General features: G+C 67.3%; 16 protein-coding genes. 11 read left to right on the forward strand and 5 right to left on the reverse strand.

Features of this window, described 5'->3' with window-relative positions:
* Positions 1-191: 191 nt before the first annotated feature.
* Positions 192-929, reverse strand: coding sequence for a cell division protein SepIVA (gene sepIVA / locus AAHS21_RS29490; RefSeq protein WP_342930935.1), 738 nt, complete (start codon positions 927-929; stop codon positions 192-194).
* Positions 930-1,158: 229 nt separating this feature from the next.
* Here sepIVA and AAHS21_RS29495 point away from each other — a divergent pair, with 229 nt between their 5' ends.
* The 10 genes from AAHS21_RS29495 to AAHS21_RS29540 all read left to right on the forward strand — a co-directional run bounded on the left by AAHS21_RS29495 (position 1,159) and on the right by AAHS21_RS29540 (position 28,779).
* Positions 1,159-1,869, forward strand: coding sequence for an alpha/beta fold hydrolase (locus AAHS21_RS29495; protein ID WP_342930920.1), 711 nt, complete (start codon positions 1,159-1,161; stop codon positions 1,867-1,869).
* Positions 1,870-2,580: 711 nt separating this feature from the next.
* Entirely contained in the window at positions 2,581-7,335 is a 4,755-nt protein-coding gene (locus tag AAHS21_RS29500) for an SDR family NAD(P)-dependent oxidoreductase (protein WP_342930921.1), read from the forward strand.
* Positions 7,332-13,814: a type I polyketide synthase gene (locus AAHS21_RS29505; protein WP_342930922.1), complete on the forward strand. Its 6,483-nt coding sequence runs from the start codon at positions 7,332-7,334 to the stop codon at positions 13,812-13,814. The genes AAHS21_RS29500 and AAHS21_RS29505 overlap by 4 nt, the downstream gene beginning before the upstream one ends.
* Positions 13,814-19,204, forward strand: coding sequence for a type I polyketide synthase (locus tag AAHS21_RS29510; protein ID WP_342930923.1), 5,391 nt, complete (start codon positions 13,814-13,816; stop codon positions 19,202-19,204). The genes AAHS21_RS29505 and AAHS21_RS29510 overlap by 1 nt, the downstream gene beginning before the upstream one ends.
* Positions 19,205-19,206: 2 nt before the next feature.
* Positions 19,207-23,610: a beta-ketoacyl synthase N-terminal-like domain-containing protein gene (locus AAHS21_RS29515; protein WP_342930924.1), complete on the forward strand. Its 4,404-nt coding sequence runs from the start codon at positions 19,207-19,209 to the stop codon at positions 23,608-23,610.
* Between the two features lie 9 nt (positions 23,611-23,619).
* Positions 23,620-24,609: an ATP-binding cassette domain-containing protein gene (locus AAHS21_RS29520; RefSeq protein ID WP_342930925.1), complete on the forward strand. Its 990-nt coding sequence runs from the start codon at positions 23,620-23,622 to the stop codon at positions 24,607-24,609.
* Positions 24,606-25,430, forward strand: coding sequence for an ABC transporter permease (locus tag AAHS21_RS29525; RefSeq protein WP_342930926.1), 825 nt, complete (start codon positions 24,606-24,608; stop codon positions 25,428-25,430). Before AAHS21_RS29520 ends, AAHS21_RS29525 begins: the two co-directional genes overlap by 4 nt.
* The gene (locus AAHS21_RS29530) at positions 25,427-26,260 is read left to right on the forward strand and encodes an ABC transporter permease (RefSeq protein ID WP_342930927.1); all 834 of its coding nucleotides are present in this window, start codon (positions 25,427-25,429) and stop codon (positions 26,258-26,260) included. Before AAHS21_RS29525 ends, AAHS21_RS29530 begins: the two co-directional genes overlap by 4 nt.
* Positions 26,261-26,272: 12 nt before the next feature.
* Complete coding sequence (locus AAHS21_RS29535; RefSeq protein WP_342930928.1) at positions 26,273-27,529, forward strand: acyltransferase; 1,257 nt, start codon at positions 26,273-26,275, stop codon at positions 27,527-27,529.
* Entirely contained in the window at positions 27,526-28,779 is a 1,254-nt protein-coding gene (locus AAHS21_RS29540; protein WP_342930929.1) for a trans-acting enoyl reductase family protein, read from the forward strand. The genes AAHS21_RS29535 and AAHS21_RS29540 overlap by 4 nt, the downstream gene beginning before the upstream one ends.
* 400 nt (positions 28,780-29,179) lie before the next feature.
* Here the strand turns inward: AAHS21_RS29540 and pks2 are convergent, their stop codons facing one another.
* Together pks2 and AAHS21_RS29550 are read right to left on the reverse strand one after the other, a co-directional pair.
* Positions 29,180-35,707, reverse strand: a complete 6,528-nt coding sequence (gene pks2 / locus AAHS21_RS29545; protein ID WP_342930930.1) for a sulfolipid-1 biosynthesis phthioceranic/hydroxyphthioceranic acid synthase — start codon at positions 35,705-35,707, stop codon at positions 29,180-29,182.
* Positions 35,704-37,443, reverse strand: a complete 1,740-nt coding sequence (locus AAHS21_RS29550) for an AMP-binding protein (protein WP_342930931.1) — start codon at positions 37,441-37,443, stop codon at positions 35,704-35,706. Before AAHS21_RS29550 ends, pks2 begins: the two co-directional genes overlap by 4 nt.
* Before the next feature lie 379 nt (positions 37,444-37,822).
* On the opposite strand from AAHS21_RS29550, the gene AAHS21_RS29555 reads away from it, so the two are divergent.
* Positions 37,823-38,992, forward strand: a complete 1,170-nt coding sequence (locus AAHS21_RS29555) for a permease (protein ID WP_342930932.1) — start codon at positions 37,823-37,825, stop codon at positions 38,990-38,992.
* Here the strand turns inward: AAHS21_RS29555 and AAHS21_RS29560 are convergent.
* Complete coding sequence (locus AAHS21_RS29560) at positions 38,986-46,377, reverse strand: beta-ketoacyl synthase N-terminal-like domain-containing protein (RefSeq protein ID WP_342930933.1); 7,392 nt, start codon at positions 46,375-46,377, stop codon at positions 38,986-38,988. The two genes, AAHS21_RS29555 and AAHS21_RS29560, sit on opposite strands and share 7 nt — an antisense overlap.
* A gap of 26 nt (positions 46,378-46,403) precedes the next feature.
* Positions 46,404-48,899: SDR family NAD(P)-dependent oxidoreductase (locus AAHS21_RS29565; RefSeq protein ID WP_342930934.1), on the reverse strand; the 2,496-nt coding region annotated here is incomplete at its 5' end.

The following is a 48,899-nucleotide window of genomic DNA, read 5'->3' on the forward strand; positions in this document are numbered from 1 at the left end:
CCACGACGAACCGGGGCCTGCTACCCGGCGCTCCGGTACCTACCGGGACGGGACTTCCACCCGCTAGTCCAGTCCAACTTTCAGGACGCAACATGGAAAAAATCTTACGGCGCCGTCCAGGGGCTCCGGGCGGCGCTTCAACCATCCGCCCAGGTGGCCACGCTCAGCCCGAGCCGAGGGTGTTGCTGTCCCTAGCGGGTCGCGTAGTCGTGTGTGCCGGCGGCGGTACGGAGTTGGTGGCGACCACGCCCCACCGAACGCAGCGTGCCGTTGAGGAATTCCTCGAACTCGGCCAGCTTGTTGTCGACATAGATGTCGCACTCACCGCGCAGTCGATCGGCCTCGGCGTGTGCGGTGTCGATGAGGCGGGTCGACTCCGCATTGGCCGCCTGCACGACCTCGTTCTGCGAGACCAGGCGCTGCTGCTCCTTGATGCCCTCTTGAACGGCCTTCTCGTAGGAGATGTTGCCGTTCTCGATCAGCCGGTCGGCCTCGGCCTGGGCGCGGCTGACGCTGGCCTCGTATTCCCGCTTGGCCGCCGTGGCGATGCGTATCGCCTCCTCGCGGGCTTCACCCACCATCCGCTCGCTGTGCTGACGCGCCTCGTTGACCATCCGGTCGGCCTGCGCCTTGGCATCGGAGAGCAGCCGGTCGGCCTCCGCACGGGAGTGGTTCAGCAGCGACTCCGACTCGGTGGTTGCCGAGGAAACCATGGATTCGGCGTGCGCCTTGGCGTCGGACAGCATCGAATCGCGGGCATCGAGCACGTCCTGGGCGTCGTCCAGCTCGCCGGGGATCGCGTCTTTGATGTCATCGATCAGCTCCAGCACATCGCCGCGGGGCACCACACAGCCCGCCGTCATCGGCACGCCGCGGGCTTCTTCGACAATGGCGCCCAATTCATCAAGCGCTTCAAAGACTCGGTACACGGCCATACCCTCCTGGCGTCCTACAATGTTGTTACCAGTGTGCCTGGTGTTACCTCTGTGACGGCGGTGGCGACGCCGGTGTGTCGGGCATTGGCCCACCCGGCTTCGAAAATGGATTGTTCCAGGAATTCCGCGACATCGCCGCGCAGGTCGGCATCCTCGCGTCAGCCGCCCCGGCGATCGCACGGCGGCAGCCGGGCAATCAACCACCCCGCGATACGCTGAGCCGGTGAACGCGCCGCCGCCGACGTTATTCATATTTCCGCATGCCGGCGGATCCGCGACCTATTACGTGCCCTTTGCCAAGGCGTTCTCCGCGGATATCAAACGGGTCGCCGTGCAATACCCGAGCCGGCGCGATCGCGGGCTGACCGAACTCGCCAGCATTCCCGAGTTTGCCGACGAGATTTTCGACATGATGGCGCCGGCCGCCAAAGCCGGAGGTCAGGTCGCATTTTTCGGACACAGCATGGGCGGGCTGGCCGCGTTCGAGGTGGCCCTGAGATTCCAATCGGCCGGACACCCGATCAGCGCGCTGTTCATATCGTCCTGCGCGGCGCCGGGTCACATCCGCTACAAGGAATTGCAGGGATCCGACCAGGAGATATTGAGCCTGGTAGCCCAGGTCACCGAAACGAATCCCGAGCATTTGGCAAATGACGAATTCGCCTCGAGCATCCTGCCCACATTGCAGAGCGTCCGGACCATTGCGGCCTATACCCGGCCCCCGGAGATAAAGCTGTCATGTCCGATCCACGCGTTCGTCGCCGATGACGACCTCATCGTGGCGGAGGAGAACATGACGGCCTGGGCCGATCGCACCACCGCGGAGTTCTCCATCCGGGTCTTCCCCGGGGATCATTTCTATCTCAACGCTCACTTGCCAGAGCTGGTGAAGGACATCGAGGCCGTCGTCCTCAACTCCCCCGGCGAAAGTTAGCTGGACCCGCTGTCGCCGGGTGGTCCCGCTGCCCCGGACCGATCGCCGCCGGCCCCTCGCCGCGCGACCGTCCGGCGCCGGGACAGTAGCGGCTCAGACGTAAGGCCGTCGCGCCGCGCGATCGATGCCGGCACCGGCCATCCCAGGGCCGGTGAGATGTTGCCGGTGAAATTGGTGCGCAGGTCCCAGAACGCGACGCCGCAGCGACCTGGGTGAGCAGGTGAGATTCATCTCACCCTGACTGTAAATCACAACACTTGCCCCACCAGCACCACCAATCACTCCGATGGATACCCGCACTGAGCTGCAGTAACGTCAGGGGCTGGCACTATAGTAGACGCGCGCAAAATAAGGTGAGAGGGCGCCGTCCCAAAATCTGTGGATTTCTCCATTCCTCACACTTCCCCATGAAAGATTGCTTACCTTGCTTAAAGAGACGGATGGTCGGGGTGGACGATCGTCGCGCCGTGGCCGTCCAGCTCTTACGCGCCGACGTTTCCGCCAGCAGCTGCCGTGTCACCGGGGGCGCCCCGTGAGGGGGCCGCGAAAGCTGCTGAACGGGGCGTCATGCAGGGTGCGTGCAGATAGCACTCGCAGCGACCTGGAAGGTGAAGCGACACCGGTGACCGACACTTCCATCGACTCTTTGCTGCGCGAACGGGCCGCCTGGTCCGTTTCGACGTCTGTTTCGACGCGCCTGGGTGTGGCGGCGTGACGTCGAGCATCCGCGGCGAAGCCGACCTCCGTCACTGGCTGGTCGACTATCTGGTGACGAACATCGGTCGCACACCGGACGAGGTCGACCCCGAACTGTCGCTGGCAGACCATGGCGTGAGCTCTCGCGAGGTGGTTGTGCTGTCCGGTGAATTGTCGGAGTTGCTGGGTCGCAAGGTCTCGCCCGTCGACTTCTGGGAGCACCCCACGATCAACGCGCTGGCCGCGCACTTGACCGCACCCGTGCCCGACGCCGACGCGGATGCCGCGCTGAAGCGCCCGGCTGCCAACTCGCTGGACGAGCCGATCGCCGTCATCGGGATGGGATGCCGCTTCCCCGGCGACGTCACTGGGCCGGACGCCCTGTGGGAATTGCTCTGCACCCGCGGCTGCACGATCTCCGAGGTCCCGCCGCAGCGCTGGCGGCCGTTCGACAACGGCTCACCCGAGGTGACGGCGGCGCTGGCCCGCACCACCCGGTGGGGGTCCTTCCTGCCCGACATCGACGCCTTCGATGCGGAGTTCTTCGAGATCACCGCGCACGAAGCGAACAAGATGGATCCTCAGCAGCGGCTGCTGCTGGAGGTCGCCTGGGAGGCCCTCGAGCACGCCGGCATCTCCCCGACCTCGCTGAGCCGAACACAGACCGGAGTATTCGCCGGAGCGTGCTCGAGCGAATACGGCGCCATCACGTTGAGCGATCTGCCCCAAGTCGACGCGTGGAACAACACCGGCGGCGCGATGAGCATCATCGCCAACCGGCTCTCGTACTTCCTCGACCTGCGCGGCCCGTCGGTGTCGGTCGACACCGCCTGCTCGTCGTCGCTGGTGGCCATCCACTTGGCCTGCCAGAGCCTGCGCACTCAGGATTCGCACCTGGCCATCGCGGCCGGGGTGAACGTGTTGTTGACCCCCACGGTGTTTCGCGGCTTCGATCAGGCCGGCGCGCTGTCGCCGACCGGAAAGTGCCGGGCGTTCGACGCCGCCGCCGACGGGTTCGTACGCGGCGAGGGCGCCGGGGTGGTCGTGCTCAAGCGGCTGACGGACGCCCAGCGCGACGGCGACCGGGTGCTCGCGGTGATCTGCGGCTCGGCCGTCAATCAGGATGGCCGCTCCAACGGGCTGATGGCCCCCAACCCCGCGGCCCAGATGGCGGTGCTGCGCGCCGCCTACGCCAATGCCGGCATGCAGCCGAACGAGGTCGACTATGTCGAAACCCACGGTACCGGAACATTATTGGGAGATCCGATCGAGGCGCGGGCGCTGGGCACGGTGCTCGGTCGCGGGCGATCGCAAGACTCGCCCCTGCTGATCGGCGCGGTGAAGACGAACATCGGTCACACCGAGGCGGCGGCCGGGATCGCGGGCTTCATCAAGGCGGTCATGGCGTTGCAGCGCGGCCAGATTCCGCCGAACCAGCGCTTCGAAAGCCCGAACCCACACATCCCGTTCACCGACCTGCGCATGAAAGTCGTTGACACACAAATGGATTGGCCGCAGACAGCGCATCCGCGCCGGGCCGGGGTGTCGTCCTTCGGATTCGGCGGCACCAACGCGCACGTGGTGCTCGAGCAGGGCCAAGAGGTGGCGGCCCCGCCGGCGCCCAGGTCTGATCCGAACATCTCGACCCTGGTCGTCGCAGGTAAGACGCCGCGTCGAGTCACCGCGACGGCGTCGGCGCTGGCCGAGTGGATGGAAGGCGCCGGGGCCGACGTCGCCCTGGCCGACGTGGCGCACACGCTCAACCATCACCGGGCCCGGCACTCCAGGTTCGGCACCGTGGTAGCCCGCGACCGCGCCCAGGCGGTGGCCGGGTTGCGCGCCCTGGCCGCGGGCCGACAGGCGCCCGGAGTGGTGGGTCCGCAGGACAGCGACGAGCGGCGACCAGGCACGGTGTTCGTGTACTCGGGCCGCGGATCGCAGTGGGCCGGCATGGGCCGCCAACTGCTGGCCGACGAACCCGCTTTCGCCGCGGCCGTCGCCGAGCTCGAGCCGGTGTTCGTCGGCCAGGCCGGATTCTCGCTGCACGATGTGCTGGCAGGTGGCAAGGAACTCGTCGGTATCGAACAGATTCAGCTCGGCCTGATCGGCATGCAGCTGACGTTGACCGCGCTGTGGCGCTCCTACGGCGTGGAACCCGACCTGGTCATCGGTCACTCGATGGGTGAGGTCGCCGCCGCCGTGGTGGCCGGGGTGCTCACTCCCGCCGAAGGACTGCGGGTGACCGCGACGCGCTCGCGGCTGATGGCCCCGTTGTCGGGGCAGGGCACGATGGCGCTGCTGGGACTGGATGCCGCCGCCACCGAGGCATTGATCCTCGAGTACCCGCGGGTGACGCTCGGGATCTACAACTCACCGAGCCAGACCGTGATCTCCGGGCCCACCGAGCAGATCGACGAGCTGATCACCCGGCTGCGGGGTCGCAACCGCTTCGCCAGCCGGGTCAATATCGAAGTAGCGCCCCACAATCCGGCGATGGATGCGCTGCAGCCGGCGATGCGCGCGGAGTTGGCCGACCTGGCGCCGCAGCCGCCGACGATTCCGATCATCTCCACCACCTACGCAGACCTCGACGTCCGTCCGGCCTTCGACGCCGAGCACTGGGCCACCAACATGCGTAACCCGGTTCACTTCCAGCAGGCCATCGCTCATGCCGGAAGCCCGGCCGGTGGACCCCATCACACCTTCATCGAAATCAGCGGGCACCCGCTGCTGCCCCAGGCGATCAGCGAAACGCTGCACAGCGCGCAGCACGGAAGCAAATACGTCAGCGTCGGCACCTTGCAACGCAACACCGACGACACCATCAGCTTCCGCACCAGCCTCAACACCGTGCGCGGCACGCATCCCCCCCAGACACCACATCCGCCGGAGCCGCACATCCAGATCCCCACCACTCCGTGGCACCACACCCGGCACTGGATCGACACCACCATTGCATGGAAGACGCCGGAAGCGTTGGGCTGCAACGGTTCTGCAGCCACTGCAGCGGGGCCGCTCGACGACTGCTCGTACCGGCTGGCGTGGCCGGCCATTCCATTGGCCGATGCCGAGCTCGCGGCCGCCGCCGCCTCCGGGCGATGGCTGGTGATCGGCGATCGCGCGCTGGCGACCCAATTGGACGCGGAAACGGTGGCCGCCGATGCCGACCCGGTGGAATTGGCCGAAGCCCTCGGCGAAGTCGACTACGTGCTGTACGCACCTGCGGTAGCCGACGATTCGTTCGATGTCGGGTTGGCCTACGAGCTGTTCGACCAGGTGCGCCGGCTCGTCGCGGTGCTGGCGGCCGGCGACTCGTCGGAGAAGTTGTTCCTGGTCACCCGCAACGCCCAACCCGTCTTCGAAGGTGATCGCGCCAACCCCACGCACGGTCTGCTGTGGGGCCTGGGTCGCACCCTCGCTCTCGAACACCCCGAAATCTGGGGAGGCATAGTCGATTTCGATGCTTCCGTGCCCGCCGCGGTGGTGGCCAGGCAGCTCCTCGGCGAAGTCGGCAGCACCGACGGTGAGGACCAGGTCGTCTACCGGCGCGGCGCACGCCAAGTGGCCCGGCTGCACCGGCGGACGCTGCCGACGGAATCGCCGGTCACGTTGGACGCCGACGGCACTCAGCTGGTCGTCGGGGCCACCGGAAACATCGGTCCGCACCTGATCCGCCAACTCGCGGTGATGGGCGCCAAAACCATCGTCGCGGTGTCCCGCAACCCCGGGTTGCGCCTACAAGCGCTGACCGAAACCCTTGCCGCAGAAGGCACCAACCTCGTCACCGTGGCCGCCGACGCCACCGACGAATCCGCAATGAGCGAGCTGTTCGCCCGGTTCGGTGCCGACCTGCCGCCGCTGCAGGGTATCTACTTGGCGGCCTTCGCCGGCCAGCCCGTAATGCTCAGCGAGATGACCGACGACGACGTGCGGGCCATGTTCGCCCCCAAGCTGGACGCCGCGGCGCTGCTGCATCGGCTGTCGCTGACGACTACGTCGCTGCGCCACTTCGTCTTGTTCTCCTCGATCTCCGGGCTGACCGGTTCGCGCTGGCTCGGTCACTACGCCGCCACCAGCGGGTACCTGGACGCGCTGGCATACGGCCGTCGGGTGATGGGATTGCCGGCGACCACCGTCAACTGGGGACTGTGGAAGTCGTTGGCCGATACCGACGAGGCCAGTCAGGTCAGTGTGGGATCCGGGTTGCTGCCGATGGACGACGAGGTTGCCATCGGCGCGCTGCCGTACCTGATGAGCCCCGCCGCCGGCGTGCATTCGGTTGTGGTGAAAGCTGATTGGCCTTTGCTGGCTGACGCGTACCGGGCGCGCGCAGCGCTGCACATCGTCGACGACCTGCTGCCGGTGCCCGGTGAGACGGCCACGGGCGAAAGCGAGTTCCGTATTTCGCTGCGCGCATGCGAGCCGCAGCGCCGCCACACGATGCTGTTCGATCGGGTCGCCATGCTGGCCGCCAAGGCGATGGGACTGCCGCCTACCGAGACGCTCGATCCGTCCACCGGGTTCTTCCAGCTCGGGATGGACTCGCTGATGAGCGCGATGCTTCGCCGCGCACTGTCCGACGACCTCGGCGAGCCGCTGCCGGTCTCCGTGGTCTTCGATTACCCGACCGTCTACAGCCTGACCGACTATCTGGCCACCGCGCTCCCCGAATTCGACACCGAAGCCGAAGCCGTCGCCGACGCCTACGACGAGCTCGACGAGGACGAGTTGCTGGCAGAACTTTCCGAAAGGCTACGAGGCTCTCGATGACCGCCGCCACACCGGACCGCCGGGCGATCATCACCGAGGCGCTGCACAAAATCGATGATCTGACCGCGCGGCTGGCCATCGCCGAACAGGCCAGCACCGAACCGATTGCCGTCGTCGGCATGGGCTGCCGGTTGCCCGGAGGCGTCGGCAGCCCCGAACAGTTCTGGGACCTGTTGTGCCAGCGGCGAAGCGGCATCGTCGAAGTTCCGCCCGAGCGCTGGGATGCCGACGCCCTGTACAACGAGGATCACACCGTCCCCGGCACGATCTGCAACCGCGAGGGCGGCTTCCTGTCCGGTTGGCAGCCCGACGAATTCGACGCGGAATTCTTCGCCATCCCGCCGCGCGAGGCCGCCGCGATGGACCCGCAACAGCGGTTGTTCCTCGAAGTGGCCTGGGAAGCGTTGGAAGACGCCGGGATTGCGCCACACACGCTGCACGGCACCCAAACCGGGGTGTTCGTCGGCGTCACCGCCTACGACTACATGCTGAAGATGTCGGGCGCGGTGCGACCCGACGAGCTGGACGCCTACCTGTTGACCGGAAACTCCGCGAACTTCGCCGCGGGACGCACCGCCTATCTGCTCGGCGCCCGCGGTCCGGCGGTAGTGCTGGACACCGCGTGCTCCTCGTCGTTGGTCACCATCCACCTGGCCTGCCAAAGCCTGCGCTGGCGCGAAAGCGACACCGCGCTGGTCGGTGGGACCAACCTGCTGCTGAGCCCGGTGGCCAGCATCGCGTGCTCGCGCTGGGGAATGCTGTCGCCCGACGGCCAGTGCAAAACGTTCGACGCCGGGGCGAACGGCTATGTGCGCAGTGAGGGCGCCGGCGTGGTAGTGCTCAAACGGTTGTCGGACGCGCAAAAAGACGGCAACCGCATCCTCGCCGTGATACGTGGTTCGGCGGTCAACTCCGACGGCGCCAGCAGCGGGGTCACGGTGCCCAACGGCCCGGCCCAGCAGGCACTGCTGCGCCAGGCGCTCAAAGTGGCCAGGCTGACGCCGGCCGACATCGACTACATCGAGGCACACGGCACGGGCACCCCGCTCGGCGACCCGATCGAACTCGATTCGCTGAGCGCGGTTTTCGGTGACCGCGAGGGCCGTGCGCCGCTGGTGCTCGGCGCCGTGAAGACCAACCTCGGTCACCTGGAAGCCGCGGCCGGAATCACCGGGTTCATCAAGACCGTGCTGGCCGTCGCACACGGCCGTATCCCGCCGAACCTGAACTTCACCGAGCTCACTCCCCATGCGAGCCAAGGTGTTTCGCGGCTGAAGATCGCCACCGAGGACATGGCATGGCCCTCGACCGAGCAACCGCGCCGGGCCGGGGTGTCGTCGTTTGGTGTAAGCGGAACGAACGCGCACGTGGTGATCGAGCAGGCGCCGTCCTCGGCGCTCGCGCCGCAGCAGGACCCGCCGCCGGCGGTGTCGACGCTGGTGCTGTCCGGCAAGTCGGCGCAACGAGTGGCGGCGACGGCGTCGGTGCTCGCCGACTGGATGGATGGCCCGGGGGCGGACGTGCCGCTGGCCGACGTGGCGCACACCCTCAACCACCACCGGGCCCGGCACCCCAAGTTCGCCACGGTGGCCGCCGTCGACCGCGACCAGGCGGTGGCGGGATTGCGCGCACTGGCCGCCGGTGAGCCCGGCCCGGGTGTGGTCGGATGCCCCGAGACACCCGCCGGGCCGGGCACCGTGTTCGTCTATTCCGGCCGCGGATCGCAGTGGGCCGGGATGGGACGCCGGCTGCTGGCCGACGAGCCCGCCTTCGCCGCGGCGCTGACCGAACTCGAGCCGGTTTTCGTTTCGGAGGCCGGGTTTTCGCTGCGCGACGTGATCGCCGGCGGCAAGGAACTGGTCGGCATCGAGCAGATCCAGCTCGGTCTGATCGGGACGCAGCTGGCGCTGACCGCGCTATGGCGCTCCTACGGGGTCACGCCGGATCTGGTGATCGGCCACTCGATGGGAGAGGTGGCGGCCGCGGTGGTGGCCGGTGCCCTGACGCCCGCCGAAGGTCTTCGAGTGACGGCGACGAGGTCGCGGCTGATGGCCCCACTGTCGGGGCAGGGCACGATGGCCATGCTCGAGCTCGACGCCACCGCCACCGAGCAGCTGATCGCGGATTATCCGCAGGTCACCCTCGGGATCTACGCCTCGCCGCGCCAGAGCGTCATCTCGGGGCCCACCGGACAGATCGACGAGCTGATCGCCACGGTGCGCGCGCAGGGCCAGTTCGCCGGCAAGGTCAACATCGAAGTGGCCCCGCACAACCCGGCGATGGACGCTCTGCAGCCGGCGATGCGCGCCGAGCTGGCCGGTCTGCGACCGCAGACACCGACCATTCCGATCATCTCGACGACCTACGAAAACCTCAGCCGCCCAGTAGCATTCGATGCCGAACACTGGGCCACCAATATGCGCAACCCGGTGCGCTTTGAGCAGGCGATCAGTACCGCCGGCGCGGCCCATCACACCTTCATCGAAATCAGCGGACACCCCCTGCTCACCCATGCGATCACCGAAACCCTCACCGCACGCGAGAATCCCAGCTTCGTCAGCATTGGTACCCTGCAGCGCGATACGCACGACACCCTGACCTTCCACACCAACCTGAACACCGTCCGCCGACCGGATACGTCGGCCGACGGCGGACGCCAGGTCGTGCTGCCGACCACCCCCTGGCAGCACGGCCATCACTGGATCTCTCCCGGCACCAGCGCGCACCACGCGCCAAACACCCACCCGCTGCTGGGCTTTGGCGTCACCGATCCCACCAACGGCACCCGGGTTTGGGAATGCGAGCTCAACCCCGAGTTGTTGTGGCTCGGCGATCACGTGATCGATGATCTGTGCGTGCTGCCGGGCGCCGCCTACGCCGATGTCGCGCTGGCAGCGGCGGCGGAGGCATTCGCGTCAGAGTCGGACGACCGGCCGTGGACGATCTGCGAGCTGAGCCTGCACCAGATGCTGCAGGTGACCGACGACACGGTGCTGGTCACCACGCTCACCGGCAACGAGCAGACGTGCCAGATCGAAATGCGCACCCGCAGCGCATCGTCGGGATGGATCAAGCACGCCAGCGCCACCGTGGCGCGCGAAACCGGCAACCGGCCGGCCGGTCCAACCGTTGTTGCCAATGATGTTGCGGCCGAAATCAACCCGGATGAGCTGTACGACCGGCTGCGCGCCGCCGGGCAACAACACGGACCGGCGTTTCGCGGGATCACCGCGCTGGCCGTCGCGGCCTCGGGTGCGGCTCGGGCGCAGGTGCGGCTACCCTCGCCGGCCAGGGCCGGTGCCCGCAACTTCGTGCTGCATCCGGTCATGATGGATATCGCGGTGCAGGCCCTCGGCGCCACCCGAGCCGCGACCGACCTCGCCGGAGGGCAGCACACAAGGCAAACCCTGGTGCTGCCAATCCATTTCGCGGGTATCCACGTGTACGGTGAGGTCTCCGACGGTGTGTGTTCGACCGGGTCACTTGCCGCCACCGACAGCCCGGATCGGCTGCTCGGCCATGTTGAGCTGACCGACGCCAACGGACGACCACTGCTCGTCATCGACGAAGTGGAAATGGCGGTGCTCGGGTCGGCAAGCGGCGCAGCACATCTCAACGATCACTTGCTGGCATTGGAGTGGGAGCCCGCACCGCTGGACAAAGCGGCCGCCAGCCTCGGTGGATTGCTGCTGATCGGTGAGGCCACCGCCGGCGATCCGCTGCTTGCCGCGCTGCGGTCGTCGCTGAACGACGGCGCCGCCGAAGTCGACGTGGTGTCCCCGAACGACACCGCCGAGCTGCGCGCGGCGATCACCCGAAAGCCCTGGGACGGCATCGTCGTCCTGTGCCCGCCGCATGCCGCCGACGAATCGCTTTCGGAGGTGGCACAACTGGACCTGGCGCTGGCGCGCACCCTGCTGATCGCCGACATCGCCAAGACCGTGACCCGCATGGGCGCCCGCAACAGCCCGCGACTGTGGATCGTCACCCGTGGCGCACAGCAGGTCGGCACGGGTGAACCAGTCACGCTGGCCCAGACGGAGCTTCGCGGCATCGCGCGGGTGCTGACCTTCGAGCATCCAGAGCTGAAGACCACGATCGTCGACGTCGACCCGGACGGCGCCGGCTCGGCGGCCGCCCTGGCGAGCGAGCTGCTGGCCGGCTCCGACGCCGACGAGGTCGCGCTGCGCGACGGGCATCGCTACCTGAACCGGCTGCTGCCGGCCCCCACCACGGCCTCCGGTGAGCTGATCGGCGAAACCCGGCACGCGACAGTGAACCTGGACACCGGCGGCGCGGTGCGGCTGCAGATCGACGAGCCCGGACGCCTGGATGCCCTCAGACTGCATGCGGTGCAGCGCATTTCGCCGGAGCCCGACGAGGTGGAGGTCCGCATCGCCGCGGCCGGCCTCAACTTCAGCGACGTGCTCAAGGCGATGGGCATCTACCCCACCCTCGACGGCGCCGCTCCCGTCATCGGTGGCGAGTGCGCCGGCGTCGTCACCGCCGTCGGCTGCGATGTCGACTCCGTCGAAGTCGGGCAGCGCGTGATCGCCATCGGCCCGGGCGCTTTCGGCTCGCACATGACGACGCTCGCCGACCTGTGCACCCCGATTCCGGACACGCTGCCGGATGCCGAGGCGGCCGCGTTCGGCATCGCGTATCTGACCGCCTGGCACTCACTGGTCGAGGTCGGGCGCCTGGCCCCGGGCGAACGGGTGCTGATCCATTCGGCCACCGGCGGTGTCGGCGTGGCGGCGATGGCGATCGCGAAGATGATCGGCGCCCGCATCTACACGACGGCCGGTTCGGACGCCAAGCGCGACATGCTCGCCGCGCTCGGCGTCGAATACGTCGGCAATTCACGCACCACCGACTTCGCCGACGAGATCCTCGAGATCACCGACGGCTACGGCGTGGACGTCATCCTCAACTCGCTTCCCGACGAAGCGATTCAGCGCGGGGTGCAGATCCTGGCACCCGGCGGCCGGTTCATCGAACTGGGCAAGAAGGACGTCTACGCCAACGCCACCCTGGGCTTGGCGGCGCTGACCAAGAGCGCGTCGTTCTCGGTGGTGGACCTGGACCTCAATCTCAAGCTGCAGCCCGCGCGCTACCGCGCGATGCTCACCGAAATCCTGCAGCACGTCGCGGACGGCACCCTGCAGGTCCTCCCCGTCACCGCGTTCTCCCTGGACAACGCGGCCGATGCCTTCGCGTTGATGGCATCCGGACGGCACACCGGCAAGATCGCCGTCACCGTACCGGCTTCCGGCAGCATCGACGCGATCGCGGCAACCCCACAGCAACTAGTCAGCCCCGACGGCGGCTACATCATCGTGGGCGGCATGGGTGGTCTCGGTTTCGTCGTGGCCCAGTGGCTGGCGCGCCACGGCGCGGGATTGATCGTCCTCAACGGTCGTTCGGCACCCGGACCCGACGTGACGGCGGCGATCGCGGAACTCGGCGCCGCAGGCACCCGAATCGAAGTCGTCACCGGTGATATCGCCGAACCCGGCACGGCGGACCGGCTGGTACAAGCGGTCCACGACGCCGGCTTGCGGGTGGCCGGCGTCCTGCACAGCGCCATGGTCCTCGACGACGAGATCGTGCTGAACCTCTCGGATTCGGCCGCGCGGCGGGTGTTCACCCCGAAGGTCACCGGCGGCTGGCGGCTGCATCAGGCCACCGCCGGGCTGGACGTGGATTGGTGGCTCGCCTTCTCGTCGGCGTCCTCGCTGCTGGGTACGCCCGGCCAGGGCAGCTACGCCGCCGCCAACTCGTGGGTCGACGGACTGGTCGCCTATCGGCGCTCGCGCGGGCTGCCCGCTGTCGGAATCAACTGGGGCCCATGGGCCGAAGTCGGCCGCGCCCAATTCTTCGCCGATCTCGGCGTCTCGCTGATCACCGTCGATGAAGGGCTGGCGGCCATGCAGCGGCTGCTGACGGCCGACCGCGCCCGCACCGGAGTCATCCACCTCGACACCAGGCAGTGGTTCCAATCCTTCCCCGCCGCGGGTGGTTCGTCGTTGTTCGCGACGTTGCACGACTCCGCCAAGGCGGAGCGCCGCGGTGGTGGCGCGATCCGCGCCGAATTGGATGCCAGCGACCCCGCCGAGCGCCCGGATCGGCTGGCGGCCGCGATCGCCGACCAAATCCGGGCGGTGCTGCGCTCCACCGAGCCCATCGCACCTGACCGGCCGATGGAGTCGCTCGGTCTCGACTCGCTGATGGCCCTCGAACTGCGCAACAGACTGGAGGCGAGCCTGGGCACCACGTTGCCGGCCGCCCTGGTCTGGGCCTACCCGACGATCCACGATCTGGCCGGTGCGATGTGCGAACGTCTGGGTTATGACACGGCGGCCGCTGCCGAGCCGGAGGCCGACGCCGAGACCGAGCTCTCCGATGAGGAAATGGAATTGTTGTCCGACCTCGTTGCGGCCAGCGAGCTCGAAACAGCCACGGGGGGCAGTGAGTAATGACGAGTCTTGCCGAACGCGCGGCACAGATGTCCCCCAAGGCGCGCGAGGTGCTCGCGCGTGAGCTTGTTCGCGCCGGCACCGCATTTCCGACCGACATCGCCGAACCGATAGCGGTCGTCGGGATCGGGTGCCGGCTGCCCGGGAATGTGACTGGGCCCGAAAGTTTTTGGCAGCTGCTGATCGACGGTCGCGATGCCGTCGGCGAGGTGCCGGCCGATCGGTGGAACGGGGACGCGTTCTACGATCCCGATCCGCAGGCACCGGGACGCATGACGACCAAGTGGGGCGGCTTCCTCGACGACGTCGCCGGATTCGACGCCGACTTCTTCGGCATCACCCCGCGCGAGGCCGTCGCGATGGACCCGCAGCAGCGGATCCTGCTCGAGGTCGCCTGGGAGGCCCTCGAACACGCCGGGCTGGCACCGGATTCGTTGAGCGGCAGCCAAACCGCCGCGATCATGGGCGTGTCGGCGTGGGACTACACCATCCTCAACCTCGAGCGCAACACCGAGATCGACGCCTACATGAGCACCGGCAACCCGCACAGTGCCGCGGTGGGGCGCATCTCGTATTTGCTCGGATTGCGCGGTCCGGCGGTGGCCGTCGACACCGCGTGCTCGTCGTCGCTGGTGGCCATCCACCTGGCCTGCCAAAACCTGCGGCTACGGGAAAGCGACGTCGCACTCGCCGGTGGGGTGCACCTGTCCCTGTCGCCGTTCACCAGCATCGCGTTGTCCAAGTGGTCGGCCCTGTCGCCGACCGGCCGGTGCAAGACCTTCGACGCGCTCGCCGACGGGTTCGTGCGCGGCGAGGGCTGCGGCGTGGTGGTGCTCAAGCGATTGGCCGACGCGGTTCGCGACGGTGATCGGGTGTTGGGCGTCGTGCGCGGTTCGGCGATCAACTCCGATGGCCGGTCCAACGGCATGACCGCACCGAACGCCGCCGCGCAACGCGACGTGATCAGCACCGCGCTGAAGATGGCCGATGCCACCGCCGACACCGTGAACTACATCGAAACCCACGGCACCGGAACGATTTTGGGCGACCCGATCGAGTTCGAGGCGCTGGCCGCCACTTACGGCGGCGGCGAGGGCCGCTGCGCGCTGGGCTCGGTCAAGACCAACATCGGCCACCTGGAAGCCTCGGCCGGCGTCACCGGATTCATCAAGGCGATTCTTGCGGTAAACCGCGGATACATTCCGCGCAACCTGCACTTCAACCGGTGGAACCCGGCGATCGACCCGTCGGGAACGCGGCTGTTCGTGCCGACCGAGGGCACCGCGTGGCCCACCGACGGCATCCGCCGGGCCGCGGTGTCGTCGTTCGGGCTGAGCGGGACCAACGCACACGTGGTCGTCGAGCAGCCACCCGCTGCGTCCGCTCCGTCCCCACCACCCGCGGCCCAGCCGGTGGTGTCCACGTTGGTGGTGTCGGGCAAGACACCGCAGCGACTGGCGTCGTCGGCCGCGACCCTGGCCGACTGGATCGCCGGTCCCGGCGCCGCGGTACCCCTGGCCGACGTCGCGCACACCGTGAATCATCGCCGGGCCCGGCACAGTTGGGTGGGCACCGTCGTCGCGCGCGATCACGCCGCGGCGGTGACGGGGCTGCGGGCGTTGGCCACCGGCACGCCGGCACCCGGTGTGGTGGCGGCACGCGAGGCAGGCTCCGGATCCGGCACAGTGTTCCTGTACTCCGGTCAGGGCGCGCAGTGGGCCGGCATGGGCCGCCGGCTGCTGGCCGACGAACCGGCCTTCGCCGCCGCCGTCGCCGAGCTGGAGCCCGAATTCGTTGCCCAGACCGGCTTTTCGTTGCAGCAGACGCTGGCCGACGGCAGCCCGGTCACCGGCATCGACAAGATCCAGCCACTGCTGGTGGCCATCCAGCTGGCACTGACCGCGCTGTGGCGCCACTACGGTGTCGAACCCGACGCGGTGATCGGACACTCGATGGGTGAGGTGTCGGCAGCCGTGGTGTCCGGGGCGCTCACCGCCGCCGAGGGGTTGCGGGTGATCGCCACCCGCTCAAAACTGATGGCGCAGTTGTCCGGCCAGGGCGCGATGGCCCTGCTCGAACTCGACGCCCTCGCCGTCGAGGCGCTGATCACCGAGTACCCGGACGTCACCCTCGCCGTCCACGCTTCGCCGAGCCAGTCGGTGATCGCGGGCCCACCCGACCAGGTGGATGCGGTCATCGCGGCGGTGACCGCCCGTAACCTGCTGGCCCGGCGCATCGAGGTCGACGTGGCCTCCCATCACCCGATCATCGACCCGATATTGCCGCAATTGCGTTCGGCGTTAAGCGATCTGGCTCCCAAGCCGCCGACCATCCCGATGATCACCACGGTGCTGGAGGGTCCCACTCCGTTGCTGGACGCCGACTACTGGGCGGCAAACCTGCGCAACCCGGTGCGGTTCCACCAAGCCGTCAGCACCGCGGGTGCCGACCACCACACCTTCATCGAGATCAGCCCGCACCCGTTGCTGACTCACTCGATCAACGACACCCTGGGCGAGGCCAACGCGCACACCCTGGGCACCTTGGCGCGCGACACCGACGACACCGTCACCTTCCACGCGCAGCTCGCCGCGCAATCCGCCGGCAGCGCGAACACGGCGACGAACGGCGCCGACGGCCGGCTGGCCGACCTCCCGGTCACACCGTGGGAGCACACGCAATACTGGATCGCCGACCGGTCGGCGGTGTCGAATTCCGTTGCCAGTCATCCACTGCTCGGTGTGCACATCGAGGTTCCGTCCAGTAAGGACCACGTCTGGCAGGCCGATGTCGGCACCGAAGTGTCGCCCTGGCTTGCCGACCACAAGGTGTTCGGACAGGCGACCATGCCCGGCGCCGGGTTCACCGAAATCGCTTTGGTCGCAGCCAGTGAGGCGTTGGGCGTGCCGGCCCACGCCGTGTCGCTCAATCAGCTCGAAGTCGAGCAGATGCTCACCCTGAACGACCACACCCAGTTGACCACCCAGTTGATGCGTGGCGCCGACGACAAGATCCGGATCGAAATCTATTCCCGCTCAGCGGGTAACGACTGGACCCGGCACGCGACGGCCAGGGCCGAAGTACGCACGCCCCAAACCCCTCTCGAACAGCCGGCACCCGCCGGCGGCAGCGGCGAGACGGCGATCAATCCCGCGCAGGTGTACGCCGCGCTGCGGCGAGCCGGCCAATTCCACGGTCCGGCATTCGCCGCCTTGACGGCGATCCGCCGGCTGCCCGGCGGTGCGGTCGAAACCGACATCGTTCTTCCGGACGAGTCGCCGTGGCATCCGGACTTTCGGCTCCACCCGGTCATGCTGGACGCGGCTCTGCAGAGTTTGGCCGCCGCGATCCCCGACGACGAACTCGCCGGATCCGCCGAGGCGAGCTATCTCCCGGTGTCCTTCGAGTCGGTGCGGGTGTACGGCAACCCCGGCCGGCGGGCCCACTGCCGGGCGCAGCTGTCCGGTCTGGACGAGGGCGGTGCGGGAAAGCTCGGCAGAATCGTCTTGACCGATGACGCCGGGACCGTCACCGCGGAGATCAACGACATCTACGTGCGACGGGTGGAACGCCGCAGCGTGCCGCTGCCGTTGTCGCAGAAGGTCTTCGATGCCTCGTGGGTGCCCCGCCCGGTCAGCGCCGGGCCGTCAGAGGTCCCCGGCAGCTGGCTGGTGCTCACCGATCAGACGACCACCCGGGCCGACCAGTTCGTTGCCCAATGGCGTTCCCCGGCGCACCGCGTCGTCACCGCCGACCTGCATGACGAGTCCGCCGTGCTCGCCGCGTTCGCCGACACCGCGGGCGACCCCGAACGTCCGCCCGTCGGTGTTGTCGTATTCATCGCCGACAACCCGAGCGTGAACCGCGACGGCATCGCCAGGTCCCGCGAAGCGGTCTGGGCGGTCTCGACCGTCGTGCGCGCGATCATCGGCGGCTGGCACGGCCGGCCACCGCGGCTCTGGCTGGTCTCCGGCGGCGGCCTGCCCATCGGTGGGCAAGCCGGCCAGCCGGGGGTCGGCGCGCTCAAGGGCCTGGTGCGCGTGCTGGCCTACGAACACCCCGAATTGCGCACCACGCTGGTCGATCTCGACCTCACCCGCGATCCGGTCACCGCGCTGAACGCCGAACTGGAGTCCGCGGTGTCCGGCTCGATCGACGACGTGATCGCCTGGCGCGGCGACCAGCGTTACGTCGAGCGGCTGTCCCGGGCGACGCTCGACGAGCCCGCCGGCGGGGAGGTGGTGCGCGCCGGGGCGTCGTACATCATCACCGGCGGCCTGGGTGGTCTCGGGTTGGTGTTCGCGCAGTGGCTGGCCGAGCGGGGTGCCGGCCGCATCGTCCTCAACGGGCGCAGCGAACCGTCCGACGAACAGCGGGCGGTGCTGGCCGAATTGGAACGCAAGGCCGAGATCGCAGTGGTCTTGGGCGATCTCGCGGTCGACGGCGTGGCAGAGAAATTGGTGGCGGCCGCCGGGGAGTCGGCACTGCGCGGCGTCCTGCACGCCGCCGCGGTACTCGACGACAGCCTGGTGTTCTCCATGACCAAGGACAGCGTGGAGCGCGTGTGGGCGCCCAAGGTGATCGGCGCCGCGCGGATGCACGAGGCCACCCTCGGATGCGAATTGGACTGGTGGCTCGGCTTTTCCTCCACCTCGTCCCTGCTGGGTGGTCCGGGACAGGCCTCGTACGCCTGCGCGAGCGCCTGGCTGGACGCCCTGGTCGACTGGCGGCGGGCCTCGGGTTTGCCTGCGGCGGTGATCAACTGGGGGCCGTGGGCCGAGGTCGGACTGGCCCGCACGCTGACCGGCGGGCCGTTGGACCCGATCACCCCGGCCGAGGGTGTCGCGGCCTTAGAGCCGTTGCTGGCCACCGGTCGCTGCCACACCGGCGTCGCACGGCTGCGTCCCGACCGGGCGCTGATCGCCTTCCCCGAGATTCGTAACCTCGGCTACTTCACCAGCGTGGTGGCCGAACTCGAGGCCGCGGGCGACGGCGGCAACTGGGCCGGACCCGAGGCGCTGCACGGTTTGGATCCCGCCGAAGCGAAGGCCGCGATCGCCGACCGGCTGCACGCGCGCATCGCCGCGGTGATGGGCTACGCGGAACGATCGGCCGTCGACGCGGACCTGCCGCTGGTCGAATTGGGCATGGATTCGCTGATGGCCGTGCGCATCCGCAATTCCGCGCGGGCGGATTTCGGCGCCGAGCCGCCGGTGGCGCTGCTGCTGCAGGGCGCGACGCTCAACGATCTCACGGCCGAGCTGCTTCGCCAGCTTGGGCTAACCGGTGACGCGCAGGCACACCAGCAAGAAGGTGCTGTTCGCGACCGGGCACAGCAGCGCGCGGCGGCGCGCCAACAAGCCGCACAGCGGCGGAAGCGAGGACGCTAGGAATGAGCACGCCAGAGGCTTACGCAACGGCACCGCCGGACAACGCCATCGCGGTGATCGGCATGGCCGGAAGATTCCCGGGCGCCAACAATGTTGCGGACTTCTGGGACAACCTTGCGCGCGGCGAGGAGTCGATCACCACGCTGTCCGACGACGACCTGCGCGCTGCCGGCGTCAGCGACGAGGTATTGGCGAACCCCGGGTACGTGCGGCGCGCGCCCTTGATCGACGGTTTCGACGAGTTCGATGCCGAGTTCTTCGGATTCCCACCGCAACTCGCCCGCAAGCTGGATCCGCAGCACCGGTTGTTCCTGCAGTGCGCGTGGCATGCGTTCGAGGACGCCGGCTGTGACCCCGCCGAGTTCGACGGCGCGATCGGCGTCTACGGAACCAGTTCCCCCAGCGGTTATCTGATGCACAACCTGGCGTCGCATCACGGCGGCGGCGCCTTCATGGCGACCGGACTCGACTTCGAGCAGTTCAACCTGTTCCTGCAGAACGACAAGGACTTCCTGGCGACTCGGGTATCGCATCAATTCGACCTGCGTGGGCCGAGCATCTCGGTTCAGACCGCGTGCTCGTCGTCGCTGGTCGCGATCCACCTGGCCTGCCAGAGCCTGCTGTCCGGTGAATGCGACATGGCGCTGGCCGGCGGGTCGTCGCTGGCCATCCCGCATCGGGTCGGTTACTGGAACTCGCCGGGAGCGATGGTGTCCGCGGCCGGCCACTGCAGGCCATTCGATGTGCGCGCCGACGGAACGGTGTTCGGCAGCGGCGCCGCGATCGTGGTTCTCAAGCCACTGCAGGCCGCCATCGATGCCGGGGACCGGATTCACGCGGTCATCAGAGGGTCCGCGATCAACAACGACGGATCCATGAAGATGGGGTACGCGGCGCCCAACCCGGCCGCGCAGGCCGATGTGATCGCGGAAGCCCATGCCGTCTCGGGTATCGACGCCTCGACCGTGAGTTACGTCGAGACACACGGAACCGGTACGGCGCTGGGCGATCCGATCGAAGTGCAGGGCCTCAAAGCCGCGTTCGCTGTGTCGCAGACGCCGCGACCCGGACCGTGTGTGCTGGGGTCGGTCAAATCGAACATCGGCCACCTCGAGGTGGCCGCAGGCGTGGTGAGTCTGGTCAAGGCGATTCTGTGCCTGAAGCACAAGGCGATTCCCGCCACGCTGCACTTCACCAGTCCCAACCCGGAACTGCATCTCGACGAGACTCCGTTCACCGTGCGCAGCGAGTACGGCCCATGGGAATGGGACGGCGTGCGCCGGGCCGGTGTCAGTTCGTTCGGGGTGGGCGGCACCAATGTGCACGTCGTGGTGGAAGAAGCGCCGCCGGTCCCGGACGCCGCCACGCCCGACCGTCCCCAGGTGCTGCTGTTGTCCGCTCGAACCCCGGCGGCGCTGGAAGAATCGCGTGCCGCCCTGGCCCGGACGTTGGCCGACCCGGACGGACCCGACCTGGCGGACGCTGCTTTCACCCTGTCCGCTCGCCGCAAGCACGGCATCGCCATGGCGGCCGTGGTTCACGATCGCGAGCACGCGGCGAAGGTATTGCAGGCAGCCGAGCACGACAACGTTTTCGTCGGGGAGTCCGTCAGTCATGGCGACGCCGACGAATCCACGGCGGACCGGGTCGTTTTCATGTTTCCCGGGCAAGGCGCTCAGCACGTCGGGATGGCCCGCGGTCTCTACGACACCGAACCGGTTTTCGCCGAACACTTCGACGCCTGCGTGGCGGGATTCAACGACGAGATGGGCATCGACCTGCGTGCCGAGATATTCGGCGACGCCACAACGGATTTGGAGCGCATTGACCGTTCTCAGCCGGCGCTGTTCACGGTGGAGTACGCGTTGGCGAAATTGGTCGACACCTTCGGCGTGCGCGCCGGCGCGTACATCGGATACAGCACGGGCGAGTACATCGCGGCCACGCTGGCAGGGGTTTTCGATCTTCAGACGGCGATCAAGACGGTGTCCTTGCGTGCCCGCCTGATGCACGAATCCCCGCCGGGCTCCATGGTCGCCGTGGCGCTGGGGCCCGACGACATCGCCGAATTCCTTACCCCCGGGGTCGATCTGTCCGCGGTCAACGATCCCGGCAACTGCGTCGTAGCCGGACCGAACGACCAGATTCGCGCGTTCACCGGGCGCCTGCGCGAGCGCGGCATCAACGCTCGACGCGTCCGCGCGACGCACGCATTCCATTCCAGTGCAATGGATTCCATGGCAGCGCAGTTCCAGGAGTTCCTCTGCGGTGTCGAGCTGGCGCGGCCGAACACGCCGCTGCTGTCCAACCTGACCGGGACCTGGATGACCGACGAGCAGGCCACCGACCCGGCCAGCTGGGCGCGCCAGATCAGCGCGACAATCAGGTTCGCCGACGAACTCGACGTGTTGCTGAGCGATCCGGACCGGGTCCTGGTCGAAATGGGCCCGGGCGGCAGCCTGACCGGATCGGCGATCCGGCACTCCAAGTGGTCGAGCAAGCACCGCGCCGTGCGGCTAATGCGCCACCCCGTGCAGAACACCGACGACCGGGACGCCTTCTTGCTCGGTCTCGGCCAGCTGTGGGCGGCCGACGTGGCCGTGGACTGGTCGCCGGTCACCGGATCAACCAACAGCATCGTCAGCCTGCCCGGTTATCCCTTTGCGCGCGAGCGGCATTGGGTCGACCCCAAGCCCATCGTGTGGAGCGGCGAGCCCGCGGAGATCAACGGATCGTCGGCCAACGGCGTCGCCGTCGCCGCGGCGCCGGTCAATGGTCAATCGGCCACCGAGGCGACGTTGCATCGCATCTGGATGCAGTGCCTGGGTGTCACCTCTTTGGACCGTAACGCCAATTTTTTTGACCTCGGCGGAGATTCGCTGATCGCGATCGGCATCTCGACGAGTGCCAACAATTCCGGCTTGGTCGTCACCCCGCAGCATCTCTACGAACACCCGACCCTGGCCAGCCTGGCCGCTGCCGTCGACGCCGAGTTCACCGGAGCCGGGCTGACGCAACCACCGGACGCCGACGCGTACTCACCGGTGCCCGCCAATATCGCCGGTTTCCTCGAACACGGAGTGCGAGAAGCCGGTCGCTGGCGCGTCCCGCTGATCTTCTCACTGGCACCGAGCGTCACGATCGACGACGTCCGCACCGTGCTGACCGCGTTGGCCAATCACCATGACGCGTTGCGCCTCGGGCTCGTCGACCGAGCGGGCAGCTGGGAGCAGCACATCGCCGCGCCACGGGAATTCGGCCGCCTGTCGTCGCGGACGCTGCCCGGCGGTGTAGCCGACGAGCGCGCCGCGGTGCGCGACGTGGTGGCCGAACTGGCGGCCCAGGACGACCTGACCGCATTGTTCACCGCGACCCATATCACCGGAGGCGCAAGCGGTTCCTACCTGGTGTTGTCCGCCCACGAGATGATCGCGGACATCGCCTCGCGCGAAATTCTGCTGACCGATCTGTTCACCGCCTTGTCCCAACACCTTGCGGGCGAAGAGATCCTGCTGCCCCCGACCGCCGCCGGGTGGCGTGATTGGTCACTGCGCACCGGAGCCCTGGCGACGCATCCGGCCGTGCTGGACACCCGCGACTTGTGGCTGCAGACCCTGACCACGGCGACGATCCAGCTGAGCGATCCCGCAATCACCGACCCGCCGAGCTCCGGCGACCTGCTGAGGCTGCCGTCGGCGCTGGACGTCGCGGAAACAGCCGAGGTCGACGACGCCCGCCGCAGGCTCGGCGTGTCGATCGAGGAGGTTCTGCTGGCGGCGTTGAGCGCAGCGATCGCCCAAACCGTCGGCGAGGGTGTGGTTTCGGTCGACTTGGAGGGCACCGGCCGTTCGGTGCTGAGACCGGACGTCGATCTGCGGCGCACCATCGGCCGGTTCACCACGATCTATCCGGCCGCGCTGCGGTGCACCAACGCCGCGGATGCGACCGAGCTGCTGGCAGGCGTGAGCGACACCCTGAAATCCGTGCCGCACTTCGGGGTCGGCTATGGACTGCTTCGCTACGTATATGCGCCCACCGCGCGGACGCTGGCTGCCGCCGGCGCCTCCGACATTCACCTGCGCTACGTCGGCACGGTCCCGGAGCCGCCGCCGCTGGACGCGCCGGTGCAATTCGATTCCGACGCGGCACTGCCGGTGCGGGATCCGATTCCTGGGCTGGGCCATGCGATCGAACTTCGTGTGTACCGCTATTCCGGCGCGCTGCATCTGGATTGGTGGTACGACGCGCGCCGCGTCGCACCGCAGCGGGCGCAAGCGCTGGTCGAACGTTTCCCCACCGCATTGCGGGCCTTGGTCGGCGACGCCGTCGATGCCATCCCCGACGATGGCGATACGGGGTCAGCACCGGTGGAGCTGGCGCTGGTGGACTTGTCGTCGTTCGACTGAGGGGGCTCGATGAACAACGCGGAGCGCGACTTCGACAAGGCCGTCGTCGTCGACAAGGTGCGCAAGACCTTCGGTGATTTTGTGGCCCTGCACGAGGTCAGCTTCGAAGTCGGCCGTGGTGAGGTGCTCGGTCTGCTCGGCCCTAACGGGGCCGGCAAGACCACGCTGGTCGACATCTTGTCGACCCTGAGCCGCCCGGATGAGGGCCGCGCGCTGGTCGCCGGCTACGACGTGGTGTCCGAGCCGGCCGGTGTGCGCCGGTCGATCATGCTGACCGGACAACAGGTGGCGATCGACGACATGCTGACCGGCCTGGAAAACCTCTTCATGTTCGGTCGGCTCTACGGGTTGAAAAAGGCGGCCGCGCGCAGCCGTGCCAAGGAACTGATCGAGGAATTCGATCTGGTGTATGCCGCCGACCGGCGCGTGAAGACCTACTCGGGCGGGATGCGGCGACGGATCGACATTGCCTGCGGTCTGGTGGTCCCCCCGCAGGTGGTCTTTTTGGACGAGCCGACCACCGGCCTGGATCCCCGCAGCAGGCAAGGTATTTGGGATCTGGTCAGTAATTTCAAGGGCCGCGGCATCGCCACGCTGTTAACCACGCAATATCTCGAGGAAGCCGACGCGCTGGCCGACCGGATCATCGTCATCGACCACGGACGGATCATCGCCCAGGGAACGGCCGACGAGCTCAAGGCACGCACGGGCGGCAGCTACCTGGAGGTCGTTCCGCGCGACTTGCACGATCTGGCGATGATCGCCGAAATCTTGGGCTCGCTGTTGACGGAGGAGAACCGGACCGCGCTGACAACCGATTCCGACCGGATCGCCATGCCGGCGCCCGACGGCGCCAACACGCTGCTCGAGGCCGTGGGGCGGCTCGCCGCCGCCGACATCGCCGTTGCCGACGTTGCGCTGCGCCGCCCGTCGCTGGACGACGTATTCCTGGCGTTGACGAAGGACCCCGCCACATCCGTTGCCGAGGCGATCGGGTGACCGCGGCCGGCTTCGCGGGATCCCAGGCGCGGCCCCACCTCTCGATGCGGGCCCAGTGGTGGGTGCTCACCACCCGCTTCATCGCGCCCACCGTGCGCAACGGTGAGCTAGCAATCACCATCGCGGTCTCGGTGGTGTTCACCGCGGGCTTCTACATCCCACTGCACCAGATCATGGGCAACGTCACCAGGGGTGTGGCCAGTAGCTACGCGCAGTACTTGATGCCGCTGATCGCCTTGGAGGCCATCACTTTTGCCGCGATGTCGACGGCGTTTCGGGCTGCGACGGATTCGGTGCAGGGCGTCAACCGCCGGTTCCGGTCCATGCCGATCCCACCGTTCACCCCGGTGGCCGCCCGCATCTCCGCCGCGCTGTACCGGTGCACGGTGTCTCTGACGGTGGCCCTGATCTGCGGCTATACCATAGGATTTCGCTTTCGCGGCTCGGCCGTCGACACCGTTGCCTTCTGCGTGTTGGTACTCGTGTTCGGAGCGGTGCTGTCATTCGCGGCGGACCTGTTGGGCACCGGATCCCGCAATCCCGAGGCGATGGCACCCATGCTGACGTTGCCGCCGTTGATCTTTGGGCTGCTGTCGGTCGGTGTTCAACCGGTCGAGCAGTTCCCCCGCTGGGTCCAGCCCTTCGTTCGCAACCAGCCGATCTCCGCGCTGGTCGACAGCCTGCATGCCGCAGCCGCCGACGTCGCACCGTTTGAGACATCGTTGACCTGGTCCGTGCTGGCGCCGACGCTGGCGTGGTTGTGCGGATTGGCCGCGCTGCTGGTCCCGGTATCGGTCATCGTTTTGTCGAAGCGGGCATGATGACTCTGGTATACGAGGAAACCGCGCGTCGCACCGCCCCGCCGCACGTGGGCGAGAATTCGGCGCGACTGCTGGTCCCGCAAACCCTGGTGCAGACCCGGCGGATACTCACCAAGTGGTCACGCGACATCACCGCGATCATCATGGTCACGGTGTTGCCCGTGCTGTTCCTGATCACCATGAATATTGTTCTGGGCCATGCCGTTACCCAGGTCGCCGGGTACGACGCGCTGTTCAACACGGTTCCGATGAACGTGCTCGCCGCGGCGGTCAACGGATCGGCGGTCGGTGCGATCGGCCTCATCGTCGAGCGCGACGAGGGCTTGTTGCGCCGGCTGTGGGTGGTGCCCGTGCACCGGGCGTCGGGCGTCTGTTCGCGGATCGTCGCCGAGATGGTCCGGATCGTCCTCACGACGGGGATCGTGTTGGTCGCGGGGATGGTGCTGGGTTTCCGGTTCAAACAGGGCATCCTGCCCACCCTGGTGTGGCTGAGCGTCCCGGTGCTGTTCGGACTGGCCTTCGCGACCCTGATCACGACGATCGCCTGGTATGCGTCGAAGAACTTTCTCCTCGAGGCGATTACGCTGGTGCACCTACTCGCGATCCTCTTCTCGACCGGGTTCCTGCCGGTCGACCAATTTCCGAAGTGGATCCAGCCGGTGGTGGCCCACCAGCCGATCAGCTGCGCGATCGACACGATGCGCGCACTGGCGCTGGGCGGGCCGGTGCGCTCGCCGATGATCGAGACATTGCTGTGGGCCACCGGCATCACCGCGGTCTGCATCGGACCAACGCTGGTGGGTTATCGACGGGCCAGCACACGCAGATAGGGGAAGTCAGCAGTGTTTTCCGGATCCGTGATCCGCAAGCTCGCGCACAGCGAAGAAGTGTTCGCGGCCAATGAGACCTTTTTCGGGCTGAAGATACACCTCACCGGTGACGTCGATATCGACGCAATGGCAGACGCTTTCGATGCGCTTCTGCAGATGTACCCCATCTGGGCCGGCCACCTCGAGCAGGCCGACGACGGCCGGCATCAGATCGTCGCCGAGGACGTCATGCATCCGGGGCTATGGATCGTCGATGAACACACGTCGCAGGCCGCGATCGCCGGCATGCGGCTGGATCAGAACCAATCCCTGCTGAATCTTCGGTTGCAAATCGGCAGCGAGCAAAGCGAACTGACGTTGTATGCCCACCACGCGCTGGCCGACGGGCACCATGTCTTCGGCCTGTTTGAAGAGCTGCTGTCCCGCTATACCAACGTGGTGGAAACCGGCGACGCCGGTCCGGTGACCCCGCAACCCGCTCCCGAATCACTCGAGGCGCTGCTCGAACAGCGCGGCGTGGCCAAGCAGGAGCGTTCGGGTCTGGAACGGCTTTTCCCGGCGGCCTTCGCCTACGACCTGCCCGCCGTCGAGAAGCCGGTCATTGTGGCGAACTCCGATCTGATGCAACACATTCCGGTGGCACGAGTCCGCTTCACCGAGCAGGAGACATCGGCGTTGGCGGAGTTGGGCCGTGCCAATCAGCTCAGCCTCAACTCCCTGGTGGCCGCGGCGCTGCTGCTGGCCGAATGGGAACTTCGCAATACCCCGCACATCCCGATTCCGTACTTCTATCCGGTCGACCTGCGCTATCACCTCACCCCGCCGGTCGGTGCAACCGATGCCACGATGCCGCTGGGGTTGGCGAGCTATCTGGCCGAAATCGGGCCGGACACCGATCTCGTCGGCTTGGCCGGCGACATCGTGGAGGCGTTTCGCGCCGACCTGTCCGAAGGCCTGATCCAGCAGTCCTCGCTGCACTTCAGCCTGCAGTACGAAGGCAGCCTGCCCGGACTCCCCCCGTTCGTGATGTGCACCGACGTCGGCTCGATCCCCGGCCTGCGTACGCCCGACGGCATCGAGATCATCGACGTCGGCGGCGAATTCCACTTCGCGGCCCACGCGCCGGTCGATCTCTACAGTTGCTGGACCTTCGCGGGTCAGCTGTACATCGAGCGCCACTCCAATCTGCCCGGCCACGAGGAGTCTCTGAAGGAAGTCCATGCCCTGCTGTGCGCAGCACCCGCCGAGGACAGCTGGATGATGGAGTGACCACCGAGCGTGAGTTCGACATCGTCTTGTATGGGGCCACCGGCTTTTCCGGAAAGCTGACCGCGGAATACCTCGCCCGGTGCGGATCCGCGGCACGCGTGGCCCTGGCCGGCCGGAGCGGTGAACGCCTGCGGGCCGTGCGGCAGGCACTGGGCCGGCAGGCGGCGGCTTGGCCGGTGATCGCCGCCGACGCGGCGCAACCGTCGACGCTGGCCGCGATGGCGTCCCGGACCCGGGTGGTGCTGACGACCGTCGGGCCCTACGCACAATACGGCCTGCCACTGGTGGCCGCCTGCGCCGCGGCCGGAACGGACTACGCCGACCTGACCGGCGAGTTGATGTTCGCCCGCGACGCTATCGACCAATACCACAAGCAGGCCGTCGACACCGGCGCCCGGATCGTGCTGTCGTGCGGATTCGACTCGATCCCTTCGGATCTGAACGCCTACCAGCTGTACCGAACGGCACACCAAGACGGGGCCGGGGAGCTCACCGACACGACCCTGGTGTTGCGCGCTTTCCGGCAAACGGGAGCCTCCGGCGGGACCCTCGCATCGTACTTCGACGCCATGCGCACCGCGTCCGCCGACGCGCACGCGCGCCGACTCGTCGAGGATCCCTACACCTTGACCACCGATCGCGGCGCTGAACCCGAACTTGGTCCGCAGCCCGACTTTGCGTGGCGTCGGGGCCGCGAGATCGCACCCGAGCTGGCCGGCTTTTCGGTGGGAGGGTATTTTCAAGCTCCATACAACGACCGAATTGTCCGACGCAGCAATGCATTACAAGGATGGACGTATGGGCGGCGGTTCCGGTATTCGGAAACGATGAGTCTGGGAAAGTCGTTTGTGGCTCCGGCCGCCGCCAGGGCCGTCACGGGTGCCCTGACGGGCGCCTTTCGGTTGGCGAATCGGCATTCGCACCGATTGCCGCGACGATGGGTGCAGCGGGTCCTGCCGAAGCCGGGCGCCGGTCCCAGTGACGCTTCGCAGCAACGCGGTCACTTCAGGATGCAGACCTACACCACCACCACGACCGGGTCCCGATACCTAGCGACGTACGCGCAGTACTGCGACGCGTACCACGCGACGTCGGTCATGCTCGGCGAGAGCGGCCTCGCGCTCGCACTCGATCGAGATCGCCTTTCCGGGTTGCGGGGGGTGCTCACTCCCGCCGCGGCAATGGGTGACGCACTGCTGGCGCGGCTGCCGGCCGCCGGGGTGACATTGACCACGACCCGGTTGGCCTGACGCCATGGAGCTTCTCGGCGCTGACCCCGTCTTGGCGGTACGCGATTTGGCCCGGGCAGCCCAGTGGTTTCGGTCAGTTCTCGGCTGTACCACGTCAGAACCCGACCCGGGTAACTGGATATTCTGCACCGCGGGGGCGGTCACGTTCAGGCTCGGCCGCTGCCCCGAGGTGGTACCCGCGTCGGAGTTGGGCGATCACAGCTACATCGCATACTTACACGTCGACCGCGTGGACGAGTACCACGCACGAGCCGTGTCAGAGAATGCTGAGGTGATCAAGGCACCGACGACCGAACCATGGGGCAGACGAGAGATGGGCTTGAGATCGCCGGAAGGACACCGCTTTATGTTGTCTGGGCCCGGATAGCCGGCGGTGGTGCCACAGCGATCGCAAGTGCCGCTACGTATTCTGCGCCTCCAGCGTCTCGGCGAGATGGACGCTCAATGCCTGTGCGGTGTTGTGGGTGGCAATGGCCTTCGGGGTAACACGGATACCGATCTCGGCTTCGATGCGGGTCCGCAGCTCCAGATTGCCCAATGAGTCCAATCCGTGTTCGACGAACGGGCGGTCCGGGTCGACGGTGCGACGCAGGATCAGACCGGTCTGCTCGGTGATCAGACGGCGAAGCCGGGTGGGCCATTCGTCCCGCGGTAGCGATCGAAGTTCGGTGCGCAACGTGGTCTCGCCGGCCTGGTGCGGTCCCGCGTGCCGGAAGGCTTCGGCGAACGGACGGCGCGCCACCAACTCGGCCAGCCACGACGACCCGGTCATCGGGACGTAGCCGGTGTAGCCACGGTTATAGCGCAGCAGTTCGGTAAACGCCTGGACGCCTTCGTCGGGGGTGATCATCGTGGTCCGTCCGCCGTCGGCCAGGTGCTTGGCGCGCCCGACCTCGCCCCACGCCCCCCACGCGATAGCCAGCGACGGCAGGCCCTGGCGGCGCCGCCACAACGTGAAGGCATCCACCCAGCTGTTGGCTGCCGCGTAGGCACCCTGTCCCGGCGTGCCCAGTAGTGCTGCCGCGGAGGAGAAACAGCAGAACCAGTCCAGCGGCTGGCCCAGCGTGGCGCGGTGCAGGTTCCAAGCGCCGTAAACCTTTGGCGCCCAGTCACGGTCGATCACGTCGTCGGTGATGTTGGCAAACGTGGCGTCCACGACCACCGCCGCGGCATGCAGTACACCGCGCAACGGAAGCCCGGTGGCCGTGGCCGCGGCCACCACCCGGGCCGCGGTATCGGGCTCGGCCATGTTGCCGGACTCCACGACCACGTCGACCCCGCCGGCCCGGATCTGATCGATGGCCTGGCGCGCCTTGGCAGTTGGATTGGCCCGGGCGGTCAGCACGATCCGGCCGCAGCCCGCCTTGCCCATCTCGGCTGCCAGGAGCAGTCCGAGCCCACCCAGCCCACCGGTGATGATGTAGGCGCCGTCACCGCGGAACACGGTGGCCCGCTCCGGGGGCACCAGCACGGTGCTGTGCCCCTCGCGCGGGACGGACAGGACGAGTTTGCCGTTGTGTTCGGCCGCACCCATCACCCGAATTGCCTTGGCCGCCTGGTCAAGTGGATAGATTGTGTGCTCAAGCGGCGGCAACTCCCCTGCTCCGACGAGCCGGTAGACCGTACGCAGTAGATCCCCTACCTGCCGGGGCTGGCTGGCCGCCATCAGCGCGAGGTCGAGGTAGTGGAACGTGAGGTTGCGGCGGAACGGATATTGACCCAGCCGGGTATCGCCGTAGACGTCGCGTTTTCCGATCTCGACGAACCGTCCACCGATGGCCAGCAGCTCGAAGCCCGCGCGCTGGGCGGCACCGGTGACCGAGTTGAGCACGACGTCGACGCCGTACCCGTCGGTGTCGCGGCGAATCAGGTCGGCGAATTCGGTGCTGCGCGAGTCGTAAACACCCTCGATGCCCATGTCGTGCAGCAGCGCACGCCGCTGCGGGCTGCCCGCAGTGGCAAAGATCTCCGCCCCGACCGACCGGGCTATCGCGATTGCGGCCCGCCCCACGCCGCCGGTGGCCGAGTGAATCAGCACCCGCTCTCCCGGCTTGATCCTGGCCATGTCCTGCAGGCCGTACCAGGCGGTGGCGTACGCGGTCGTGGCCGCGACGGCCTGCGCGGCATCCAGGCCGGGCGGAAGCGTCACGGCAAGTTTGGCGTCGCAGGTGACGAACGTTGCCCAACAACCGTTTTCGGATACGCCACCGACCCGGTCACCGACCTGATGGTCGGTGACATCCGGCCCGACCGCGGTCACCACGCCCGCGAAATCCATACCGAGGCGCGGTTGCCGCCCGTCGACGCTGGGGAATCGGCCCATCGCGATGAGCACGTCGGCGAAGTTGAGGCTGGACGCGGTGACCGCGACCTCGATCTGGCCCGGCCCCGGTGCGGTGCGGTCGAACGCAACCAGTTCCAGACCCTCCAGGTCGCCGGGCGTGCGAATCTCCAGGCGCATACCGTCGAGCTGATGGTTCGCGACGGCGCTCTGCCGATCGCCGGGGCGAAGCGGGGCCGACCGTAGCCGGGCGGCGTACCACTGCGCGCCGCGCCAGGCGGTTTCGTCCTCGTCCGATCCGGCCAGCAGCTGGCGTGCCACCTGCGCGGGATCGGTTTCCTCGTCGATATCGATCTGGGTCGCCCGCAATTCGGCGTCTTCGGCGGAAATCACCCGCATCAGGCCACGCAGGCCCGCCTGGTCCAGGCCGGGCTGGTCATCGGGCAACACGGTCTGGGCGTTGCGGGTCACGACGTACAACCGGGGCGGCTCGCCGGCGCCCTCGTCCAGCGCGCGGGCGATCCGCACCAGACTTCGCACCTGCTCACACCCGCGGGCCGGGGACTGCTCATCGAAGGCGGCAGCCGGTGGCCCGGCCAGCACCACCACGCCTGTGACATCGCCCACCGGCGCGGCGAGCTGTCCAGCGATCTCGCATTGGGCGCCTTCGTTTTTCAGCGCCTCGGCCAGCCGGGCGGCCAGCGGATCGTCGTCGTCGGCCAGCAACAGCCAGCTCCCCGCAGCAGCGCTCCCGCCCGCGGGCAGATCGCGCGGCTCCCACTCGATCGCCAGCAGGCGCTCGGCCAGCACTCGTTGGCGCGCAGCGCTTTCGGAGATGTCGCTGCCCACACGCAGTCCGCGCACGACCAGCAGCACAGTTCCGTTCTCGTCGAACACGTCGAGATCGGCTTCCATCCCGATCTGGTTGGCCTGGGTCACCCGGCTCAGGCAGTAACGAGCGTCCTGCAGCGATCCGTAACTGCGCAGCCGACGGACCCCCAGCGGCAACAGCAGGCTGCCTTCGGCGATATCGCCGCTGTCCGCATGAGCCGCGATCGACTGGAAGCAGGCATCGAGCAGCGCGGGATGCGCACGAAAAGCGTTGTGCTGCAAGCCGCCTTGCTGTAGTCCTGCAACTTCGGCCAGCACTGTGCCGGTCGCTGCGTTGCCGGTGCGCACGGCCGTCAGGCCGGCGAACGCGGGACCGAACCGGACTCCGCGGTTGCCGAACCATTCCCGCAGCGACGTCCCGTCGATCCGGTTCGGATGGGCGGCGAGCAGCGCGGCGACGTCGTGTACAGGTGGTTGGCCCAGCTGGTCGATGGCCTGCAAGGTTGCCGCGGCCCGCCGCGTGTACTCGCCCTCCTCATCGGTTTGCACCTCGAAGGACACCACACCGGGCGACCGGACCGACGCGTCGGCGCTCAGCGCCGTCTCACCAGCGAGCAACAGCATCTGTTCGAACCGGATGTCGCGTACCTCCGACGCGTCGCCCAACGTCGCGCGCGCCGCCGCGAGCGCCATCTCGCAGTAGGCGGCTCCGGGCAGAGCCGCAACCCCGTGCACCTGGTGGTCTGCCAGCCACGGCTGTGCCGTGGTGCCGACTTCGCCCTGCCAGACATGACGCTCGGGCTCTTCGAGCAGCCGCACGTGCGCACCCAACAGGGGATGCACGGAAACGGTTCGGCCACCGGCTGTCTCGGAGTCGCGGCCCGACAACCGCGCATGATGCTCGGCGGCGCCGAGCCAGTGGCGGGTGTGGTGCCAGGGCGCCGACGGCAGGGCCGGGTGCGGTTCGGGCGGGTGCGGGGTCTGGGGCGGATGGCCGGTGTGGCTCGCGTTGAGGTTGGTGTGGAAAGTGAGGGTGTCGTCGGCGTCGCGCTGCAGGGTGCCGACAATCCGGTAGTCCCCGGCGTCAAGGGTGTCGCTGATGGCGTGGGCGAGCAACGGGTGTGGGCTGACCTCGACGAAGGTGGCATGGGCCCCACCGGCTTGGCTGGCAGCGTGAGTGATGGCCTGGCTGAACCGAACCGGGTTGCGCAGGTTGGCCACCCAGTGGTCGGCGTCAAAAGCCGGCGTGTCGTCGCCGGGGCCGGTCGTCGTGCTGATCACCGGGATGGCCGGCGTATCCGGGTCTAAATCGGCTAGCTCGCAACGCAATTCGGCCAGGATCGGCTCGATGATGCGGTGATGGGAGGCCACGTCGACCTCGATGCGCCGGGCCAGCCGGTCGGTGTCGGCCACCACGGCTATCACCGCGTCGACGTGATCGGGCGGGCCGGCGATCACCGTCTGACTGGGCGAGGCGTACACGGCGAGGCTCACCTGCGGGTAATCGGCCAGCAGGGCCTCGATGGCCGCGGCATCGGACTCCACCAACGCCATCGCCCCCTGGCCGGACAGCCGCGACATCAGTCGCGACCGGGTGGAGATCACGCGCAATCCGTCGGCAACACTCAACGCGCCGGCGACCACCGCCGCGGTGACCTCGCCCATCGAATGCCCGATCACCGCGTCCGGCTCGACGCCATAGGAGCGCCACAACGCCGTCAACGCCAGCTGCACACCCACCAGCAGCGGCTGAATCCTCTCGATACCGGTAACCTGCTCGCCGTCGGCCAACACCTGCTGCAGCGAAAACCCAGCGTGTGCAACGAATATCGGCTCCAACTCGGCGACCGCCGCGGCGAACACCGGCTCGTCGGCCAGCAGCTGGCGGCCCATCCCCGCCCACTGCGAGCCCTGCCCGGAATACACGAACACCGTGCCGGGCCGCGACGTTCCCTGGTGTGGGGCCACCACACCATCGGCCGGCGTGCCATCGGCCAGCGCGCGCAATCCGACAATCGCATGCTTGCGATCGCGCGCGCACACGGTGCCGAACACGGGGTGCCGGGACCGGTGGTGATTGAGTGTGTGCGCGACATCGGGCAAGGCCACGTCCGTGCCGTCGCCATCCATCCAGTCCGCCAACGCCGACGCCAGTGAACTCACCCGCTCGGTCGTCTTGCCCGACAGCACCAGTGTGCTCACCGCCGGAACATGTTGGGATGCAATGGGATCCGCCTCAGGAGCCTGTTCGATCACCACGTGGGCATTGGTGCCACCGAAGCCGAAAGACGACACCCCCGCCCGTCGCGGCAGGCCGGTGTCCGGCCAATCAGTAGGTTCGGCAACGACTTTCAGTCGCATCTGGTCGAACGGAATATGCGGGTTCGGAGTCTGGTAGTTCAGGTTCGGCGGGATATGCCCGCGGTGTACCGCCAGTACCGCCTTGATCAGGCCGGCGATTCCGGCCGCGCCCTCCAGGTGACCAATGTTCGATTTGACGGCCCCGATCAGCAGCGGACCATCTTCGGTGCGCCCGCGGCCCAGCACCGTACCCAGTGCACGCGCCTCGATGGGATCGCCTAAAAGCGTTCCGGTTCCATGGGTCTCGACGTAATCGACCTGATGCGGCGCGACGCCGGCGTTGGCACACGCCGCGCGTAGCACCGCCATCTGCGCAGCCGGGTTCGGTGCCATCAGCCCATTCGATCGGCCATCCTGATTGACGGCCGATCCACGCAGCACCGCCAGCACCCGATCACCGTCGCGCACAGCGTCGCTGAGTCGCTTGAGTATCACCGCGCCGCACCCTTCGCCGCGGACGAATCCATTCGCATCGGCGTCGAAGGATTTACACTGCCCGGTCGGCGACAACGCTTCGGCCCCGTCGAAGCTACGGAAGATGGCCGGCGACAACAGCAGGTTCACTCCCGCGGCGATGGCCAGGTCGCAATCCCCGGTGCGCAGGCTCTGGCATCCCAGGTGCACGGCCACCAGCGAAGACGAGCAGGCCGTGTCCACCGACACCGAGGGGCCGCGAAGATCCAGAAAATACGACAGCCGGTTGGCGATGATGCTCAGCGCACCGCCGATGTTGCTCCACGCGTCGACCCGAGACAGATCCGTTCCGGCCAGGTACCCGTAGTCGGTCGCACACGCGCCGGCGAACACCCCAGTCTGGGAACGACGCAGTGATTCCGCGGGAATCCCGGCATGCTCCAACGCTTCCCAGGCTACTTCCAGCAATAGCCGCTGCTGCGGGTCCATCGCGGTCGCTTCCCGCGGGGAGATCTCGAAGAACTCGGCGTCGAAACCTTCGACGCCGCTCAACACCGAAGCCCACCGAGTGGTTCCGGCCAACAGCTTCGTGATCTCCGGCGAGCCGTCGTCGAACGCCAGCCATCGGTCCGCGGGCACCTCGGTTACCGACGAACGCCCCTCACACAGGAACCGCCAGTACGCATCCGGTCCTGAAATGTCACCGGGAAAACGGCATCCCACTCCGATCACGGCAATCGGCTCGTCGGCCCAACCCCGATTCGATTCGGCTGGCGCCTCGGACTCCGACTCGGGCGTGGTCAGAAACCGCACCAATTCGTTGATCGTGGGGTGCTGCCAGAAATCCAACGGCGAGACCGACCGGCCGACCAATGTCGCCAACTCGCCCGAGAGCACGACCGCGTCGCGCGAACCCACTCCCAAGTCGTTGAACGCCACATCGAGGCCGACATCTCCACGATCACAACCGATCTCGCTGACGAGATAGTCGATCAACCAGCGCTCGAGCCCCCCGGCCGCATCAGGACCGGCCGACGTCACGCCGAGACGTCCAGACGTTCAAACTCCTCGAGCCGGTAGGACTCGACGCACGTCGACCGGCGCACCTTGCCGCTTGTCGTCAGTGGAAGCGAACCCGGCGCCACCAGCACGAGATCGGCGATACGCACACCGTGCGCGCTCGAAATCGCCGCGGCGACATCGCGCCTGATCGAACGGAGCTTCTGTTGAGCGTCCTCGTCGGAGCCGGCCTTGTTCTTGACCTCGGCGATGGCGACAAGCTGCTCGCTGGTGTCGTTGGCAACCGAAATCGCCGCCACCCGGCCCTTGGTGATCTGCCCGATCGTCGATTCGATGTCGTCGGGGTAGTGATTACGGCCGTCCACGATGAGCAGATCCTTCAGCCGGCCCATGATGAACAGTTCGCCGTCGGAGATGAACCCCAGGTCGCCGGTCCGCAGCCAGGGCCCCTCCGGGGTTCCCGCGCTGGGGTGGGCGATCCGGGCACCGAACGTGCGCTTGGTCCGCTCCGGATTGCGCCAGTACCCGTTGCCGACGTTGCGACCGTGCGCCCAGATCTCTCCGATGACACCGGGCGCCGTCTCGGTCTTGGTGTCGGGGTTGACGATTCGCACCAACGGTGACTTCATGGCGCCGTAGCTGATCAGGTCGCTGCCGCCCTGCGCCTCGGTGCACGGCGTGGCCTGACCGCCCGACAGCTGCTCGTACTGAAAGCGCACGGATTTGGGCGCCTGTCCCGTCTTCGCACTGGCGACGTACAGCGTCGCCTCGGCCAGGCCATAGGAGGGCCGGATGGCTGTCTCAGGGAGGCCATACCGGGAGAACCGCTCCATGAAGCGCGTGATCGATGCCGGCTGCACCCGTTCACTGCCATTGGCCAGACCCACCACGCCGCTCAGGTCGAGCCCGGCCATGTCGTCGTCCGAAATCCGGCGCACCGCCAGATCGAAAGCGAAGTTCGGTCCGCCGGAGAACGGCCGGGGGTTGCTCGCCAGCAGCCGCATCCAGCGGGCCGGCTCGATCAGGAACGCGATCGGACTGGTCAGCACCGCGGGCAGGCCCCACACGATGGGGTAACAGATCCCCTGGATGAGCCCCATGTCGTGGTAGAAGGGCAGCCACGACACCAGCGTTTCCGGCGGTCCGGAAACGTCGAACAGGCCCGACTCGAGCTGCTGGCAATTCGTCACCACGTTCTCGTGGGTGATCACGACACCGGCGGGCTGGCCCGTCGACCCCGACGTGTACTGCAGATACGCTTCCTTCGGATGCTCGTATTCCGCCGTCAATTCCCCGGCGGAGTAATAGTCGAGTGAGTCAATTTCAAGGACCGTCGGCGCGGCCGATCCGCCGTGCGACTCCGCATATTTGACGACCCCATCAACCGCGGCGGACGTCGTGATAATGGCGGCGGGAGTGCAATCCTGCAGCGCCGACGAAATGCGGCTGTCGTGGGCGCCGAATTGCGGGACCGACAGCGGAACCGCGATAAAGCCCGCCTCCAACGCCCCGAGAAAACCGACGACGTAGTCGAGGCTCTGCGGAGCCAATATCGCCACTCGATCGCCGGTCGTCCCGCAGCGCCGCAGCTCCGCGGCAACGGTCAATGCGCGTCGCTGCAGCTGGGACCAGGTCAGGCTCTCTGCGAAGCCGTTCGGATCGACGTCGTAGTCGATGAAGGTGAATGCGGTGTCATTGGGTTGCCGGCGCGCATTTTCGCTCAGCACCGCGGGGATGGAGGACTCGATAACGGACATAACGCTACCCTTCTGATTCTTCAAAATATCGGTGCGCATCACGTCCCCCACGAGATGCCGCGGCCTGGTTTTTCGCGGCACCACCCCATGCCACTAACCGATACGAACTTCTATCTGTGCAGCACCACCCTGGATGAGAAGACTTCAAAGGTGAGGCGGGTGTCCACCATGGACGCGCTTAGCTGACATGAGCGAGCGCCCGCGGTCATCACCACCTCCACGCGAGGAACCTACCCGTTCTCTCGCGGCGACGTTGGCGAATCGGCGATATCGTTGACCAGCCAATATCGCCGGGCGATCGGCACGCTGGTCCCACAAATAGCCGCTGCACGGCGTCGGCGCATCCGCGATCATCGACACCGAGGAGAGGAAGCGGCCCATGACAGGCAAGGCGCTAGCAGCAATCGAGCATGCCCTGGCGCTGGCCGGGTCCATGACCTGGGAAATCTTGTGGGCGCTGATTCTCGGCTTCGTGCTGTCGGCGGTGGTGCAGGCGGTGGTGCGACGCTCGACGATCGTGGCGCTGATGGGCGACGATCGTCCGCGCACCCTGGCGATCGCGGCCGGTCTGGGGGCGGCATCGTCGTCGTGCTCGTATGCGGCGGTCGCCCTGGCCCGGTCGTTGTTCCGCAAGGGTGCGCATTTCACCGCGGCCATGGCGTTCGAGATCGGTTCCACCAACCTGGTCGTCGAGTTGGGCATCATCCTGGCGCTGCTGATGGGCTGGCAGTTCACCGCCGCCGAGTTCGTCGGCGGCCCGCTGATGATCATCATTCTGGCAGTCCTGTTCCGGCTGTTCGTCCGGTCCCGCCTCGTCGACGCCGCGCGCGTGCAGGCCGAGCGCGGCATCGCCGGATCGATGGAAGGACACGCCGCCATGGACATGTCCATCAAGAGGGACGGCTCATTTGCCCAGCGCCTGTTTTCCGCAGAAGGCTTCACGTCGGTGTCGCACGTGTTCGTGATGGAATGGCTGGCGATCCTGCGGGACCTGGTGCTGGGTCTGTTGATCGCCGGCGCCATCGCGGCGTGGGTGCCCGAAACCTTCTGGCGAGGTTTCTTCTTGGCTGACGACCCCGGCTGGGCCGCGGTGTGGGGCCCGATCGTCGGACCGGTCGTGGCGATGGTGTCTTTCGTGTGCTCAATCGGCAACGTGCCGTTGGCCGCCGTGCTGTGGAACGGCGGCATCAGCTTCGGCGGCGTCATCGCCTTCATCTACGCCGACCTGTTGATCCTGCCGATCTTGAACATCTACCGGAAGTACTACGGCACCGCAATGATGCTGACCTTGCTCGGCACCTTCTACGCCTCGATGGTCGGGGCCGGGTATCTCGTCGAATTGCTTTTCAGCACAACGCATCTCATTCCCGCCGAGCGCAATGCCACGGTGATGGAAGCGTCGATCTCGTGGAACTACACCAGCTGGCTCAACATCGTCTTCCTCGTCGTCGCGGCGGTGCTGATCGTCCGGTTCGTCACGTCCGGAGGAATGCCGATGGTACGGATGATGGGCGGCTCCCCGGAGGCGGCCGAAGGTCACCATCACTGACGCGCCAGTGCCGCCGTCCATTGCTCGGTGCTGACCATGTCGCGCCAATCCACGCCAACGGAATCCAGAGCGTCCTCGATGCAGGCCCATACCGACTCCAGGGGCGATGCGCCTGGGGCGGCGGCCGCAATTCGATTCTCCACGGCCAGGTTTGGCGGATTGGGCGCATCGCTGAACGGAGCGAGTTCGTTGATGGCGTCGATGACGAGACGTCGCCGGTGCGCGTACGGCGATGCAATCAGCTCCTCGGGCATGATCGGGCGGCCGAAGATGTAGTCCTGCGCGGCCTGGCGATACGGCACCTCGAGCTTGTGGTTCACCGGCTCCTCGGGCAAACCCCCGGCGAAGTACACCGGCACGATCGGCAGTGACATCTCGATCGCCATGTCCAGCAGGGTGGAAGTCAGCCGCTCGACGCGCTGACCGGAGTGGACCTGGCGAGTCCCGTCGGCGTGCACCATCGTCGACACGGCGCGGGCGTCGATGTCGCGCTTGATTTCCTCGACCAGGTGCAGGAACTGGTGGGGGTTTTGCTGATCGAAATACCGGATGGTGCAAAGCTGTCTGCCCGCCACCGCGTCGAGCAGCCGCAACAGCTCACCGATCCAACGGTTTTCGTGTTTGGCATGCGCGATCGGCACCACCTGCGTGCCGGTCAGCCATGACGCGATGGTGGTGCCCAACAGCGATTCGATCTGCACCTGGTGGTTGCCCAGCAGGAGAACCGGGCGACCCTGAATCGCCGCCATCGCCGGTGGGTCCGCGACGATGACATGCCGGACATAGCGCGACAGCAGGGCCCCGTGGAGCACATCTGCGAAACCGTCCCGCTGCATCCCGAGCGTGGCGGCCCACCAGTCGCGCACCGGTCGCCAATCCGTCTGCAACGACGCGCTGGCGCGACACAGCCGCTGGCGCGGCTGCTCGATCTCGATCCGGATGCGCTCCAGCGGCAGCGCCGGGCAGCTCACCTGGCCCCCGGCAACCAGAACCCGCGAGGGGTGGATTGCGTTGTGGGCGGCATCGGCGACCGCTTCTTTGGCCGCGATATCGACGAGCAGCGAATCCCCTTGGCTGTCGGTGCAATACACCGCGTTCAGGGTGCCCTTGAACCAATCCAGCGTTGCCGCGCGGACCGAATCGAGCGTGACCACGCCCTCGTCGAGCCGCTCGCTCAGCGACATTGCGGGCACCGCCCGGCGTTCGGCCAGGAACGCGCGGCGCTGCACGCCCCCGGCCTGGGCAAGCGGTCCCTTGGACAACAGGATTTCGACGAGCCGAATGTAGGCCCACGGCTTGCCCCCGGCGCTCAACCACAGATCGATGACCGGCAAGCGGCGATCGTCGTCATCGAAACCGACGAAACGGGCTTCCACCGCCACGGTGCCCTCGGTGGGAGCGTCATCGTAAAACCGCGCCCAGACGACCCGGCTCGGAAATGCGACGGTCGGGTCCGCCGCGTCCGCATACGACTCGACCGCACAACTGTCCGTGGTCCATACGCTCATCGCGGCGTGGGGAACGATGTGCAGCGCACCGTCGAGGAGTCCCGGCTGTTGCAGACCCGCCGGAACCTTGCACAGTTCGACCGCAAGCGTCCCGGACGACCCATTGCGTCCTATCCGGGCGCCGTCGGTCAGCGTGGCGAATGCGGGTCCGTGGAACACCGCACTGGTGGCGTACGGGGTGGCGAAGGGCACCGCCCCGGTCAGCTCGGCCGGCGTTGCCGGTCCGCCGGTGTACCGCTGCGCGGTGACGATGGTGGCGTGGGCGTGAGTTTCCCAGCGCGACAACGCCGCTTTCGGGGCGTCTCGCCACACCTCGAGCCGGCCCTCGAAACGTCCGGGTCCGACGGGCACGACGATCGCCCGCAGCCGCTTGGGTGAATCGACGACGATCCAGCGCACCACCCGCAAGTCGGTGACCTCGACCACTTTGGCCGTGCCCGCGGCGCGGCTGACCGCCTGCGCCAACAGATCCAGCACCGACATCATCGGCAGCGACGGAATGACATACGTCGGGCAGTGGTCGGCGATCCAGCTGTCGATGGCGGGATCGATAGTCGTCTCCACCGTCGTGGCCTGCGCCGTCCCAGCCGGTGCTGCCGTCGCCGTGGTGGGTGAGGCGGGTGATGTCGTCGTCGACGAGCCGAGCTGCGTTTCCGATTGTCCTTGCGGCACATGGCGTGTGATGCGCATGCCGAGGTTGGTCGCGGTGTAGATCCGTTTGCCGTCCACCCACAGCGAGGCGTCGGCGACGGCCAGAATGCCCGGAACATCACCCTCGTCACGGGCGATGCGAGTGATCTCGAGCTCGGAGGAGATCTGTTTGTTCGTCGGTACGATCTGTCCGCGATACCGCCAGGTGATCGCATCGCCCAGCGCCACCGGCTCGAAACGTGCCGAGGGTCCCGCCTCTTTGCCCAGCCCGTGGTCGAGCATCGCGAATTGCAGGAGTTGCAGCATCATTTCGATGCCCAACGACCCAGGCTGCACGGGATCCTGATAGAAGTGGGCCTTGAAATACCACTCCGCCGGGTCGACGTCCTTGACGGCGCGCCACCGTCCGAGGCCGGCCTCGCCGTCGGTCAGCCATCGTCCCGTCACGCGGTCGATCATCAACAGCATCGGATCGGCCAATCGCGCTCCGGGGCCGAAGAATTCGTGCGGACGCGCGCGAAGGTCGATGACCGACGTGTCGCATGGGCGCTGCGCGATGGCGCGCTGCTCGTCGGTAACCGGGAGCCCCACCTGCTGTTGCAACGCTTCGCGGCCGAAGTATCCGAACACCGTGTCGAAGGTGTAGATGGGCCCTTGGTCGGCGTGAATCTCGCCGTCGAAGGTCACGATGATGGTTCCGCCCGCCTGGGCGATGCTCTTCAAACAGACCTTGGTCCGCAGGGTTCCGGTCGACGGTGTGACCTCGCGGTGCTGCCTGCCGGTGCCATCGAGGTTGCGGAAGTAAAGATCCTTCTCGCTGTTCAGCGGGCAGCCGACGTAGCTGGCCAGCCAGCCGCAGGGCTGCAGGGCGACCTCCATCAGCACCGCGTTGGGCATCGTCGGCGTCCCGTTCACCGCGAAATACCAGGCATCGCTGGGGACTTCGTATTCGACGACGACTTCGGCGCCGGCCTTTACGACGCCAATCTCGCCGACCAGCTCGGTGACCCGGGACATGAAGTGGTAGGGCGGTCCAGGCAGTCTGGCGACCTTGCGATGAGAATCGAACTTTTCGAAGAGCGGGCCGAACGCCAGGGAAGGCTTGGCGATAGCGCTTGCCAGCATCGCTTGGTAGTCGAACCGGAAGCCGTCGACTTCGGCGACGGGTTTGGGTTCGACGTATCCGACCAGTTCCTTGGCGCCCAGATCCATCGGCCAGCCGGGCGACAGTTTCAAACCCATCCGACGGCAGTGAAACGCCGGCAACCCGTCGACGGTGCAGAGCAGGTCGGCGAACAGCGTCGGCTCCGGCCCGGCGAGCACCTCTCGCACGAACACCTCGTAGACCAGTTCGCGCGATTGCGGCGTGACCTGCCCGCGGCACGACAACTTGTAGGTCTCGAAAGGTACGGGTTCAAAACGCCAGCCGTCGCACTCCAGCGTCATCCCCAGCGCAGTCATGTAGATCGCCATGGCCTGCATGGTCGCTTCGAACATGAGCGTGCCGGGCATGCACGGGTCGTTCTTGAAGTGTCCTGCGAAATACCACTTTTCGGGGTCGACATGCGCGACCGCCCGCAGGTAGCCGCGCCCCCACGGACCGCCGGACAGATCCAGCTGGGTGACCTCGTCGACGAACAGCATGTCGCCGCCGCCGATGCTGGGCGTGCGAGTGTGGCTGGCCGCGCGTTCGAAGCCGGGGCCAAATGTGCGCCAGATCTCGCCGCCCGACATTGCCTCCAGGTCGGCGCGGGACAGCGAGGTCCGCGAGGTCTGCGACGGCGTCGGATCCATCGGACCGTCGACGGTCTCGTCATCGGGACGCCAGAGTATCCCGCCGGAGGAGGCCAGCTCCTCGTCGGAGAAGAATCCGGCCTGGCCGTTGCGCATCGACATGCGCTCGACACCGTCGATCGTGCAGTCGTAATGGAAGAAGAAGATGCGGATGTCGCCTTGACGGGCGTGGCCGTCGACGTGAATGTCGAATCGTAGGGTGTCGCCAATTTCGGGTAGTCCGCCCAGGTAGGTCACCTCACAGCCCAGCAGGCGGTACACCCGATCACCCTTGTTGGCGAAATCGGCGCCCATCCATGAGATGAGCATCAGGTCGGCCTGCCCGGCCTCGATCATCACACCCGCGGGCATCCTGCCTTGATGCAGATACCACGCATCGGAGGTGACATCGGTTTCGGTCCACAGGGTTCCGGTGCCGTTGCGGCCCGGCTCGGCGTCGATGCCCAGGAGGCGATCCGCCAGCAGCAGCGGCGGTTCCGGCATCCGGACCTGACGAAGGTAGTTGTCTTGCACCGTGAACGCCTGGCCATAGATGTCGGAGATCTTCCCCGACGCGTGCACCCGCAGGCCGTCCCTGTCGAGCGCGAGGCCAACCGGCGCGCGCTTGGATGTAGGCGCCGGAACGTGCTTGTCCTCGGGCCGAACCGGCTGAACCGCTCTGCAGGCACCAGCAAGGGGGACCTTGTCGATGTCTCTGGGCGCCAACGGCTTCCAGACCGGGCCGCCGTTGCGCGCAGTGGATCTGGAATCGTTGTGCCCAGAGCCGTTGCGGACGGTGTCCCCAGTAGCGGCCGGGTGCGTGTCGCGGTCGTAGACAACTGTCAGCGGCTCTGGTGGCGTCCGCGCGGTCAGCGCCGCGCCGAGCGGCGCCCGCACCAATGCCTCCTCGGCCTTGGGCAGAACCGGGGGAACCGGGAGGTGTGTTGCCATGCGCTGCTCCCCTTTACTAGTGATAAAGCGTGAATCCTGTTCGACGTCAACAACATTCTCCGGTAGCAGGACATCGGGAAGATGACCGGGGAATCGCAGCCACGTCGACTTTCCCGACCCGGATCCCGTCTCGGTCCGGTGGGCGTCGAGCGCGCTGGCGTCCCGCTGGTCCACCGGCGGTGCCACCAGCACGATCTGCTGTTCCTGGCCGGCCAGCGCGTCGAGGGCGATGACGACTTCTCGCCGCTGCGATGACCACTGCGTCCCGTCGGGACGTACGCCGAGAAAGCCGTAGAGCACACCGGCTGCGACGTGCAAAAGTCCGGATGCGGCGTGGGCATGCCCGAGTAGGGGCGCGAGGTCCATTGCGCCGGGCGCGGTGCCCAACCGCAGGCAATCGCCGCTCGGTCGCCGGCCCGCGGGCACAGTGGCAAGGACGGTGTCGTCGTCACGGCGTGCGTCGTCTGCGCGTTTGAGTACCAGCACGACGGCGGCGTCACCGGATATCTGCTCACCGGATCCCAACAGCTCCCGGGCCGCCGCTTCGTGCACGGGTTCGCAGCTGAGGTCCACCGCCCCCACCACTGCCGCGTCGATCTCGCCGGCCCGCAATGCGCGGGCAGCCATCTCCAGTGCCGTGGTGCCGGAAAGCTCCTCGCGGGATACTGTGAAACTCGGTCCGCGAAGATCGAATTGGCTGTTCAGCCGGTTGGCCACAATGTTGGGCATCGCGCCGACCACCCCAGCGGCGGTCCATCCTTGCACCACCGCGTCGCGCGCCGTCGCCAGCAGATCCGGGTCGTCGATCTCCCCGGCGAGCCGCCAACGCACCCCGAGTCGTGTCACCTCGGCGTCGCAGCCCATCCCGACGATAACACTGGTGGTGTCCGGCGGGAGATCTTTGATCAGACCACCGACATTCATCGCCGCACCAAGAAGGGCGATCTGCTGGGGCAGGGTCTGCTTGAGATCGGTTGGAGGGAAACGCGTCTGAGTAAGATCGAGGCACACCTCGGACATCCGCGCCCGTAGGGCACCGCTGTCATCGCGGTGGGGAATCGGCTGGTTCTTCACCAGATGATCAGCTACCGAAAGGGTTTCGTGTCCATCGCCCACCAGCAGTCCCAGCCCGACGATCGCGATGTCAGCGTCGGCTCCGGTCACGGTCACCGGCCATTGCGGACGGGCGAGGTGTTTGTTGACAGGTTCGACCCATTCTTCGAGTAACAGATGGGCATTGTTGCCGCCGAAGCCGAAGTTGTTGATCGCGGCGCGGCGTGGCCCGACACAATGCCAGGTTTCGGCTTCGGTGAGCAGTCGGAACGGGGAGTCGGCGATAAACGGCAGCGGATCGTCCGCGTGCAGCGTCGGGGGTCGTAGTCGCGCCCGCATCGCCGCGAGCACCTTGATGGCTCCAGCGGCGCCGGATGCCGTGATGGAGTGGCCGAGATTGGACTTCAGCGATCCGATTGGCACGTTTGCCATTCCGTCGAAAATACTTGCCATGCTCATCAATTCGGTCAGATCGCCCCGCGCGGTTCCGGTGGCATGGCACTCGATCAGGGAGATGTCCTGCGGCTCAAGCTCGGCCATCTCGTAGGCGAGCCGCATCGCACGTTCTTGCCCCTCCTGCGAGGGCACCAGCAGACCGCGTCCGCGGCCGTCGTTGCTCAGGCCGACCGCCCTGATGACGCCCAATATGGTGTCACCGTCGGCGATCGCGTCCTCAAGTCTGCGCAGCACCAGAATCGCCGCGCCTTCGGCCGGCACCAATCCGTCGGCGTCTTGATGGAACGGGCGCGACCTGCCGGACCGGCTCAGCGCCTGCAGTGCGCTGAAGCCGACGTGTAATAGCAGATCGCTGGCCCCGTTGACGCCGCCGGCCAGCATCACATCCGCGGTACGGTCGTGCAGCCGGTCGCAGGCGAGCTTGATGGCGTACAACGATGAAGCGCACGCGGCGTCGAGAGCGGCGGCACCCCCGGTGAGGCCGAGCGCGTTCGCGATGAGATGAGCAGGCAGGCCGGACATGAACCGGTTACGCCAATCGATCCTGTGTGCTGTTCCGCGCCAGACCTTTTCGGCCAGGTCCGTCATCGTCTTGGTCGGATAGCTCAAGTTTCCGAGGACCACCCCGGCCGAGCCCGGAACTTCGCCGGCACGCCAGCCCGCGCCCGCAATGGCCTGCCGGGCCGCCTCGATGGCCCATAGGTACAGCGGATCGAGACCGTCGAGCGTTGCGGCGTCGGGGAGAAGGTCCCGAGGCGCGAAAGCCTGATCGAAGCCACGCACATATCCACCTCGGTCCGACCAGGTGTGGTCCAGGAAGGCGGAGTTCTTCGGGTCGCGCAGGATGTGCTCCGCCGATACGCCCCAGTAGCCGGGCGGCGCCGAGCCGAGCGCGTCGCGGCCCGCACGCACCGTGTCCCACAACCCGTCGGGACTGAGGCCGCCGGGCAGAACGCAGCCCTGGCCGACGATCGCGATGGGTTCAAATTTCAAGACGACTCCGCGGCTTTCGGTTGAGATCAGCTGCCGTAGGGGTACATCTCAAGCCGCTTGATGCTGGCAACCACGTGATTGTCCGCGTCAACGAGGTCCAGGTCGCAGACGGTCCGGCTGTTCTTCGCCGCGCCATTGGAGAGCACGCAGCGCAGCCCATCGCCGAGCGCACCGGCCCGGTAGCGCACGATCTCGCCCACCCGCAGCGGCAGCACCTTGGCCCCGAGCTGTTCAAAGCTCCACACCAGTGCCGCTTGCAGGCAGCCGTCGAGCGCGGCCGGATCGGTCGCCCAGCCTTCCCCCGCCCAACCCGCCACCGTGAGCCCGTACAAAGGGGCCGTGGCGGACGACGTCTGGCAGTCGACCCCCTCGAGGACCTGGAAGGCGGGACCGTGGAATAGCGCACCGTTGGTATAGCAGGTATCGCGGTTGAGCTGTTTACCGCCGGGCGGCGCGCTGGCCAGTGTCGGCACCGCCGTTGAGCTCCTGCCCATTTCGACCGTCGCGCAATAGTAGGTGTTCGATCCGGAAGCATCGGACAACGTGCACGCCAGCCGATGTGGGTGACCATCGATCGACGCGCAACGCACCAGCAGTGCGTCCCCGCGTCGGTCGAACTCCGACAGAGTCACGCCGCGCAGCACCCGCAGGTCGACGACGCGATCCACACGCTGGCCGGGACGGCATGCCTGCGCCATCCGCACGAACCATTCCAGCGCCTGCACGATGGGCAGGACCACGTTGCCCTGGATGCGGTGGTCGGCCAGATACGGTTGGCGGGCGGCATGGGCCACCACCCGTGCCACCCGGCCCTCGGTGGACACCGGATGGGTTGGCACACCTGCCAATACGCCGTCTCCGAGGATCACCTCCGGGCTAGCCGTCTGCGCGTCCAGCACGTCGGAGACGAATGCTTGGGCGCCGTCGGCAAGCGGGATCAAAGAGATTCCCCGCGACTCGAACATCGCCTTGAGACCGGGCGTCACCATACCGGAATCCCAAGGGCCCCAGCCTAATGCGCGAACAAGGCAGCCGGGACCGCGACGGGACTGTTCGGCCAGGGCAACCTTGTTGAGGATCTCGTTGGCCATGGCGTAATCGCTTTGGCCGACGTTGCCGCTGCGCGCTGCCACCGACGAGAACAGGCAGACCAGCTTCAGCGCGTCACCGGCTGTCGCATCGAGCAGGGCACACAGACCGCCGACCTTTGTCTCGAAGACACGGTCGTATCCGTCCAGGGTCTTCTTGTGCAAAGGCGCGTCGGCCAATACACCGGCGCCATGGACCAACCCGGTGATGGGCCCGAAGTCGGCGCGCACGCTGTCGAGCAGCGCACCGAGTTGAGACGCATCGCGCACATCGGCCGTGGCGTAGCGCACCCGCGAGCCGGCGGCGGACAGGGCAGCAAGCGTGGCGCGTACCTCGCGATCGGCCAGGATGCGCTGCACCTGTTGTTCGAGCTGTTTGGGGGTGAGCTTAAGTCCTTGTGCCGCAGCGCCAGCCAGCAATGCTCGCTTGAGTTCGGCGTCGGCTGTCAGTCCCCGTGCGGCGGCTGGTTCGTCGCCGAGTTCGGTGCGCCCGATCAGCACGAAGCTGGCCCGTGTCCGTTCCGCCAGGGCGATCACCGACGCGGCGGTCACACCGCGGCCGCCACCCGACACGACAATGACGTCCCGCTGGTCGATGCGACGGGTGTGGGTGGCCACCGGCGCCGCGTCGACGACCACCGTCACTCGTCCGTGCGGGCTGCCCAGACCGACTTCCAATTCGGCTCCGCCCGCTAATATCTCGTGCGCGATGTGCTCGGCGATGGCGGTCGGGGCAAGCTGTGCGGCCGCGATGTCGATGGCCTTGACTTCTGCCATGGGCCATTCCTGCGCGGCTGTCTTGGCCAGGGCGCCGATGCCACCGGCCCATGCGCGCGAGCCGGGCTCGGTGAGCAGACCGAAGGTGCCGCCGGTGTCCTGAACAGTGACGAAGACGCCGCCGTGTTCTTCATATCGCGCAGCGACGCGTTGTGCATCGGCGAAGACCGCGCGGTTGAGGGCCAGCATGTCTTCCCGGTCGGTTGTCTGCTGCAGTCCGCCGAGGTGGATCACGGCCTCGGCGTTGGCGCTCGGCTGGGTCACGGTGGTGGCGCTGATCCCGTGGGTGCGAAGGAGTGCGGCCAGGGCCTCACCGACGCCCGGTGCGGCGGCAACAATCTCCACGTTGGCAGCGCGGTAGAGGCCCGGCATCGCCATCCCGCTTGCCGGAGCAGCGATTGCGCGCACCGCGTGGCGCGCAATCGCTACTCCGGCTAACTCAAAAGGGAGGCGGTCACCCGCCATGGCGCCGTTGGGGAGGGCAGGGACCGGCGGTGGGGCATGCATCGGTGGGGCGCCAGTATGGGCGACGGGGGCCAGCAGCGACTGCAGATAATCGACAATCTCCTGCAACGTCCCCAACGACGCCATCGCCGCAGTCTCCACCTCAGGCAACCCCGGAACCCGCTCCTGCACCCCCGACAAAATCTCCACCCG

Origin of the sequence: Mycobacterium sp. 050272 (assembly GCF_039023525.1) — a bacterium.
Classification (GTDB): Bacteria; Actinomycetota; Actinomycetes; order Mycobacteriales; family Mycobacteriaceae; genus Mycobacterium.

What these genes read in the sequence shown, in the direction of transcription:
- AAHS21_RS29505 (WP_342930922.1), top strand. Translation starts at nt 7,332, where the DNA reads ATGACCGCCGCCACACCGGACCGCCGGGCGATCATCACCGAGGCGCTG.
- AAHS21_RS29510 (WP_342930923.1), top strand. Translation starts at nt 13,814, where the DNA reads ATGACGAGTCTTGCCGAACGCGCGGCACAGATGTCCCCCAAGGCGCGC.
- AAHS21_RS29515 (WP_342930924.1), top strand. Translation starts at nt 19,207, where the DNA reads ATGAGCACGCCAGAGGCTTACGCAACGGCACCGCCGGACAACGCCATC.
- AAHS21_RS29520 (WP_342930925.1), top strand. Translation starts at nt 23,620, where the DNA reads ATGAACAACGCGGAGCGCGACTTCGACAAGGCCGTCGTCGTCGACAAG.
- AAHS21_RS29530 (WP_342930927.1), top strand. Translation starts at nt 25,427, where the DNA reads ATGATGACTCTGGTATACGAGGAAACCGCGCGTCGCACCGCCCCGCCG.
- AAHS21_RS29550 (WP_342930931.1), bottom strand. Translation starts at nt 37,443, where the DNA reads ATGTCCGTTATCGAGTCCTCCATCCCCGCGGTGCTGAGCGAAAATGCG.
- AAHS21_RS29555 (WP_342930932.1), top strand. Translation starts at nt 37,823, where the DNA reads ATGACAGGCAAGGCGCTAGCAGCAATCGAGCATGCCCTGGCGCTGGCC.